Raw genomic sequence first — 57,671 nt, 5'->3', positions numbered from 1 at the left:
TCTTCTTTTACCTCTTTATCCCCTTCAAAAAGGTCTGCAAGCTCGTCGTCCTCAAAGCCTAACAGCGACAGATTAAAATCGGCGCCTTCCAATTCTTCCAACTCAATTTTCAGCAAATCCCGATCCCAACCGGCATCAAGCGCCAACTTATTATCCGCAATGACATACGCTCTTCGTTGCGCCTCCGTTAAATAGTTTTCTTTAATACAGGGCACCTTCTTAAACCCCAGCCGCTGAGCCGCAACCAAACGACAATGCCCCGCCGTTACCACGTTATCTTCCGAAATAAGAATCGGATTTAAAAACCCGAACTCCTTAATGGATGCCATTACTTTTTTTATTTGTTCTTCCGAATGCGTTCTGGAATTATTGACGTAGGGAATGATCTCCTCTATATCCCGCAATTCATATTGTAACAACTGATTTTTCATATCCCACACTTCTCCCATAAAAAAAAGACCCCGTCATTTCTTTTACTGACAGTGTCCCTTGCTATTGCAATACAACCGTTCTCTTTTTACATTTTCTTTCGTGCGACAAGCAATCGTTCCATCAAGTCGTTTTGAGGTGCCGCACCGTCAAATTCGGTGGTACAATTTTCTTTTACAATTTGAAAAATTTCATTCCACAGTCTCACGGCTTGATTCATATAGTTAATTCCGATATTAATAAATGGCGACGGGATCGGTTTTCCCGTAGTCGGATGACGAGATAAAAATCCCAGCTTGCTGGTAACTTCTTCACACTGAATCCAGCGGGCACTGCTCATGGCATACCGTTCAATAAGCGGTACAGGTACTTTTGCACTGACCCCTATCGTTTGCAGCCACTGCCAGGTTTCCGTAAAAATGTCCTTAGCTTGCAGCTGCGTTCCGTCTTTTTGTGTAGACGACAGAAACTCATGCGGCTGCGGCATCTCCGTTCCTTCCATTTCCGGTATATCCAGGATACTTAATTTTCTCCCGCCCGGATTTCCTTCCTTTGCTTTTTCCATAACGGCTTTTTTCTTTCTTCCCGCTCCGATTCGTCTGCCGCCTCGCCCGCCGATGTTATTCGATTTGCTCGGCATGCCCTAAATACCCCCTTTGATTACGCTTTTTTTGCGCGTGTGACCCCGCCTCGGCTTGGAATTGTTACCCCTGTAGAGATAACACTCCCCCCCCTCCGGGGTCAATGCGACTTTCCATTTCGATCCCCCAACTGACTATGAAGGATCATGTGACAGGATCTGCATAAACTCATTAAATTTACTTCCTCATGCGTTCCGCCCCGAGTAAGCGGTAAGATGTGATGTACTTCCGCAACGGGAGTAAGCTTCCCCTGTGCCAAACACCGTTCACAAAACGGGTGCACGCTTACATACCGTTTTCGGATCCGTTGCCACTGCCCGTTATATTTTCTCCGTATCACCGGATCTCTCGTATATCTGTCATACACGCTCGCTACTTTTTTACGGTGCTCTTCACAATATCTTCGTTCCGACAATCGCGGACAACCCGGATAGGCACACGGTTGTTTCGGCTTTCTCGGCATCGCATCACCCCAATCCTCTTTCTTACATCCTTTCCATCCTAACAGTACCACAGACGGAAACTATAATTCTATACATTTTACTACAGATTACTATATACATTTTAACGAATTTTAATACACACCCGTTCAAGCAGATAACAACGCAGATTTTAACGCACAGCTATCTTTTTATGTCCCTATTGACATACCGATAAAATCTTCGTTATACTGATAACAGATAGCTCTTTATTTTTTGTTTTACATATTTCATAATAGTGAATGGCCGCTTTAATAGAGCGGTCATTTGCTTTTCAGTCGCTCTCTCTTTTTCTTACGCTCGTTCTATCCTAACTGTACCACAGACGGGAACTATAATTCTATACATTTTACTACAGATTACTATATACATTTTAACGAATTTTAATACGTAATTATTCTGTAAAAGCCTTGAAGGACAATTTCTTCAAGGCTTTTTACGTATACTTCTTTCGTGCCGACTATACCCGTTGACCCGCTTTAATCTTTTTTAACGCCTTCCTATGTACCATAAAGCAATACTGAATGGAACGATTCATGTCGACGGCTATCTTCTCCCACGTTTCAAAGCAAAGGTATCTTTTTTCAAGAATGGTCTGTGCTTCTTTATTACTCAAGGAAAAAATCTCTCTTGCAATATCCCGCTTTAAATCAACGAGGGCATCAATGTCCCGATTGATTTCCTCTTGCAGGGCAACAATCTTTACTACCGTAGCTTCCAACCCGGACGTTGTACCGCCGGGACTCTTCGGCATATCCGACAACGTCGATGTCGCTTTGGTCGCCAACGCATTTAATCGATCCAGTTGCTCCAACTTCCCTGTAATCCTTTTATCGACATAAAAGGCTTGCTGCAAATATTCTTTTACGCTCATTCCGTTCCTCCTATACCGATTTTTAAGATATGGTTAGATTCGCTTTAACGGCATCTATCAATGCCGCCTGTGTCTTATTCTTATGGGCCAAGGCGTTCATGACGTCTTCATCAATCGTGCCTTTAGCCAACAGGTGATGAATAACTACGGTTTCTTTCTGTCCTTGCCGATATAACCTTGCGTTGGTTTGCTCGTACAACTCCAAGGACCACGTAAGCGAAAACCAAACCAATGTACACCCGCCGCTTTGAAGGTTTAACCCGTGGCCGGCGGCTGCCGGATGAATAACGGCGACCGGTATTTTTCTTTCATTCCAGTCGGCAATATCTTCTTTTGTTTTAATCTCCTGTACCGTAAAGCGTTTCTTAATCCGTTCCAAATCATGCTTATACCAATATGCCACCAGTACCGGTTTACCGTTCGCTCCTTCGATGACCTCTTCCAAAGCATCCAGCTTTCTGTCATGAATGGGGATCATCCGTTTTTCGTCATCGTATACCGCACCGCTTGCCATTTGCAGGAGTTTATTGGACAGAGACGCCGCATTAACGGCATCTATTTCTTTCCCCTTCACCGACACCGCCATCTCCCTCTTTAAGGTATCATACCGCTTTTGCTCCGTAGCCGACAAGGGTATGTTAATTTTATTTATAATACGGTCGGGCATAGGTAGATAATCCGTGGCTTTCATGGCAATCGTAATATCGCCAATCTTTTTATAAATCTTCTCCTCCGCTCCCGCTTTCGGCTTATAGGAAAATATCATCTGCTGATTGCGTTTATCCGGAAGAAAGTAGGTGTTTCTATACTGCGTAATATACCTGCCCAACCGCTCTCCTAAATCGAGGATTCTGAATTCCGCCCATAAATCCATCAGACCGTTGGAAGACGGCGTGCCCGTAAGCCCCACCACCCGTTTTACTTTCGGTCGTACTTTTAAAAGGGCTTTACTCCGTTTCGCCTGATAGGATTTAAAACCGGACAGTTCATCTATTACGACCATATCAAAGTGAAACGGCACCCCGCTTTTCGTAACCAACCAATCCACATTCTCCCGATTAATGATGTAGATATGCGCCGGCGTCCGTAAAGCTTGTAATCGTTTCTTCTCTCCGCCGGTTACTACCGAATAGGTTAAATGCTTTAAATGTTCCCATTTCCGTATTTCTTCGGGCCATGTGGTACTTGCCACCCTAAGCGGGGCAATAACGAGTGTACGGGAAACCTCAAAGGAATCCAGCATCAGTTTGTGTATAGCGGTAAGGGTAATGACACTCTTACCTAACCCCATCTCCAACAAAATGGCCGAAACGGGATGGGCAATAATAAAATCGGTCGCATATTTTTGATACTCATGTGGTTTGTATTGCATGTAACACACCTCCAATCCGCTCTTTATCATCCACTACAAAAACGGTAAACCCTAATGCCCGTAAATCGTTCATGCGTTTTACCTGCAAGGCTCTCGGCTTTTTGCCTTTCGCTTTAAGCTCCACGAACCCCGCCTTACCTCCCGGTAAAAGAATAAGCCTGTCCGGCAGTCCGTCAACGGAAGGGCTTACAAGCTTTACAGCCATACCTCCCATAGATTTAACGGCGCAAACCAATTTTCTTTCCGTTTCTTTTTCTCTCAAAACCCTATCACCCGCCTCTTTTACCGTTTCCATATGCTTTTTATCCGCACCGGTTCTCGGTATATCGTTCTTTTTTTACACACCATATTGACATCTTCTCTGTGACAATGACGGACAAGTGCCAAAAATTCCTATACGCGCGGATATACGCGTTACGCGCACGCTTGATATAGTAAATAACTATTTAGTCTAATATAGTATTTCATAAGTTGTCTGTCCGAATGTGTCCAACTCCCGTTATTTCTCCACAAAACGAACGGACCACCTGTGACATCCGGGACAACTATATGGCAAGTACCACCCTTTGTAGGCACTTGTCCCGAGGGAAGTTATCCGCTATTTCCGAGTGTATAGGCGTTGTTGCCCATATGGTCCGGTATACCCCCGTTTTCCGGTTTTCTCCCACTCTTTCACCCGTTTCATAATCGCCGATATGGCATAACTGTCCGACGGTTTAATATCCTCTTTCGCCTTACCGAAACACTCGCACCATATTTCAATATTGGATACTTCCGTACGTCTAACCGTGCCTTTAGGACGGGCGGGATCATCCCAATCACGAAAATAATCTCGCCGCCTGTAAACATCCATACTATCCCACGTATCCGGTAAAAGCATATCCAGATATGCGCGTACAAGCCCTTCACGGTCGTCCTGCTGCATGGCGTCACGCTGTTCTTCCCGTGCCAGCGTTTCCAACGCGGGATCAAGATGAAGTTTTTCCCCCGCTTCGGCTAAAACCATAGCTTCCGCCCAAATCTGATCTACGATTTCTCCCGTCATTTCCCACGGCTTATATTTCCCGTTTCCGGATACCCACACATTCCAAAACCGCCGGTTACCCGTAATATCTCTTAAATACCCGTTTTCTTCGTTCGTAGTACCGAAAAACACGCATTGTCTGGGATGGGGAATAACCCGTTTCCCGAAAGCCGCGCGATACTTATCGTCACTTCGTGAAACAAACGCTTTTACTTTATCTATATCGGCTTTTTTCATACCCGCCAATTCGCTGATTTCATGTATCCAATACCCCTGCAACTTTTCCGCCGCCGTCTTGTCGTTCATATCGGACAAGGTAAGGCTGTCTGAAAACCAATCCATACCGAGTTTGGCAATAAACGTAGATTTGCCGATTCCCTGCGCCCCGTTAAACACCGGCAAGTAATCAAACTTAATCCCCGGATGGTAAACGCGCATATACGCAGCGCACAGTGTCTTCCTGCAGACAGCGCGGATGTATTCGTTATCTTCCGCCCCGAGATAGTCGATAAAAAGCGTATCCACCCGTTTAATGCCGTCCCACGGAGGCAACTTTTCAAAGTAGCGTCGGATCGGATGATAGCTTCTGTCGTCCGTCACTTTAGTAATCGCAATATTGTAGTTCTGTTGCGAGAACGTGCCGTAATGGTCATCTACATAACAAATCAACTGCGCATCGTCGGCATCCCGCCAAAACTTCCCCGTATGCCGCCATGGCACATCGCCTTTAATTTCAAGACCGTCGGCCAGTTGATTAAAGACGATACTTTTAAGCTGCGGATCGTTTTGTATGATAAGCTTTACGTTATACAACGAATTTTCCAACACCGCTCCCTTCGATGTATACCGCAGTTGTTTCTGCCAATCCTCCTCGTCTGTAAACTCCGTTTCCGCCTCCTCAAAACGCTCGTTTGCCGCCTTGCGTTTTACCTCGTCAAGGCTCATGGCAAATTCGGTCATTTTCTTAAAGGATTCTTTATCCTCCATACCTATAAATTTATGCTTGCGTACAATATCAAAAGCATTACACAAGGTAAGATATGCAGGATCTTTAGCGTGATGGGAATACACGAATTTATCTTCAATAACTTCCACTCCCGCCACACTGTGCGAGGATATCAAATGCCAGCGGTTTGCATTATCTGTCGGCTCATACACGTCCGACAGGAACCTTTCTAACGCGGTGTTTATCGGATAAAACGTACGATTAAACAGGCCTACCGCGCCCTTTTTCGTAAGCGGATCCTGTACTTTCCGCCGTTGTACCCGATTGGCATTACTTTCCCGGGAAGATGTCGGAAGTCGGGTCGGATCCGTCCACTCCGGGTGGGCTGCAAGGATAGCGTCCGGATTAAGCGGCTCTTTTTCCACTTCCTTGTAGACAAATATGCCGTTTCGCGGCGTAGACGGCCAATACATGAGTTGATTCGGCAGGTACGAGCATTCGTCAAATTGATCAATCCCCAGCATGGCTGCTAAATATCGGGAAACCGCCACAAATTCTTCCGGTGTTACGTCCCGTGTTAACGGAAACACAATTCTGACTCTCGGTTTATCCGCCGTATGACTATGGGTCGTATACAGGAAAGAGGTATACGGCGCAATCGTTTCATACTTGGCGATAAAATCTTTAGCAATATGATCCCCATCCAAGGCCAGCATGGAACGGGATTCAACGCTGTCTACTTTCCGCCTGCCGTGCGCTAAAATTCCCGCAACAAAACCGCCATGGTCCTTTGCAACTTCACGATCGGCTTTTCCCATTTTCGCATACTCCTCCGCCGACTCCGTTGTGCGAACGGGTACCTTTAGCCGTACTTTTAAGTCCTCGTAACGGATGGTTTTATTCACCCATTCTTTCGCCCGACGGCTATTTCCGTAAGCTACCGCAAAATCACGCATCTGCCATCGCCTCCAACTCTTTATCCGTAAAATACTTAATCGGCTGTCTACGTCTTTCGGCCACCCCGATTTCCACACGCATACCTTCCGTAATTGTTTCCCCGAACACCCACAATTCATTGCATTTTCCCAAAAGAACGATATCCATAAACATCGCATCTTTACGGTGCTTTTGATTATTGTCATCCATGAACGGGAATAAAAGGTGTGGAGTTATGGGGATTGCGCCGTGCCGGTAGGCATAATCGGCATACCGGACAGCGCGTTGCACATTTTTCTCCTTTTCCCCGCGATAGGGGGCGCAAATATAGACTATAGGCTTAAAATTCGGGGTTGTTTCAAGATGCTTTTTATAAGACTTACTCATCTCTAGCCTCCTTATCTATCTTGGTTAAATACCATTCAAGCTGGCGTTTTCTAGCTTGGAAATCCGGTGTTGAAATAAGAAGACCTGCATCAATTTTCTGCAAACGATCAATTAGATACATTTGCCCTGATGTTAGATAAGGACGTATGCTTTGCCCTTTCTCAAGACCGTTTATTTCTCTTACTTGTTTTGCAGACATCCCCAAAACAAGACGGTTGATCATGTCGCACTCATTGCTGTAGTGATAAGCCTTTGGATTATCATGAATTAAGGCAATATTTTCTGTTAGAATTGGGAACATTTCTCTAGCAGAAATAATCGTTGTTATGAAGTCCTCCATTTCGTTGAACTTCTTAATATAAAGCTCTTTAAACTTCATGGCTTTTGGTCCAGTATACCCCATTGCCAAAATGGTAAAGCCATCTCTAGTAAGCAGGTAGCAAGGAAGTTTTCTTCCTGTAGAATCCTTATAACTACTTAGTTCAAAATTGAGTTCAGTGAATTCTTTACTCAGCCCAGATTTGGGCTCAGTGATTGATTGAATATCACGTATTACATGAGAATGTCTTTTTTCAAAAAACTGCGCAATAAACCTACTATCCACTCTGGCGGTGTTATTCTTATCAGCCATAATGCCGTAATCATTCATTGGAATCATTGCTTTCATGATTAATACCTCCGTTCACACATCCACTTAGTTCTTCTACTGCCACTTGAATTTCTTTTATTTTCCGGTCTCTTACTTTATCCATCGTCTCCAAGTAGGCGATTCTTTCTTCAATAGTCATCTATTTGACCTCCTAATTTTTATTGGAGGAATTTTGTCCTCCTACTTGGTAGCCGTAGCAAATACCGTAATCTGACGCCTTTGAAATATTTTTTTTCAATTTTTGTTTAGCGCGTTTAAGTTTTTGTGTAATGTTGTTAGCCATCCGTGCCACCGCCTTTTGATACTCCTCTTCCATTTCAAATTCATCGCGATTAATCATGGATGCGGCTTTTTCATTAATCGGAATACAATTAATATCAACGTCCATAAAAAGCTCCGCTACATCGGGCTTTAAAACGGCATAAACGAACCCTTCTACAGCCTCATACCCTGCAGCTTTCTCCCTATCAATTTCATCTTTGAAGAATATAGAAGAATCCCTAACATCTCTTATACGTAGTTCAAATTCCCCTATTTCTTCACCATTTTCATCCTTGACGGGCTCAATAAACCCTTTATGTCGCTCCTGTTTATGCATGACGTTGTATTCCGGGCGATTATACCTTTCGTCCACCAATGCTTGTGCCCTTACCCGAAATTTTTCTTCCGTGTCATCGGGAATAAAGGCGATATCAAGCCAATTTCTAATTTCATCTACAGACAGTTCAAATGTTATAAAGTGCTTCTCGTAGCGAACTTGAATTCTCATAAAAAAATTCCTCCATTCGATTTCCGATGAAGGAATTTCTTAAATTCAGCTCAAATAAGGCATAACAAAACACCACAAGCTAGAATGAAGAATTCCTTCATCTTGACTTGCAGCTGCCTTATTCGGTAAGACCGCTGTACTTATTTAGTTTTTCTACACGAATACCGAATCAGTCTTTGATCAAGAGACATATTCGTGTAGACTATTTGAGGCTGATGCCTCAAGTTTGAAAAGAACAAGAACGCTTTTGCATCAAAAGACTTTCGATACGCCTCTTTTTCCTTTAGTTCTGCCTATTAAAAATAAAACTTTTTTGGTAGAATATGTATAAAAGTCTTTAACGATTTTCATGCCTCGTATCTTTCAATCTCTAGCCTATAGTTAATAGAGTTAAACGCAATCGAAAAAGGTGTTAATAAGGACGAAAACAGTTAAGTTTTTTCAAAAAGGGGGTTTTTTAAGATGACTTCAAAAGAAAGCATTCCAGTGAGTATTCCTTATCTAAGTGGTGGTATTTTATTTAATCTCATGGTTGAAGCCACCAAAATAAAAAAATCCGCCCGATCTAGAACAAGCGGATATAAAGATGAGTGTAGCGACTCAAATTTAATGAAAGCACTGCTAAAAGTTATAACTGGCGAAGATGTTTCTCAATATGATAAATCCGTCAAAACAAGTACCAGTAATTACAAGCGGTGCACAACATATAAATCCTCATACACTCCTCAAGGCGACGAGGTTTCGATTAAAGCGTTTCACAATAGAGTCATGTCAAATGATTTTCACATATATCAACAAATGAAGAACCTGACCGATTATTTCCTCGCTGAACGTAAAATGCAATGGTTAATTAAAGCGATATTAGAAACAATTATTAAAGATACCTCCATTAGCTCAGATGCAGAATTTAGTATTAATTCCCAAACCAAACTAAAAAAGGAGCAACTGCAAACAGTCACTCACATTAATTTGGAATTTTTTCTAGTTAGCATATGGGATTATATTTTGATAAACAAAACAAATAATAAATTAGGTAGATTAACATTTGAAGCATGGTATAAACAATCTGCAACCAACAGTAAATGGAAATTTATTAATGAGAATATAGGCACAACAATTACTCAAAATATCGAGATTACAAGATTTGAAACACCTGTTTATAATGAAGAAAAAGCGACTGAATGTAGTAAAACTCCAGACATGAAAGAAGATAGCGAAATTTTTAACCCCGAGACAGATATACCTGTCGTTGAAGCTGATGATATAAGCAATGAGGAAAAACAGGCACCTAAACAAATAACCCAGACTATTAACAACCCTAAAATTGTCAATCAGTATGCAGATAAAATCTACAACATAGAACATGTAGATCATTTAGATTAGAGGTGTCTGTATGGGAAATAAATTAGAAAAAATCATCACTAATAAACTAGCTGCCACAAGAGAAATAAACCAACAAGCTGAAAAACTCTACAACATAAATAATGTAGAGCACATGACTGTTGTAGCTTCCCCACCAGTCCATACTCTAGATAAAGGAATAGCTATGCCTACTGATGGTTTAATATGTGATTACTATAATCTTGTTGTAGGCAGTTCTATTATTGACAGTGTTTTTGTAAAAGTAGATAAGAAAAGAGCTATAAACGGCTTTTACACAGAAGATGAATTACGAGACAAGTATGCCTCTTTATCCCTTGATGCAATTAAAGAGATTCAGCGATTCCCCATTCTTGTAGTACCTGAAGCCACAGGGTATTATGGCAAAGCTTCAGACGATCAATATGGGTACGTTGGAATAATAGAAAAAATTAGAAAAGATTCATGCGATATTGTTCTGAAATGCAAATTTGAGGAAAAAAAAACAATCCCACTAAAAAAGATTAGTGAAATTGCTCTTGATTTAGGTATCCAAAACATGGATTTAGCTATAACCGAACTCAATCATACGCATTGGGCTATTAAACCTGTCAATCTCATTGAAGAATTAACAGAAGCAAAAATAGATTTTAAGAATTCTATTTTTTAGGAGGTATCTTTATGAAAAAAATACCGGCCAGTATTCAATCTATACGTATTGATGCTGCTACATACAAACTCAATCCTGTAACAATTACCCCTACTTTTATTAATTTCTTCTATGGAAATAACGGCTCTGGAAAATCTACCATTGCTGAAACTTTAAAAAGCAGCAACGGTGTTACGTGGTCAAACAATGTAGCTACACAAGATTGTAAATTACATGTTTATAACGCTGATTATATCAAAGCTAATCTTGCTAACTATGATAACTTACCGGGTGTTTTCACCTTCAATGAAGAGAACATTCAAATTCAAAATCAAATCAATACACTTACCAAACAAAAAGAAGACTTGTTAAAGGAAAACAGTAGCCTATTAACCATAAAAAACGATAAGACTTCCGAGCTGCAAAAAGTAGCAGTTTCTTTTCAAGAAGCCTGCTGGTCCAAAACCTATAATATTCGCAATGACTTCAAACAAACCGTTACAGGCAAACTAAAAAAGACCATTTTCACAAAAGAAGTACTCAAAAATAGTAGCTCTGTGAATCATGATTTAAATAAACTAAAAAGTTTGTATGATACTGCCTATTCTAAGAATGCTGTGGCCTTTCAAAAATTCACAGTTATCGATGATACTGCGATTTTAGATAACATTGCAAATCTCGATTTGATTGCAAAAAAGATTATCAGTAGCTCTGACACCCCATTTTCCAACTTTATCAAGGCTATGAACAGTACAGCTTGGATAAAACAAGGAATGGAACGCTACCACATTGCATCTAAAGGAAAATGTCCATTTTGCCAACAACAGCTACCTGCTAGTTTTGAAGATGATATAAAAGCTTGTTTTGATGAACAGTTTGAGAAAGAAACACATGCAATCTCAAGCCTACAAGCAGAGTATAACGACTCGGCAACCACTCTCTTTGTTCCAATATCAAAAATACCTGAATCAAATATTTCTGATGCTGAAATAGCCCTATATAAAGATAAGCTAAGTGCATTAAAAGGTGTTATCGCTTCTAATCTGGAGCTTATTGCAAAAAAACAGCAAGACTATGGAATTGCATATCAGCTAGAACCAACTAAGCCTCTGTTAGATGATTTGGCAAAGATGATCACTAATTTTAATCAGTCTATAGCAGAACATAATACTATTGTTTCAACAAAACCCGCTAAACAGAACGAATGCAAAAAACAGGTCTGGGAATTGATATCTTATCAACTGAAAGACGAGATAAAATCCTATAACACGAGCATTGCCACACTTAACAAAGAATTGAAAAATGCTTGTCAACAATATCAAAATAACGCTTTACAAATTGAAGACATAGAACGAAAGATTGCTATCCTGCTTAAAAATACTGTAAATACAAGGGATTCTATTGAAAGCATCAACCGCTTGTTAAAAGATTCGGGGTTCCAAGGATTCTATCTACAAGAAAAAGTAAACACCCCTAACGTCTACGAAGTTATTCGCAATGACGGCTCTATAGCTTCAAACCTCAGTGAAGGTGAAAAAAACTTCATAGCCTTTCTCTACTTCTACCATCAAATTAAAGGCAGTGCCACTCCGGAAGAAAAAAACCCTAACAAGATTGTAATTATTGACGATCCGGTTTCCAGTATGGACAGCGGTACCTTATTTATAGTCAGTGCTTTAATCCGCGAAATGATATGTGTCTGCGAAAACAACGTTCAACCCACTGACGCCTATGTAAAAGACAGATATATAAAACAACTATTCATACTTACTCATAACACTTATTTCCATCAGGAAATAACCTACGACAGAGTGAAAGACTACCAATTTGTTAACTTCTATCTAGTATACAAAAATGACAACAAATCGTCAGTTCGTCTTTGCGAGAAACAAAACCCTGAGATTCCATCGGAGATGATGAACTATAACCCGGTACAAAACTCCTATACAGCGCTATGGGAAGAGTATAAAATACTAGAAGCACCGATTCCTCTTATAAATGTCATAAGAAGAATATTAGAATATTACTTCCTTCAGCTGTGTGGTTATGACGGAACAACACTAAGAGATGTAATTCTTAAACAAAACAAAGAGAAGTTTATTTGTACAGACAAAAATGATAATAACGACTATTCGGCATATCAGTTGGCATCCTCAATGCTGTCCTACATACAAACGAAATCATCGCTTGGCATAACTGACGGAATCAACTACGTAGATAACTGCGTGGACGTTTCACAGACGAAAGAAACATTTAAAAAGATTTTTACTCTTATGAACCAAAGTCAACACTACGAAATGATGATGAATAAAAGCTAAACGAAAGGAACAAAAAATGAAAATAAGCTATAACCGACTATGGAAACTACTAATAGATAAAAACATGAACAGAGCTGATTTGCAAAATTCTGCAAAAATCAGCTCATCGACAATTGCAAAACTTGGCAAAGGTGAAACCGTCACCACTGAAGTTCTCATCAAAATTTGCGAAGCATTGGACTGTAAACTGGAAGATATCATGGAAAACGTAGAAGAATAAGGAGGCATCTTATGAATATAAATAATATTAATGAACTATTTAACATCACTAAGGAAAAACTCGAAGGGCAAAATGGGACAATCACTATTAATTTTGCCAATAGAAGTCATGTATACTCTGGGAATGACGTTATAGGTAACTGTTTACAAGAATGGTTGCCTAATTGGTTTCAGTATCTAGGCGTAAATATTGTTCCAGGAGAGCACACACAAGAGTTTCCAGATTTTGTAGCTGTGTTTGACAACAGCAACTATGATGTTGAAGTAAAAGCTTGGAACTACAACAATAATCCAGCATTTGATATAGCGAATTTTCAAAGCTTTATAGCAAGCACCTATGAGAGCCCAAGTAAACTTGATGCATATTATTTCATCTTAGGATATAAGCCGATGAATGATGGCTTTTCTGAAGGCTTTAAAGTAGAAAAAGTTTTTCTTAAAAAAATTTGGGAAATAACAGCGCCTTCAACTAAATACCCCATAGGTATTCAGGTAAAAAGAAACCAGCCTTATGCAATGAGACCGACTGCTTTCCACAAGCATCCAGATAAGTCGTTCAAAACGAAAGAAGACTTTATTAAAGCTGTTAAAAAAGCATACGATTTATTTCCAAGCACGAGTCTAAAATTTTCTTCAGATGATTGGATAAGGAAAGTTTTATCATACTAAACAAGATAATAAAAACTGCAAGAATTAATAGTCCTTGCAGTTTTTATTATTATTTATTATTTAGATATGACTCTATTAATTTATTTGATACAGCTCTTATTACGGGAACGCATACTGTATTACCCAACAAATCTAAAGCTTCTGTTGTTTTTACATTATCGAGTGAATAGGTATCTGGAAATCCAAATAGCCTTAAACACTCTTTTACAGTTAATGACCTTATACCACCATTAACAGGAACTCCAAGCTTATGAACATCAGTAGCTACCAACGTAGGTGTAATCTCATTAGGATTTAATATTTTTGAAAACTCAAAAGATAATTTCCCTGTTACGATGTTATAGCCCTTTTTTAAACTTTCATCCCTTACTCTGCGATTCCCAACCTTTTTTTTAGGGTACTCATAAACTAGATAGCCTTTATTTACAAGATCTTTCAGCATAATTTCTAAATTTTTATGAGGATAAAAGGTATATATCATGTCGACGGTCAATGGCATACCATCCATCCAGTCAATACCTATAATATCCGCCCATTTTTTATTTCTTCGTTGCCTTAACAAAAGTTCCAATAGTTCTTTTTGTTCATCTGTAACTGCACCTTTTAGCTCTATGTCCCAGCTATGAATATTATTCTCCCCACCACGCTTATCTTTAATAGCTTTACCATAAAGCTCATCTACGCTGTAATGAGATAAAAGTTTTTGAGTAAAATCAGTCTTCTTTGCTTCAACACTACTATCAATAATATCTTTCAAAACTGAAATTTTCTTTTCAAACCCTTCTAGTTTTTTCACCTTTCCAGAGCGTAGTCCTATTATGTAAATTCGATTTCTAGATTGAGCAAGATTAAAATCTTTACTATTTAATACTCTTGCATCTATATCATATCCAAGTTCTAATAAAGTATTTTTAATAGTTTTGAGAGTTCGCCCATTATCATGGTTTACAAGTCCCTCAACATTTTCAAGTACAAAACCTATTGGCTTCTTTTCCAATAAAATCTTAGCAACATCAAAAAATAGTGTACCTCTTGTATCTTGAAACCCTAAGCCTAAACCCGCCTGAGAAAAAGCTTGACATGGGAATCCCGCTAATAAAAAATCAAAATTAGGTAAATTAGCAGGATTGATCTTAGTAATATCACATTTTGGATTTTCGCCAAAATTTGTCTTATATGCAACTATAGCAGACTCTTTTATATCGCTGGAAAAAATACATTTACCAGTAAGACCATAATCCGCTAACGCTTCCTCGAAGCCTAGTCTTATACCGCCTAGACCACTAAACAAATCTATATAAGTTATTTGATTAGCGTTCCGACTTGTGTTCATTTCTACAGTGCTAATCCCTAGTTTTATTAATTTTCTAACTCTTCCAGAAAAACTCGAGCATGCTGGTAGAGGTAAGGATTCAATACGTTCTTTTTCCTCTGAACTAATATATACTGAAACTGCTTGTCTCTTGTCGTTAATAGTTTTTCTACCAGATCCTTCACGCATTCCACCAGGCATATTGTCACCTCCTTGGATATATAGATTTTAGCATAAGAACATTGTTTTTTCAAGTACTATCAAACCCGTTTTTATTTTTAAACACCTGTGTCGCCAGCATATTTTCCAATAGATGTTTGCATGATAGCGTTAAATTACTAGTAAACAGCCATACACTATTCTCTAAAACATAAAGTCCAAATTAATAAATAAAATTTGACCTTAAAATCTATTCTTGTAGCACTGTTACTGTACAACAACCACAAACCTTCATTCCCTTTTGATACTCTACATACTCTCTCTATTACTCATACATTTTTTAAGCGTTTTCCCGATACATGCAATATGCTCTTTAGCCTTACTCCCATCAATGAAAGTAAATCCAGCATCATGATTTTCCCTGACAGTAATTCGTTTGATGATAGTTTCAAATAGTTTGTAATCGCCAACGAACTCACTCGCAGATGCCTTGTTAATTGCTCTTTTGAGTTCGTTGCCAGCTAGCCCCACTAAATGATCCATCTCATCCTGCAGTATTTTCTTTACTTCTCGCATTGGCTCATCCTCCTTGTAGCCTATACATCACTCAGTTAGACCCCCTAAGAAGTAAACGCCCCCCCTAAAAGCAAAAGTCTAGCGTAAGTTCATGCCGACCTTTATTCACGTTCGTCTGTTTCTCAAGCCTACAATAAGCCCTTATTTACAGTGTTATCCTAAGCAACAGCCACTAAACTTTGTATCGGTACACACTTTGCACTGCTGTATCGATTCTATTTTTTATCCTATTCCCAATGAACACCGCTGCCTCTTCTGTTCCGTCGATGTCTTAAAGGCATTCCTGCCCTGCAACTATATACCTGTTGCCTACTTCACAAAACCGCCTATGCTAAGACAGTATCTTCATAAGTATAAAAACTATAATTACCCCAAGAACGATTTTTCCTAAGCACCCTGATCTATCAGAACTTTCCTTTTCTTTCCCTTCAGAATTTTCCTTCTGCTTTTTTTGTAATTCATCTATCCTGTTCTGGGCATCCGGATCCCCTTGTTCCGCTTTTTTCTTATATCCCTCTATCGCCTTTTGTTCCTTCTGCTTTTTTTGTAATTCATCCATCCTGTTCCGGGCATCCGCATCTCCTTGGGCCGCCGCTTTTTTATACCATTCTACCGCCTTTGCGTAATCCTGCACTACCCCTTTTCCTTCTTCATAGCACTCGCCTAAAGCCCGCTGTGCCCTTGCAGATCCTTGCTCTGCTGCTTTCATAAACCATTCTACTGCTTTTACTTCATCCCGTGCAACTCCTATTCCCAATAGATAGCCCCCGCCTAAAACACACTGTGCATCGGCATCCCCTTGTTCCGCCGCTTTTTTAGACCATTTCACCGCCTTTACAAAATCCTGTGCTACCCCTTTTCCTTTTGCATAGCACAAGCTTAAATAATACTGTGCCGCTGTATGTCCTTGTTCTGCCGCTTTTTGATACCATTCTACAGCCTTTTTGTAATCCTGTGTTACTCCTTTTCCATGTTCATAGCATACACCTAACTGATACTGTGCCGCGGCATCCCCTTGTTCCGCCATCCTTTTTTGTAATTCATTTATCCTGTTTCGAGAAAACACATTTCCTTGATCTGCCGCTTTTTGGTACCATTTTATCGCCGTTGCGTAATCCCGTACTACTCCTTTTCCTTCTTCATAGCATACGCCTAACTGATACTGTGCCGCTGCATATCCTTGGTCTGCCGCTTTTTGATACCATTCTACCGCCTTTACATCATCCTTTTCTACCCCTTTTCCGTTTCTATAGCACCCTCCTAAATAATTTTGTGCCTCTGCATCCCCTTGTTCCGCTTTTTTCTTATATCCCTCTATCGCCTTTTGTTCCTTCTGCTTTTTTTGTAATTCATCCATCCTGTTCCGGGCATCCGGATCCCCTTGGTCTGCCGCTTTTTGATACCATTTTATCGCCGTTGCATCATCCTGTACTGCCCCATTATCTTGAATAGTGAATTGCTTATACCAACCCCAACTGTTTTCATAACTCTTTTTTACTATTTCCCCTGTATTTTTTTGCCATAACACATATTGTTCAACTGAATCTACGGCAGAAAGTTTTAAGAAAAACAGGCATGGATTTTGTGTATCACAAACTTGTTTTGCTATCATTCGATCGCAATGAATGCTAATCTGATTCGTATCGGGCATAATATTTTTTAACATATCTTTTCCATATTGAAACGGCTCTATACGAATCGGCAACAGTTGCTGTTTCAGGTCATACCGATTGCGTATAGGTATTCCCTCTCCCATAGGCAATAACGGCATTTGCTGTATTCTTTGTTTGAATTCTTCCTCGTCTTCATAATAAAATTTTTCCCAACAAATAGGATGTACCGCAATATTTTCAGTACCGTTTTTCAAATATACTCTACTATAATCGCAACAAATTTTTTCCTTATATACTTTTAAACTCGCTACCAATTCACTGTCTATAAGTTGCTCTTCCGTTGCCCCTTCTATATAAAAGGCTTGTATTTCCGAGTGCTGAATTTTATCACTATAATCCATATGATGAATCAAAAAATTAATTTGTGTATATTCTTCGATTCTTCGTGCATCCAAAATCCCGTACCCGATATGAATACACTCCATATTCTTAATTCGTTCTTTATATTCTTCGTCCGTTTCAAAAACATCTTTTTCCCATATATCGGGTTTAGCTAAATCTGTACTCGAAAAATCTCCACGACGATCCCGCCCTAACGGATCAATACCGCTATAATGTTCCGCCTTAATCGAATTTACCTTTTCTTCCCATTCCCCTATAGAGGCCAAATAGTTTTTTACTGTAACTACCTTATCCGCAGCAAATTGATTCAACTCATATTTCTTCCCTTTAGTAATGCCGTACCACAACGTTAATACCATTAATTTATCCAAACACTCATTCAACCGACTTTCATCTACGGTAATGGCATTATGAATGCTTTGATTGGCTATACAACGAAGTTCATGAAATTTCCGACTCGTATCCGCATTCAAAATATTGCTGTTTTCTAATTCCTCTATACTTTGAAACAGCTCCGGACTTTGTCCGCCTAAGTCATGTACCATATATTCCAGTGCCTGCCGTACTTTTAATAAGCCTATATCATTTTCCGACTGCTCCGCCTGTATACATTTTTCATATAACTCTCCGAAATCTTCTTTTAAAAAACCGAACCGAGATTCTGTCATGTTCTGTTCCTCCTGCTCTTTTCCTTCTAAAAATATGAAAATCTAAATATATGGCCTATATGAATACATAATTTTATTACCTAAAGTATACCATACGTCTTAAATATGAATACCTATGTGGCACGTTGAGAAAATCCCCGATTTATCCCCCGATGGGAGGGTGCAAAAGGGTGCACTTTTTAACGATATACAGCTTATACACTCAACCTTATGACGTTGATATGTTTCCGCTTACCACAAAATCGTTCTCAAAAAGGTGCTGGTAAGCAACCGCGTTATAAACCTTTTAACGATAGCACCTGAAACCCCTTGCCGCACAAGGGCTGCTATGCACCCTCCTAATCCGCCTTGGACATTACTGCAACGCTCTCGACGTGATGCGTACGGCTAAACATATCTACCGGTTGCACGCGTTCGGTTTTATAACCGTAGGTTTGTAAACAGGCCAAATCTCGTGCTAAGGTTGCGGGATTACAAGAAACGTATACGACCCGTTCCGGTTGACTGCGACCAATCGCGCGTAATACCGGTTCGCCGCACCCTGCACGCGGCGGGTCTAAAACAATAACTTGCGGTCGCACGCCGTTTTTAATAAGTTCCGGCAATTTGTATACGGCATCGCCTAAAATAAATTCCGCATTTTTAACATGGTTATCCCGCGCATTCCGGATAGCATCTTTTATGGCGGAAGGAACAATTTCAATACCATACACTTGTTTTGCTTTTTGTGCTAAAAATAAGGTTATCGTCCCCGTGCCGCAGTAAACATCGGCAACAATTTCATTTCCTTTTAAATCGGCAAATTCCAACGCCTTTTCGTACAGCCGTTGTGCTTGTTCGCTGTTAACTTGAAAAAATGATTGTGCCGAAATATGAAACCGCAAATTTCCTATGGCATCGTGTATCGTATCCTGTCCATATAGTGTTCGCGTTTTTCTTCCTAAAATGACATTAGTATGTCCGGTGTTAATATTTTGTATGACGGCGGTTAGACCGGGAATCTCCTGTCGCAAGCGGCGAATCAAATCTTTTATATGAGGGATACACTCGCAAGCGGTCACAATACAGACCATAATTTCGCCGGTTTTCACCCCCACCCGTCCCATAATATGACGAATCATACCGGTACATTTATCTTCATCATAGGCGGGAATTTTAAAATCCTTCATCCATTGCCGTACAATACGCACAATTTGGTTATTTTCTTCTTTTTGAATGGCACAATGTTCCACATTAATGACGTTATGTGTAGCCGCCGCAAAACAACCGATAGACAGTGTATTTTTTTTATCTTCGCCTACGGGAAATTGCATTTTATTGCGATAGTTCCACGGGGTTGCCGCACCTAACGTAGGCAGTACGGGTACATTCGTTATGTGTCCGATACGCGTTAACGCATCTTGTACTTGTCGTTGTTTTTCTTGTAATTCACCGTCATATGAAAAATGTTGCAATTGACAGGCCCCGCACCGATAATATACTGCACAGGTAGGGACTACTCGTGCCGGCGAAGCACATAATACTTGCCGCAGTTTTCCCACAGCATATGTTTTTTTTACCGTCGTAATGACGGCCACAATCCGCTCTCCCGGCAGTGCATAGGGGATAAATACGGTAAAATCCTGATATTTTCCCACGCCTTCCCCGTTCGTTCCCAGTCGTATAATCTCTATTTCATATGTCTTTCCCTTGGTTACAGGAATCGTACGTTGTTCTTTCATGTATGGTTTCTGTTCCTTCCTTATGTATCGCTTATTTTATATGGTTGCTTCTATACTGCCGCCTATAACGGAGGCGGGGTTATTCGGTAATTGTGCGTCAACAGTAATGGCCGCCGCCGCTTGTAACGCCAATTGCGGCAGATTATCTTCCGTCATGCTGTACAACGTGAATAACGGTTCCCCCGGTCGTACGGGATCATATAGTTCTTTAAACAAACGAATCCCCACCATCGGTTGTACGGCATCTTCTTTTTTAGCTCGACCGGCACCCATACGCATGGCAATTTCTCCCAATGTTTTAGCTTTAATAGCAGTAATATAACCGCCTTCCGTGGAAACCGCCGTATACACAAAAGGGGCTTGCGTTAAGGCGTGTTTTCCTATCCAGTCGGTTTCGCCCCCTTGTGTGCGAATAAGTTCTTTAAATTTTTTTAACCCTGCACCGCTTTTCCAAACGGCTTGCAATTTTTCTCTTCCGGCCGCCACAGTATCCGTACAATGTGCCATGTACAACATGCGACTGCCAATTTCTTCCACCACTGCCGCCAATCGTGAATTCCCTTTTCCCGCCAACGTTTCCACGGCTTCATCAATTTCCAAGCTGTTCCCGATCGCCGTTCCCAACGGAGCCTCCATGGACGTGAGCACGGCACAAGTAGGCAAGCCGGCCAGCGTGCCGATGTCCACCATTTTTTGTGCTAATTGCCGGGCCTGTGCCGGCGTTTTCATAAACGCACCGTCACCGTACTTCACGTCCAATACTACCGCATCCGCGCCGGCGGCAATTTTTTTACTCATAATCGAAGCGGCAATCAACGGCAAACTTTCTACTGTTCCAGTAGCATCCCGCAATGCATATAATAGTTTATCGGCAGGTGCCAAGTCGGTTGTCTGTCCCATAACAGCCGCACCATGTTGTCGAATCTGTTGTAAAAATCGGTTCGGTGTCAATTGCGTGGAAAAACCGGGAATAGCTTCCAATTTATCTAAGGTGCCCCCAGTAAAGCCAAGGCCACGCCCGCTCATTTTAGCAACCGGTACACCGGCCGCCGCTACTAAAGGCACTACAATAAGCGTCGTCGTATCGGCAATGCCACCGGTACTGTGTTTATCTACTTTTATTCCCGGCACGGTTGATAAATCGGCAATTCGGCCGGAATGTGCCATGGCCAATGCCAAGTCTGTCGTTTCCCTAGCCGTCATGCCTTGTAAATATACCGCCATAAGCCAGGCAGCCGCTTGATAATCCGGAATATTGCCGCTCGTATAGTCGGTAATAAAGCGATAAATTTCCTTGCGGGACAGTTCCCCTCCATCTCGTTTATGTATAATGCAATCTTGAGGCCACATTTTTTTCTCCTATTTCAATTGCGTAAGGAAACTTGTTCCCTTTTCCAAGCCTGTAAGACCGAAGTTCTCCATAACCGTTTGCCCTAAATCAGCATATGTTTCACGGACACCCAAATGAACAGCTTGCCGTAAGCCTGGACTATATACTAGCAATGGCACTTGTTCACGCGTATGATCACTTCCAGGCCAAGTAGGATCGTTGCCATGATCCGCCGTAATCATAAGTAATTCATCTTCTTGCAATTGCGCCATAAAAGGTCCCAAATCTCCATCAAAATCTTCCAACGCCTTAGCATACCCAATCGTATTTCTGCGATGACCAAATTGACTGTCAAAATCGACAAAGTTGGCCATGAGCAGTCCTTTTTCTTGTCGATGCTTATGCAATTGCTCGGTTAATACGATCATATCTTCTGTATTGTTAGCGGTGTGATGCGATTCAGTGAGATCAACATGCGCATAAATATCACCAATTTTCCCTACACCAATAACCATATATCCTGCCTCTTTTAAATAAGAAAAAACCATCTTTCGTTTTGGTAGACGACTATAATCACGTCGATCACCCGTACGAATAAAATTTCCTTGCGTGCCAATAAACGGTCGTGCAATAATGCGTCCTACTTCATAAGGTCCTACACATACTTCATGGCGTGTAATTTCGCAGATACGATATAATTCTTGGAGCGGAATCACGTCATTATGTGCAGCAATTTGAAATACGCTATCGGCAGAAGTGTAAATAATCGGCTTACCTGTCCGGAAATGTTCACGGCCTAAACGCTCAATAATCTCCGTTCCTGAAGCAATTTCATTACCGAGATATCCATATCCTGTTTTTTCTTGAAAAGTCTTAACTAAATCTGGAGGAAAAGCATGTGCAAAGGTAGGAAAAGGCTGGGCTAGGGGATTTCCCATAAATTCCCAATGCCCACTAGTCGTATCTTTTCCTGCTGCTTTTTCTTGCATTTTTCCGTACGAACCAACTACTTCAATAGAAGTATCAGGGTGAATATTCGCAATCTCGCCCATCCCCATGCTTCTCATGTGAGGTATATTTAATCCACCTGGTACAGTTGCATCAATATGCCCCAACGTATCGGCACCGGCATCCCCAAAAGCCGCCGCATCTCGTGAGTCCCCTGCACCAACGCTATCCATAACGATAATAATAATACGATTAAAGTTCATGCCTTTTCCCTCCTTTTATACTTATAAATAAGCCTTCGCTTTCATAAAAATAGCAATCGTTTTTGCATCAACAATCTCATTTGTAGCAATCAAATTTTCTACTTCTTCCCGTGTATATTCTTCAAGTTGTACAAATTCATCCGCATCTAAATGTTGCTTCCCCTGTTTTAGCTTCCTTCCTAAGAACATATACAACCGCTCATTACAAAATCCTGGTGATGTATAAATAAATCCCAAATCAATCAATTCACCCGCTTCTACACCACCTTCTTCAGACAATTCCCGTGCCGCACATGCTCGAGGGCTTTCCTTTTCGCCTTCCAATTTACCTGCCGGAACTTCTAATAGCTCGCATCCTGGAGCATACCGATATTGGCGAACTAAAAGAATTTTCCCGTCATCCGTAATCGGCAATACACATGCCGCACCTCTATGCCAAACCACTTCCCGTATTGCCGGTTCCGCTAACCCATTAATACGCACCGTATCAAGGGTTACTCGAATCACCTTGCCCTTCATAATTTCTTTGCTATCCAAACAAGTTTCCATACCAACGTCCATTTCTATTCCTCCCCAAAAAAGGGCGTTCAGACATACCTGTCCGACGCCCTTTTTACTATACTTTCCCCGTACTACCAATACCTCCCGTACGAACAGCCGTAACGGTATCACCATCGACGGTAAAGTACTTCATAAAGATACCTTGCCCAATACGTTCACCTTTTTGTATTGTATAAGGCTCTTCAGCCGTATTATAATATGCAATCATGATATGTCCCTCATTATCACTATTATTATAATAATCACTGTCAATAATTCCCGTGCCATTAGCTAACATCAAGCCGTATTTAAAAGATAAACTAGAACGGATAAAAATAGACAGATATTCATCTTCCTGCATATACGCTTTAACTCCCGTAGGTACGATAGTAATCGCATGTGGCAGCAACGTTACTGTTTCTGCTGCCGCTAAATCATACCCTGCACTCCCCGTTGTCTTCCGCACGGGTAAGGTAATATCTTGATCTGCATATTTTTTTACAATTTTAAATCCTCGTGTCATTGTCATTTCCTCATTCCATTGGGACGATGCCCTGAACGGCGTTTCTGATGAGACCGTCCATCGGATGTATCGCCCGTTAACAAGACTTTTCTTGATAAATTAACACGCCCCTGGTCGTCGATTTCGATACATTTAACGACAATTTCATCTCCCACCTGAACGACATCTTCCACCTTTTCAACTCGTTCCGGTGCAAGCTGAGAAATATGTACCATCCCTTCTTTTCCAGGCAATATTTCTACAAAAGCACCGAAGTTCATAATACGCGTTACCTTTCCTTCATAAACTTCGCCTACTTCAACGTCTTTTGTCAGATTTTCAATCCATGTTTTTGCCTTATTGCCACCGGCTGCATCAACAGAAGCAATATAAATTAATCCGGAGTCGTCAATATCTATTTTAGCTCCCGTTTCTTCCGTTATCTGTTTGATCATCTTGCCCCCCGGTCCAATGACATCACGAATTTTATCCGGATGAATATGTAGCGTAATAATTCGCGGTGCATAAGGCGACAATTCTTCTCGCGGCTGCTGAATAGCTGCCAGCATTTTTTCCATAATATGGATACGTCCTTCATGTGCTTGCTGTAAAGCTTGTTCCAAAATTTCCCTGCGAAGGCCTTTGATTTTTATATCCATCTGAATAGCTGTTACCCCTTTCATCGTACCAGCTACCTTGAAATCCATATCGCCAAGGGCATCTTCCATACCTTGAATATCCGTTAAAATCGTAAAATCGTCGCCTTTCGTAACGAGTCCCATCGCTACACCTGATACGGGTGCTTGTAACGGCACACCTGCATCCATTAAGGCCAATGTACTACCGCACACACTACCCATAGAACTGGAACCATTCGATTCTAATACTTCCGATACAACCCGAATAGCATAAGGAAATTCTTCTTCCGTCGGCAATACTTGCGTTAATGCTCGTTCTGCCAGTTTACCATGACCAATTTCCCTGCGTCCCGGTCCACGGGATGACTTCGTTTCACCTACACTAAAAGAAGGAAAATTATAATGATGCATATAACGACGATCTGTTTCCATCCCCACGCCATCAATATGCTGTGATTCAGAAAGCGGAGCTAACGTCGCAAAACTCAAAATTTGTGTTTGTCCACGCGTGAATAACCCCGTACCATGTGTACGTGCAAATAAGCCCACTTCACAACTTACAGGACGCACTTCATTGACCTTACGCCCATCCGGACGAATTTTATCGACAGCAATCATATGGCGAACAATTTCTTTGATCATCTTTTGTGTAATTACTCCAACCGTAGACATATCTTCCGGATAGATGTCTGCAAAATGATCATAAATATCCGTTTCTACGGCATTCATCTTTTCTTCCCGCGCCATTTTATCCGATGTAAATACGGCTTCTTTCATGGCGGTTTCGCCATACGCATGAATTGCTTCTACCATATCAATGGGCGGTTCTACTTCTACAAATTCCTGTTTGGGCACACTAATTTCATCTAAGAAACTTTCTTGAAAAGCAATTACCTTTTTAATTTCTTCATGAGCAGCCATGATAGCATCTAACATATCTGCTTCGGGAACTTGTTTAGCGCCCCCTTCAACCATTAAAATAGCATCCTTCGTACCGGCAACCACAATATCCATATCGCTCTTTTCACTTTGTGCTACCGTTGGATTAATAACAAAAGTACCATCAACTCGTCCTACCCGCACCCCTGCAATAGGTCCGGCAAAAGGAATATGGGACATACTCAAAGCTACAGATGCACCAATCATAGCAGCAATTTCCGGAGCATTGTCATGGTCTACACAAAAATCGTATGCAACGACATGTACATCATGGCGATAGGTTTTGGGAAATAATGGACGAATGGGACGATCGATTAACCGTGCAAATAAGGTCGCTGATTCAGGCGGTTTTCCTTCCCTTTTAATAAATCCGCCGGGAATCTTACCTACGGAATACATTTTTTCTTCATAATCTACTGTAAGCGGGAAAAAATCTGCATCTTCTCGAGCATCCTTAGATCCCGTTGCAGTCACAAATACAGCTGTATCACCGTACCGAACCAATGCGGCACCACTCGCCTGTTTAGCTAATTTGCCGACTTCTACCGTAAGCGGTCTACCGGCAAACTCCATATGAAACTTCTTTTCTTCCATACTCATCCTCCTATACATTTTCTGCACAGGTGTCAGGCACTATGATAAGTACGTGTATTACGTCATCATCATACTACCTGCCACCCTGTACCCCTTTTAAAAAAGAGGCTGATGCATCCACATCAGCCTCCCAGTGTGCAAATTATTTACGTAAGTTCAATTTTTCAAGAATTGCACGATACCGTTCCAAGTTATGTTTTTGTAAATAGCTAAGCAAGTTACGACGTTGCCCAACTAATTTTAATAAACCCCGACGAGATGCGTGATCCTTTTTGTGACTCCGTAAATGTTCTGTTAAATACAAAATACGGCTCGTAAGTAACGCGATTTGTACTTCCGGAGATCCCGTATCTGCTTCATTCTTACCAAATTTAGCAATAATATCTTTTTTTGCTTCAACACTTAACATATAGCATTCCTCCTAATATATCGTCATTCGCAAAGCACTAAGTATGCGCTGGAGAAAGCGTAACACCGAGTACCCGTACGACACTAGATATTATACTATATTCGTCTATATCTGTAAAGAAACTTTTCCTTTCTTTCACCCGAACGCATTAAAATTGCAAACTCCCTCCTATACGGAATATACGACCGCGAATATTTAAACTGGTCGATTGATAATGGAAGAGATTATTAACGCCGAAGTAATACGAAAGTGACGGTGTCACCTGTCGTTCTATCAACAGGTTGGCAATACCGTAATTCTTTTCATACCCTTCTTCAATACGTTCAAACTTGATGTGTTTGCGGTCAAAAATATCGATATAATTTGTATTATATTCTCCCCATAATGTTCCATGCCATGCCTTATTTTTGTAATTCAGCGAATAAATATATTTCCATAACGGTTTCATCGTCAGACGTTTTCCCGTACTATCATCGACTGCATGTAAATACGTTGCCGATGCAGTAAGGCTCCAATGCTTATCAAACCGATGCGTATATTCCGCTTCCACACCGGCCAACGTCACCCGTTTGAGATTGCTATAACTGTAAATCCGCGTATCATTTAAATTTGTTAAAGGATCATCCGGATCTACTTCTAATTTTTTTAAGGTGTAATACAAATTAAGATAATCGGTAATATGATTATAAAATGCCGTAAGTCGTCCTTGTCCATGAGTATATTCTTTTTCCAGAGATATATCAAACCCCAAAGCTTTTTCCGGTATTAAGGCAGGATTTCCTTGAAAATACCAGCCAGGATAAAAATATACTCTTTGTGAGTTACCATTTTTATCTTTAAAGTCCTGATAACAATCCGTTACCACCCCATCTTCTGTAATAGGAGTAAACGGTTTCATCATAAAGTGATGATACATTTCCATCATGCCGGGCGTAGAAAACCCTGTCCCGACATTTACCTTTATTTTCGTCCGGTCATCACTTTTATAAATAATACCTAACCCGACGGTCGGTCTATGCCCTGTCGTATGATGCGTATATCGCAAAGTGGGCACAACGGTTATTTTATCATTAGGTGTATACGTGTCGGTAATAGCCGCGTTCCATTCCTCCATATCCGCGCGATAAAGCTGTTTTTTTTCTGTCGTTTCCCAAATACCGTCACCGTAACCCCAAGCATTATATTCCCAATAGTGATACTTAAAACTTCCCGCTTCATTAGTGGTACGCAGACGGGTTCCTATGCCGTACGATTTTTTCCGTTGTGCGGTTACGGTAATCGAATGTTTGGGATTCCCATACCAGTTTAATTCCATATCATAAGAGCGATCGCCGCTTTCCAGCCAATCGGACGACTTATTTTTCAGAAAAGTAGTATTTAAATACGTATTCGTCAACTTACCATAGTGCGAATCTTTCACCCGCAATTTTATATCGCCTGTATTCCAACCGTACGAAATATATCCTTGGTTAGTATCCCGTTGAATATGATTAGCTATATCCATATACTCCGTATAAAAGAAACCCTTATTTTTTTCTGTTAATGCTTCGGGCCAATCCCCTCTAAGCCACCATTCAAAAGAATAGTGCCCTAAAAACTCAGACGTCCTCGTATCGTCATTCAGGCGATGAAACCCATACATGACTTCCGTACGCGATGTCGGTTGAAAAAATAACCGTCCTTCTAAATGGCGACGCGAACCGCTGAAATTATCTTGAATAAACGTATGATTCTTCGGCCAATGAGCCGTATCCATGGTTTTAACATCAGGGAAATTTTTATCTGTCATATAGGGTAAATTATAATCCGCATACTGCCAATTATAATAGGGAGCCGTAGTATTATCGGCCACCGATACTTGTGCCTGCATTCGTTTTCCTACCATATCCATACCCAAGCGATAGGTATATTCATCGTTTTTATCGTGAGCCACTACCCGATATTCATAATCAAAGTAAGCGTTTGTTTTAACCGGTCGTTTCGTAACAATACGAATGGCACCGCCTACCGCATCGGAACCGTATCGGGCTCCCGATACGCCGCGCACCACTTCAACCCGGGCCATATTATGAGTCGAAAACCGTTCCATTTCATTGGCGGCACCCATGAGCTTACTATATTCGCCCGCTTCTTTAAGACCATCAACAAAAATCGGGCAATGCCGACTGGCGGCACCGCGAATAGAATAATCAGAGCGATTCATGCCATCGACAGAGAAAGAAACGCCCGGAACCACTTCCAAAACATTCCGCAAATCTTGCATTTTTTTCTCTTTCATATCCTGCTTCGTAATAATGGTTACCGTTTCGGGACGCTTTTTCGCCCTCGCACGTGCATTTTCCGCTCGTACCACCACATTATCCGTCAAATAAGTACTTTCCGCCTGTACATATATACTTGATACAGTTGTACTGAATATAGCGGCCATAACGGCTGCCCATATATGTTTTCTCATATACTCCCCTCTCTCCATTATGATATTATTCTTATTTTCCTTTTTAATATACCCCCCCCCGAGTACTTTTTCTACTCCATTCGGACATAAAATAATCCAATCCGACATTTTTTTATATTTTGGATACAAATTTATCAACTATAATATATTAACTGAAAAAATAAGGCTTCTTGTAAAAAAAGCCAAACCAACGTATACTAAAAACACGAACAATACATCAATGGAGGATATATACAATGAAACAATATGATGTCATTATTATTGGCACCGGTGCTGCCAATATCATCGCCGATGCAGCTATTGCCGGCGGGAAAAGTGTCGCTATCATTGAACGAGGTCGCTTTGGTGGAACCTGTTTAAATCGTGGCTGTATCCCTACTAAAATACTCGTTACCGCAGCTAATCGCATCCGTGAGATGGCTGAATCCGCACGACTTGGCATTTATACAGAAAAAATAACTGTTGATTGGGACTTACTCAGCAAGCGGCTTTGGCACAAAATACAAGAAAGTGATGAAATTCGCACCTACTATGACGCCTTTCCTCATGTCACCACCTATCAAGGAACAGCTTCTTTTACAGACGATAAAACCATCACTATCACCTATGAAAACGAAACCACTGAACGTATAACGGGTACATCTATCTTTATTGCCACCGGCGGTCGCACAAATATTCCTGCCGTGGAAGGTCTAAACGATGTTGGTTATCTTACATCGGAAACCTTTTTTGGCGATGCCTATCCCCAAAAACCATACAAAAGTTTAATCATTCTCGGTGGCGGGCCTATTGGCTGTGAATTTGCTCATGTATTTAATGCATTAGGGACAAAAGTAACAGTCGTACAACATAATGTACGCTTACTCCCCAAAGAAGATGAAGCCGTATCCGCACATATGCTAACACAATTTCAACAGTACGGAATCGACGTTCGTCTAAACCAAGATACCTTATCGGTAGAAATGGAAAATGGCGAAAAGGTAGTAACTTGTTCAGATCGCACGAGTGGTGAAATAACGACAGTACGGGCCGAAGAAATTCTTGTAGCACCTGGTATTAAACCAATGACAGAATTACTTCATCTCGAAAATACACATGTACAACTAGATAAACGCGGTTATATTCGTACGAATGAATTCTTAGAAACAACGGCACCTGGTATTTGGGCATTAGGTGATATTAATGGGAAAGCACCATTTCGCCATAAAGCCAATTATGAAGCCGAAACACTCGCACATAATTTATTTTCTAATAAAGCACCTGAAGAATGGCGTTGGGTACGCTATGATGCCATACCGGCCGTAACATACACCTACCCTGAAGCAGCACATATCGGCATGAATGAAAAAGCCGCTCGCAATGCAGGTTACGAAGTAGAAATAGCTATCAATCATTATTCTTCTACCGCCAAAGGATATGCCTTAGGCTTTATGCCAAATGCCAGTGATGATGGTTTTGTAAAACTCGTCATTGATAGCAAACAGAAAAAAATCCTCGGTGTACATATTGTAGGCGTTGAAGCGTCTATCTTAATTCAACCTTTCTGCAATTTATTCTATTGCGGTCGTCAGCATCTACAGATATCCGAACCGGATATTTGTTCCGATATTACAAAAAAGCTACGTGCCTTACCTCTAACAAGGCATTTACCGCCACGTTCAGTCTATACACTTAGCGAAACGATGACGCCTCATCCAGCATTGTCCGAGTTAACCATGTGGACGCGTTACTACTATGAAAAGAAATAAAAGAAAAAAACGATGTAACCGTAGTTACATCGTTTTTTTCTTTTATTTCCATCGATTCATAATTAATTTTTCTCGCCAAAACGCAGCTTCCACCATATCCTTTTCAATGCCTTCACCATGTTCTAACGCCCGAACATAATTACGAATTCCCTCGTCATAATCAGAAAGTGCCGATTGGGCAAACCAGTAAGCGGCTTCCCTTAAGTTCTTTTCTACACCACCACCACGGCGATACAATTTACCCAAATTATTTTGAGCCATTCCATCTCCACCGATAGCGGCTTTCGTATATAAATTAGCCGCTTTTATTTCATCTATCTCTACGCCCAACCCATGTTCATATAAAAAGCCCAAATTATTCGTAGCTCGCAAGTGTTCTTGTTGTACGGCTTTGCTATACCAATAACTAGCTCTTTTATAATCAACATATCCTAATTCACCAAATTGAAGCATAATTCCATAATTGCATTGCCCATTTGAATCGCCATGTTGAGCAGCACGATGATACCAATACCCGGCAATACATACATTAGTCGGAATACTTCCAGGATAATGATAAAAATCACCAATTCCATTTTCAGCAGCCCCATATCCCTGTTCAGCTGCACAGCGATACCAATAAAAGGCTTTTTGTTTATCCACAGGCACACCCATGCCATGTTCATATTGATAAGCTAAATTATACTGGCCTGCCGCATCACCTTGTTTTGCCGCATGACTATACCAATATAAAGCCCACTTCAAATTGTCTTCACGATTACTAAAAAAATAATAATCCCCTACTTCACATTGTTTTCGGGCATCACCTGAAAAAGCTTGCTCTTTGAGCAAAGCTAACTTCATTTCTGTCATTTTCTCACCTACCTTATTTATATACTAAGTATACCATTAATTATATAATACGCCTATATAATATAGATAAACAATATCATTTTGTATTTACTTATTTTTCTCACCAGGCAAAAAAAACGCATAAACAAGAAAAAACGGTGTATCTTCACAAGATACACCGTTTATATATATCCTACCGAAAAAGCAAACCCAATTATTTCTTATAACAACTAAACCCCTATCTATTATTAACTATCTCTGGATACATATCATGCTCAGATAAGCGTTTCCATGCAACTTGTTCCCACGGAGTACCTTTTTTCCCATAATTACAAAAAGGATCAATACTAATGCCCCCCCGCGGTAAAAATTTACCCCATACTTCAATATATTTGGGATCCATTAACGAAATAAGATCGTTCATAATGATATTTACACAATCTTCATGAAAATCCCCATGGTTCCGAAAGCTAAACAAATATAATTTTAATGATTTACTTTCCACCATGCGTTCACAAGGAACGTAAGATATATAAAGCGTAGCATAATCGGGTTGTCCTGTTTTAGGGCATAAACTAGTAAATTCAGGACAATTAAATTTCACAAAATAATCATGCTCAGGATGTTTATTCACAAATGTTTCCAGCTGGGTCGGATCATAGGTTGTGCTATACTGAGTTTGTTGTTTTCCCAAGGTCGTAATGCCTTGTAATTCTTGTTTTGTTCGACTCATATGTTCTCCTTTATAAAAATATATTTATACCGTATAAATGTATGAATAAAAAATACGCCTATTCCCGCCGGAATAATTTGCCCAATAGCGATGCTACTCACCACAGCAGTATAAGGTATATGCAATAAGGGTGCTAACCATAAACCCACACCCAAAGCCGGCACAAGTACAATCGGAAAAAAAGCAAACCAAATCGGCAAGGTACGTATTTTAATTTGCACCAGTAAAAAAGTTACGATCATTCCGACCAAACTTCCCCCTATCATATCAATTATACCTAACCCACCAAATAATAAGTTGGCAAAAAAATTAGCAATTCCCATCGGAATAACTAGGAAGGGAAAACAATACGCTAATGCATACAATGCTGTGGCAATCCGAATTTGATATGCACCAAAAGAAATACCTGCTGTAAAAAATATGATAGCCAAATAAGCAGCTATTACCATCGCTGATATAGTTAATCGTCGCGAACTAGACCAAAATGAATACATAAGCGTCACCTCCTAAAAAAAATGATGGATGAAAATAGCTTTTCATCCATCAACAATGCGTATCGTTTACGATGTTCCTAGTTTTATTTAACGACAGGATGGATTGCGAACTGTCTACGTAAAATTACCAAATAACTCGTCCCAGGACATGATCCAAAGGAACGGGTCCAATATAGCGTGAATCACTGCTATGATTTCGATTATCACCCATGCAAAATACATAACCTTCCGGTATCCGTATTTCTTTGGAACTGGTGTATTCCATAGGCTCATTAATATATGTTTCCGTCAGCGGTTTGCCATTGCGCCAAACTTTTCCCTCACGAAAAGCCAAGGTGTCACCAGGTAAACCAATCACTCGCTTTACCCAGACATGGTGCGTTTGTAAATTCGCATTAAAGAAAGCAAAATAATTATGCATCGGTTCCGCCGCATCATCTTTCCATGTACGTTGATAAGCCACACGACTATCAATAATCACAATTTGTCCATATTGTGGCATCTGTTTAAAAATATGTGGCCATTTAGCTACCAGCAAATACTCTCCATTATGTAACGTGGGTACCATTGATTCACCGGAAACACGTGTTGGTTGGACAAAAAAGATATGAATTACCAAGGCAATGGCTAAGGCAATAACAATGGAATACAACCACTCATATACTTCATGTAAAAAAGTACGCACCAAATCCCTCCTTCTTCATCCCTATTTATACTACATAGGAAATACTCAAAATGGATCATCTATTACTTAGAAACAAGATCTTCTTCTACTTGAATGTGCAATTCATGCAATTGCTTCCGTGTTACTTCAGAAGGAGCTTCACTCATCGGGTCAATTGCATTCTGCGTCTTCGGGAAAGCAATGACATCACGAATTGATTTACGTTTTAACATTAACATAATCATACGATCTAAACCAAAAGCCAAACCACCATGGGGAGGTGCCCCATATTCAAATGCACGAATTAAGAAGCCAAATTTTTGTTCTGCTTCTTCTGGAGTTAAGCCAATTGCCTTAAATACACGCTGTTGAATATCCGGTTGATAAATACGCAAAGAGCCTCCCCCTAATTCAATACCATTCAACACCAAATCATATGCTTTCGCATATACATGTGCAGGATCGCTTTCCAATTTATCTAAATCATCATCACGCATAGCCGTAAACGGATGATGCATTGCGGTGTAACGTTTTTCTTCTTCATTATATTCAAACATGGGGAAATCAACAACCCACGTAAAGGCAAACGCATTTTCATCAATTAAATTCATGCGACGGGCCATTTCTTTACGCAATTCCCCCAAAGCAGCGGCTACAACGGCTGGTTTATCCGCAATCATGAGGACTAAGTCGCCTTTTTCAGCGCCACATTTTTGCCCAATAGCACGTAACATATCTTCGCTAAAGAATTTCTTAATTTGTGATTTTAACGTTCCGTCTTCTAAAAAGCCAATCCAAGCCAGTCCTTTAGCACCATAACGCCCTACATATTCTACCAGACCATCAAGTTCACGCCGTGGGATATCGGCATCCCCTTTTACGTTAATTGCCTTGACTTGTCCACCGTTATCAATAACGCTACGAAATACTTTAAATTCCGTATCTTTAACTAATTCTGTAACATCTGTAAATTTCATATCAAAACGCAAATCAGGTTTATCAGAACCATAATTTTCCATAGCGTAATCCCACGTCATACGAGGAATAGGTAAAGAAATTTCATACCCTAACGTTTCTTTAAAAATATACTGCATCATTTCTTCGGTCAACGATAATATCTCTTCTTGATCCATAAAAGACATTTCCATATCTAATTGGGTAAATTCAGGTTGTCGATCCGCACGCAAATCTTCGTCACGGAAACACCGAGCAATTTGGTAATACCGATCCATGCCTGATATCATTAATAATTGTTTAAAAATCTGAGGTGATTGAGGTAACGCATAAAACTTGCCTTCATTTACGCGACTGGGAACTAAGTAATCTCTTGCACCTTCGGGTGTACTCTTACACAATTCTGGCGTTTCAATGTCAATAAAACCATGTGCATCTAAGAAAGACCGCATCGCATGTTTAACGCGATGACGCATAACCAAGTTATGCTGCATTTCAGGACGGCGTAAATCTAAGTACCTATATTTCAAGCGAATTTTTTCATCCACATCAATGTTATCTTCGATATAGAACGGTGGCGTTTGGGACTGATTCAATATCCGTAATTCTTCACACCGTACTTCAATCGTACCAGTTTTCATTTTCGGATTAATCGTTTCCTTATCACGCATACGTACCTTGCCGCGAACAGCCAAAACATATTCATTACGAACTTGTTCCGCTTTGCTAAATGCATCTTTTTCGTAATCTGGAGAAGCAACGACTTGTACAACCCCCGTGCGATCCCGTAAATCAATAAAAATTAATCCTCCATGATCACGCCGGCGTTCTACCCAACCAAATAATATGACTTCTTTCCCTTGATCTGCTTCACTGACTTCTGCACAATATTGTGACCGGTGCAATCCTACTGTCGTTTCCATTACGCTTTCATTCCTTTCTCTTGTTCTTCTATATAAGTAATAATGTCATCTAAGGCAACACTAACTTGTTCTTTGGTTTGCATATTTCGTACCGAAACTTCTCCCTGTGCTAATTCATCATCACCCATAATAACCGTATATATAGCACGAGACTTATTGGCTGCTTTCATCTGCCCTTTCATGCTACGCCCCATGAGATCAATCTCTACATAAATTCCACGATCACGCAGTTGTTGTTGTACAACAAACGCTTGCTCGCGAGCCTTATCCCCTAAAGCAACGATGTATACGGGAATAGGCGTTTCTACATTTTTCATCAATCCTTGTTCCTGCAATGTTAGTAACAATCGTTCCATGCCTATAGCAAAGCCAATACCAGGAGTATCCGGACCTCCTACTTCTGAAATCAAGCCATCGTATCTACCGCCTCCACAAATAGTACTTTGTGCGCCCAAAGGTGTATACATAATTTCAAAAGCCGTATTCGTATAATAATCTAAACCTCGTACTAAGCGCGGATCTAACACAAAAGGAATATGAATACTCGTTAAATATGTCTGGACCTGTTCAAAGTGATCATGACACATATCACAAAGTGAATCTGTAATTAACGGCACTCCCATTTGCATCATTTTTTCTCCGTCTAGTTTACAATCTAAGACACGCAAGGGATTTTTTTCTAACCGCGTGCGACAATCTTCGCATAATTCCTCTTTTTTATTTTCCAAAAATGTTAGTAATTTTTCTCTATATCGCGGTCGACAACAAGAGCATCCTACCGAATTCAAATGCAACGTAAGATCTTCTAAGCCCAACTCATGAAATAATTGAAATGCCATTGCAATAATTTCTGCATCCACAGCAGGACTTTTAGAACCAATCGCTTCTACGCCAAATTGATTGAATTGACGGTACCGCCCAGCTTGCGGTCGATCATGACGAAACATGGGACCCATATAATATAATTTATGTACTTTTGCCTCACTGTACAGTTTATGTTCTAAAAAAGATCGTACGACCGATGCCGTGTTTTCCGGACGCAACGTCATGCTACGTCCACCTCGATCTAAAAAGGTGTACATTTCTTTTGTAACTACATCGGTTGTTTCTCCGATTCCACGTAAAAACAACTCCGTCTGTTCAAATATAGGTGTTCTAATTTCACCAAATCCATATAGCGCACATATATTGCGAATCTTAGACTCCAACATTTGCCACGCTACCGTTTGTTCTGGTAAAAAATCTTGCGTACCTCGCGGTGCGGTAATTGACATGACTTATCCTCTCCTCCATATATCGGCACACAAACGGTGTCTCTCCTTTATCGTTTCTGGTAATTCTTGTATATACCGATCTATATCTTTAGGCTGATACATTTTAGCTAATGTATACTTTCCCGTAATGAGCTTGGTTGCACCTCCAGGACCAACGGCAAATATGTTTTGACGTTCTTCCATCATTTCTATATTATAAGCACTAACCGTGCCGGGTTGAGCATACCCAATATTGGCAAAGCCCGTAGCCATGTATTTTTGTCGATAAAGATAATAGGGAATATAACCCGCATCTTTTAACGTATGGTGACAACATGCCAGCATATCCGTTACAATGGCTTCCGACGGAATCTCTTGTCGTAAGGGATGTGAAAATAAAGGAGCTTGTTTTTTTAACGCTAACGTATGAATTGTAACATTTTCCGGTAAGAGTTGGCAAACAATTTTCATATTCTCTTGCATATCTGCTACGGTTTGTCTAGGTAACCCAGCAATAAAATCCATGTTAATAATCGAAAAATGTAATGCACGACACTGTTCATACATGCGATAAACATCCTCTATCACATGTTTTCTCCCCATACAGTCAAGCAACGATTGTTGCATCGTCTGTGGATTTACACTAATTCGATGGACACCACATTCGGCCAACAGCGTTAATTTATCAAGTGATGCCGTATCCGGTCGTCCTGCTTCTACGGTCCATTCTTGAACATTAGGAAACGCTTCTTTAATAGCACATAAAATATTCTGTAATGCTTGTACAGGCAAACAAGTAGGAGTTCCTCCGCCGACATAAATAGAATGTACGTGCAACCCATATTGACGACATATGCTTCCCCAATCATCAATATCCTGTACTAACGCATCAATAAAACTCGGTATACCCACATTCTGTTGCACCAAACGAGACGGGAATGAGCAATATAAGCAATGACTAGAACAATAAGGAATCCCTACATATATAGATACTTGATTGGCTGGTACCTTAATATAGGGTTGTTGTAATACCGCCATACGTACTAATTGACTAGCTAATTCTGCATCCACTTCATATGTATGTACCAATTCATACTGCACTTGCTTTTCATCTAATCCCTTATCAAGTAAATGGTGTACCAATTTTGTTGGGCGAACACCAATTAAGATTCCCCACCTGCCTCGTTCTACACCTTGCCACGTATCATACCAATGCAATAAATATCGTTTTATCTCTTGCCCGATAAGACTTGTTTTTAATTCTCCCACAAAAGATCGTGCCATTTCATCATGACCATATAAACAATGCAAGAAGAAACGGTGGTTTTCTTCTTTTATCAAAACCACCGCTTCCACTAGACCAGGTAATCTCCCGCCAGTAAAACCCAAATATGCCATCACTTGCCCTACCATGGCATGATATTCTGTTGGTCCTCGATAAATGTACTTTTGCGTGCTACTCATGCCTGCTCTATGGATGAGTCGGTTTCTTCGCCTTCTTTTTGGCGTTTTGCATCACATTCTTCACAGTAACCATACACTTTTAATTGATGATCGACTGTGCGGAAATGATATTGTTTTTGTAAATTAGCTTCTAATGTTTCTAATAAATCATCCTTACATTCTCGCACTTTATTACATCCTAAGCAAATTAAATGGTGGTGAAAATGTTCTTCATTTTCCCGATCATTTAATTCATAACGACTGCACCCATCATCGAAGTCCAGTTTTTTCAATAAATCCATTTCCGTAAATAAATCCAACGTACGATAAATAGTTGCCAACCCAATATCGGGAGACGTTTTCTTCACCAATTCAAATACTTCTTCTGCACTCATATGACGAATCGTACTTTCAACAAAAGCACGTAAAATGACTTGCCGTTGGGTCGTCATTTTATAACGATTATCCTTAATTTTCTCTTTCATACGTTTCATCATAACTTCCATCAATTCAACCTTATCTTTTTCCATAATTCTCCATCTCCCTGTCTGTACACGTTTCATAAAACCATAAATGCGTACCAATAATTTGTAATACTGCCGTAATTGGAACCGTTAAGATCATTCCTGTAATCCCCATCAGTGTCCCGCCAATAAGCAAAGCAATAATAATCACTACAGGATGTAATCTAATAACCGCCCCCATTACTTGAGGCATAATAACGTGACTGTCAATTTGTTGTACAATCACATAAAAAACGAACACTTTAAGTGCAAGAGAACCACTAATTGTCGCTCCCAATAAAATGGCAGGAACAGCTCCGACAATAGGTCCAACAATAGGAATCCATTCAGTAATTGCCGCTAATAAACCAATGACCAAGGGATAAGGTACCCCCATAATCCACATTCCCAAAAAGATGACCCCCGCCATAATGCAACTCAATATAATTTGACCTCGAATATATCGACTCAATACGCGGTGTATTTCACTGACCACCATATTTAACCGTCCGCGATAAGCACTAGGAAATATCGATATAAAGGATGTCACTAAATTACTACCATCTTTCATAAAATAAAACGTAATAAAAGGCACTACACAAAATTCTACTAGCGTGCCGGCAATGACCACTAAAGATCGAACCACATCGGTAATACTATCGACCCCGTAATTTCCAATTCGTAGTAATGTATCATTGATCAGTTGCTTGACCTGTTCAGGTATATATATATGCGTTTGATCGTTTTCCAAATGTGCTATAAGTGCTGCCATTTGTGCTACGATCGAATTAAAATTCGCAGCTAATAAATTCAATTGATACAATAAGGGTCGTAAAATAACGTTCATCATGCAAGTCAAAATCACAATCAATACAAAAAATGAAATGACAATTCCCACACTACTTGGCAACGTACGATGCGTCATGTACCGAACAAGTCGAATGATCAAATCACGAATAGGCATTAAAATGAAAGTAAAAATTAATGAAATAACAATGGGCCAATAAACAGCATGGATAGAAATGCAAAACACCATTGCCAGCAATCCCAAAACAATCCTCATCCAAAATTGTACGCCTCTATCCCGGAACATCCATTACCAGCCTCCATCCAAATAGGGATTGCCTGTTTTTTCTTCCCCTATCGTGGTCGCCGGTCCGTGTCCTGGTAATACCACCGTATCGGGTGGTAAGATCATTAATTTTTCGTTGATACTCTGAATCAATGTATCCCAAGCACCCCCATATAAATCAGTTCTACCCACGGAATAACGGAATAACGTATCACCAGAAAACAGTGTATTCTGTCCATAAAGGCAAATTCCTCCGGGCGTATGTCCCGGTGTCGTAATAACGCGAAATGATAATTTTCCTAAGTGTAATACATCCCCATCTGCCAAAATATACTCTGGTAAATCGCATACAATTTCTCGCCCCACAAACATAGACATATTATTGCGTGAATTAGAAATTAGTGCTTTATCTCCTGCACCTATGTATACGGGGACATGTTCTTTTTGTCGCAATTCTTGCAAGGCCCCAATGTGATCAGCATGCCCATGGGTCAGGACAATATATTGCAAGGATACACCCAATGCCTGTAAGCGTGCATGAATAACATCATAATCCCAAGACGGATCGATGACCATACCTTCTTTAGTATCCGTATCATATACAATATAACAATTCGTCATAACTGGACCTAATACATTTACTTCATATTTCATACTCATTATTATCGTTATTATCCACCTTTCATTAAAATATTTTTTTACTATCTAATAATATGGTAACAGGACCATCATTTTCCAATGTCACGAGCATCTCTGTTTGAAACTTGCCTGTTTCAACCGTAAGTCCCGTTGCTCGCAATGCGTCAATCAAACGTTGATACCATTTAGCGGCTACCTCTGGAGCCGCTGCGCCCGTAAAACCGGGGCGTCGGCCATGACGTAAATCACCATATAAGGTAAACTGAGATATCACGAGAATAGACCCTTGAATATCCTGAACGGATATGTTCATTTTTCCCTGTTCATCCTCAAATATTCGCATATGAACAAGCTTATCTACCATATAAGCGACATCACGTTCATCATCATCAGGTGCCACGCCCAATAAAACAGTTAGCCCTCGCTTAATAGCACCTGTTACAACGCCTTCCGAAGTAACCTGTGAAGATAACGTTCGCTGTACTACTGCCCTCATAATTGACCTCCTGTATATCGTGCCACTGAATACACATCTTTTAACCGGCGAATTTTAGTAGTGACAAATTCAAATTGAGCTAAATCTTTAATACTGATGCCCATATAAATCATAGCTGTTTTGGTATCATTCACCTTGGCATTCATACTTAATATAGAAATTTTCAATTCCGCTAATACTGCCATAATCTCTGCCATAATCCCTGTTCGATCATAAGCGACAATTTCAATATGCACTTCAAACCATTCCTTACCACTACATTCCCATTCAACATCAATCAAGCGCTCGACATCACTACGGACGTGATTAATATTAGGACAATCAGCTCGATGGACGGAAATACCCCGACCTTTCGTAATAAAACCAATAATCGGATCACCTGGTACAGGACTACAACATTTTGCTATACGAATAAGTAGTCCTGCCTCCCCTTTTACTAAAATACCCGAACCGGTAGTTTGTACATTTTTCACCGATTTTACCGTTTCCATAACTTGTATCGGCTCTAAGCCTTCTTTATCTTGATCCGCTTGTTTATACATTTTAATCAATTTAATTAAAATGGTATTGACGGCAAAACCTCCATACCCAATAGCTGCTACTAGATCCTCTTCCGTCCCTGCGTTCATCTGCTTAGCAATATGTGCCAAACGACTAGTCGTATAAACGGCTTTCCATTCATAGCCCAAACGTTTACACTCTTTTTCTAAGGCTTCCATCCCTTTTTCAATATTCTCTTCACGATTTTCTCGTTTAAACCATGTACGAATTTTAGAACGACTTTCCGAACTACCTACAATTTTCAACCAATCCATACTAGGTTTTCCCGTCTTCGTCGTAATGATTTCAACGATATCACCATTTTTTAAAGAATAATCCAAGGGGACAATTTTACCATTAATTTTCGCCCCTACGCAATGATGTCCCACATCCGTATGAATCCGATAGGCAAAGTCAATCGGAATCGCACCTTGCGGCAAATCAATAACATCGCCCTGTGGCGTAAATACAAACACCTCATCCGAAAAGGCATCTAATTTTAACGCATTCATAAACTCACGGGGATTACTCGTATCTTGCCATTCCAACAAATTTCGTAACCACCCCATTTTTTCATCAAATTCATTAGCTCCTGCATTGGCATGTCCTTCTTTATAACGCCAATGAGCGGCTACACCATATTCTGCAACATGATGCATTTCCCACGTACGAATTTGAATTTCAACGGGCTGTCCCTGCGAACCGATAACCGTCGTATGAAGTGATTGATAATTATTGGGTTTCGGCATAGCAATATAGTCTTTAAATCGATACGGCAAAGGTTTCCATAAGCTATGTACAATACCTAACACACCATAACAATCTTGCACCGTATCAACGATAATACGAATGGCATATAAATCGTAGACCTGACTCAAATCTCGATTATCTTTTTTCATTTTTTTATAAATACTATATAAATGTTTCGGTCTGCCATTAATTTCAAAAGAAATATGTGAGTCTGCTAACGCCTTCTGTAAAACCGTAATCGCATCATTAACAATTTCTTCACGGGCGTGCCGTTTTTGCTTCATCTGATCGACTAAATCATAATATTTATCTGGTTCTAAATAACGAAATGATAAATCTTCCAGTTCCCATTTAATATTAAAAATACCTAATCGATGGGCTAAAGGAGCAAATATTTCCAGTGTTTCTTGCGATATACGTTTTTGTTTATCACTACGCATATAACGCAACGTCCGCATATTATGTAGCCTATCCGCCAGTTTAATTACCACTACCCGAATATCTTTTGCCATCGCCAAAAACATTTTTCGCAAACTATTAAGTTGCTGATCTTCTTTTGTCCGATAATCTAACCGATTTAATTTCGTAACCCCATCTACTAAAAAAGCAACTTCTTTACCAAATCGTTCTTCAATTTCCTCTAATGTATATTTCGTATCCTCCACTACATCATGTAACAAAGAGGCGGTAATCGTCGTCGCATCAATTTTCATATCTGCCAAAATTTGAGCAACTGCCAACGGATGGACAATGTAAAGTTCTCCACTTACACGGCGTTGCGTTTTATGTGCATCAGCAGCTAAGATAAAAGCTTTAGTCAATATATCTTCCGATAGATCTGGTTGATACTTCCGTATTGTAGCCAGTAAATATTGAAATTTTTCTTCTACTGTTCCTTCTGGAATATGTTCTGTCTCCACATTATCCCTCCTCTCGTGCATAATATTTTCTATATGTTGCAGAATCTAAAAGCTGCAATTTATGTGCAATAAGTGGTAATACATAAACGGGTCCATGAGAGCTTAACCGCAGTTGTAATATTCCCAATTCCATCAACACCCGCACTACCGCATAAACAACAGCGCCACCATATTGCCGTTGCCGTTCTTGTAACAAGTATTGTTGTAATCTACCTTGTTCTATCTCCGGAACAGAATTAGACGAACCATAAAAAGCAAATCGTTTTGCGTAACTATGAATCAATTGATATATATCGACCATAACAGCACGATTTAAATGAATATCTTCTTTTTTAGCTCGAATATCTTTTAAAACCAATTGAGGCGTTATTTCTCCCCTAAATTCATTCAGGTCTAATTGAAAGGCTATATCTGCTGTATCAAGCCAATAATTACTATACATCTCTCCCATAGACCAACCAATAGCAGTCAATACGTTTGGTGTAGTCGATCGAATTTTCATCTGTAAGTGGCTTTTATCAGTACCTACCATTTTCACATCGTTGATATTCGCTTCTTTTATTGCAAATATAGGACGAGCATTTTTCATTCCATACGGTTCTAATTGTTCCATTTCCTGTACTAACGCCAACGTAATATCGCTCGCCAATAATTCCCCCTCAATAACAATCTTAGGCACATAATCTTCCGCTTTCATTTCCTTGGCTGCATATTCACATAACCGTTGTCGTAATGCTTCGATATTCTCAACAGCAACAGAAAATCCCGCCGCCATTTGGTGTCCCCCGAATTGTATCAATAAATCGGCTGCGTACTGCAAAGCCTGATACATATGGAAACCATCAATACTCCGACAAGATCCTTTCCCTATACCATTATGTACACTAATCACTAAAGCTGGTCGATAATATTTTTCTACCACGCGAGAAGCGGCAATACCAATCACACCAGGATGCCACTCTTCACCATAGGCAATCAATACCCCATCCTGTTCATGTCCACCGGCCTTAATTTGTTGAACCGCTTGTTGCGATATCTGCTTTTCAATCGCCTGTCGTTCCTTATTTAAAGCACTCAACTCTTCGGCTATCAATGTAATCTGCGGATCTGTTTCCTCCGCTAAGAGTAATTGCACCCCCCGTTTGGCATGGCTTAATCGCCCTGACGCATTTAACCGTGGTGCAATCAGATAGGCAATCGTGCCGGCTTGCACACGCTGACGAGGAATGTTCGCTATGGAAAACAACTTATTTAACCCTGGGTTCGCCCCCTCTCTCATTCGTTGCAATCCGGCTTTAACCAATGCCCGATTTTCGCCTGTTAACGGAACTAAATCAGCAATCGTTCCCAGGGCCGCGATTTCCGCATACTTCGTTAATGTCGTATGTCGCATTTGTTTCCACAACGTACGTCCCAACAGATATGCGACACCTGCACCAGCAAGCTCCTTATAAGGATAAGTACAATCAGGTTGTTTCGCATCTAACACAGCATATGCAGGTGGCACCTGTGGTGGCGGTTCATGGTGATCCGTAATAATAATATCCATCGCCGAATTAAACGCTGATACCAATGCTGCCGAGGCAATACCACAATCAACGGTAACCAACAGATCGGTTTGTGCCTGCACTAACTGCTCTAAGGCCTCTTGATGTAAACCATAACCTTCACTTTGTCGTTCAGGAATATAATAATCAACACAGGCCCCTAAATCCCGTAAAATAGAATATAAAATGACCGTCGCTGTAATACCGTCTACATCATAATCACCATAGACAACAATTTTTTCTTTCTTTTCAATAGCACTCTGCAAGCGTTCAACAGCCTTATCTAAGCCTTTCATTAAGTGCGGATCAGCCGCATCCGCTACGGTATCATGCAAAAAATGGACACCTTCTTCAACTGTCGTAATTCCTCTCCCCAATAATATTTCTGCTAAAAAAGTAGAAATATGAAGAGATTGTGCCATTTCGCTTGCTAAAAAAGGCTCATGTTTCCGCCATTGCCATTGTTTTTTCATATATTGCCTCTATTATCATAAATAATCACTATCAAAAATACACCTATATTTTATCACCTTTAATTCTCAAAATCAAAGAAAATATAAAAAAAATATAAACCTAGCAATTTTTATCTACTGTTTAACAGACTTTCCTTAATATGATGATAAGGTTCGAATAATATTTGAAGATATATCATCTACACTCGGTGTACCTGTAATAATTAACGCTTCAGAAAACTCTTGATATAATTGTTCTAAATATATACGTACGCCCTCACGACCACCACCGATAGCCGCAATAGCTACGGGCCGACCGATAAGTACGGCATCTGCACCTAACGCCAACATTTTCAATATATCTTCACCATGACGAATGCCCCCATCGACAAAAATCGTAAGTTTTCCTTTGACGGCAGCCGCAATTTCAGGTAACACATCAGCCGTACCCGCTAAGCCATCCAATGCCCTACCGCCATGATTGCTCACAACAATGCCAGAAACACCCGCTTCAGCACAAATCAATGCTTCTTTTGCTGACATAATCCCCTTTACGATAAAAGGAAGGGAAGAGATGCCGGCCAACGTACGAATACTCGCTGGTGATTTCGGTTCAACTGGTTGTCCTAACAACCGCATATTCACTAAAGTAGCTGCATCTATATCACAGGCTACAGCTAAGGCATTCGCTGCTTCTGCACGATGAATACGGTCAATAATTTCTTCATCCACCCGCGGTTTAATCGTAGGAATAACGGTCTTAGCAAATTTTTGTGCCATATCCATCCCAGCTTGATATACAAACGGAATCCCTCCGTCACCAGTCCAAGCCGCCACACCGGCATCCGCAGCGCCACCACAAATGGCTTCAACATATTCATATTCACGAGCTTCTGTTTCTTCTTGCCAGCCACAATTTAAGGCAATCGCCCCAATAGGTGCGATCATCACCGGAAAACGCAACGTCTTTCCAAAAAAAGATACATCCGTTTTAGGACAGACCGTACCACTCATACTATTCATAACTAGTCCATATGCTGCTAACGCTTCTATATTACGCTGAAACGAACGCCCCGTTCGCAATCCGCCAAATCCTGGAATTTTTCCTCTACAACCATTCCCATCACAATAAGAACAGACAATGCATGCCTTTTGACGTTCTTTGGCTTTCTTTCGAATGGTTTGTATATCCATATATATACCTCCTTATTGAGATAACGTTTTCTTTTTATTGTAACAAAGAGCATTTATATCGTCTATACAAATTACTTGTTGATAAGTAACTTTTTCTTTTTATAAAAAAAAGGGGTTACGGTTTTACACCATAACCCCTTTATGTTTTATATCCATTAATCAACCTTAACGAACGAACCTTTATCAGCCCCACACATTGGACACATCCAATCAGGAGCTAAATCAGCAAATTTCGTGCCTGCACTAATGCCGTTATCAGCATCTCCTTCTGCTTCATCATAAATATATCCACAAACTGTGCATTCGTATTTATCCATTGTTATTGCCTCCCTAAAAATTGTAACTAACAAATATTAATTATCTTTTATCTGTATTTATAATACCACATCGTAAAATATTTGGCAACCTATTTTTGTATATTTTTTATATTTTTTCTTTATTTCTTTATTTATATTGATTATCATTAGCATTTTATTGTTATTTATGTATATATATTCTCTTCTTTTTCTTTTCAATATATGCTTCACAATAAATTATATATATCTCTCAAAGCATTTATTATTTTACGATAATGATTATTAAGTACTGTTTATACTAAAATAGTCGCTACATATTCTTTGAATATAGCGACTATCCCTATATTTATTTAACTTTTACTTATCCCTACGCGTTTTTTCCTTTCATCTAATCCGAGTCTAAAAAAATTATAAATATTTTCAGCAACTTTTTTATTCATCCCCGGCACTGCCGTAAGTGCTTCCACATTAGCTTGTTTAATTTCTTCCATATTTTTAAAATGTAACCACAACGCTTTGCGTCGCTTAGGTCCTACGCCTTCAATATGATCCAAAAGAGAAACTAATCCCCTTTTACCTCGCAATGTCCGATGATACGTAATCGCAAAGCGATGTGATTCATCCCGAATCGCTTGCAAGAGCTGTAATTCCGGCGTGTGATGACTTAATATAATCGATTGATTGCTTCCCTCAACAAACACTTCTTCGATACGCTTCGCCAAACTAATAACGGGGGCCATACAGCCCGCTTTTCTAATAATAGGAAGGGCTGCGTGTAATTGACCTAATCCCCCATCAATAATAATCAAATCGGGTATAGGCCACTCTTTTTCACCATATCGGCGCTGCATAATTTCTGCCATTGATTTAAAATCATCCGGTTTTCCCTGCACCGTTCGTAATTTAAACCGCCGATACTCACGCTTCGCGGGACGACCATTTTCAAAAACAACCATAGATGCCACTGTTTCTATTCCCTGGGTATGGGAAATATCAAAGCACTCCATCCGTAAAGGCAACCGTGGTAAGTCAAATATCTCTGCCAAAGCTTCTACGGCACCCATCGTTTTATCTTGATTGTACTGCCACTGTAAACGCCGCTGCTGTAAAATAATTTTTCCATTTGTTTCCGCCATGGTGAGTAATTTTTTTTTCAAGCCACGTTGGGGAATAGTTATCGATACGGGATGACCATAACGACATCTTAATTGCTCTTCGTATTCATTCTTATTTAGCAAAGCCGGAACGATTATTTCCTGAGGAATATCAACGTATTTATCATAATATTGATCTAATACAACTTCTGTCAAAATATCCACTGTTTCGGCATTACTATTTTCTAAATAAAATATTTCTCGCCCCAGCAATTTTCCTGAACGTATTTGGTAAATCTGTACACACGTTTGTCCCGCTTCTGTTACTAACGAAATGACATCTAGATCTCCTCCACCCACATGAATAACATGTTGTTGTTCTTGAATACTTTCAATTGCTTTTATTTGATCTCTATATAAAGCGGCTTTTTCAAAATCCATCTTCTCTGCTGCCTCCGCCATAAAGCGTGTTAAGATAGCAATAAGTTCTTTATCTTTGCCTTCTAATATTGCCACAACTTGCATCACTAAAGCACGGTATGTTTCCTCTGGAATCAACTTTGCACAAGGGGCCTTACAATAATCTAAATGATATTGTAAACAAGGACGATCGGTTCTCATCGTTCGACATGTTCGTAAATGAAATCGGCGTTGTATTAAGTCTAATATGCGATGAACTGCCCCCACATCGGTAAAAGGGCCAAAATACCGAGCGCCATCATGACGAATTTGACGTGTAAGAAAAACACGAGGATATACTTCTTGCACCGTAACTTTAATATACGGATAGGTCTTATCATCTCGCAATAAAATATTATATCGCGGTTGATATTTTTTAATATATGTGTTTTCTAATAACAATGCTTCCATTTCAGTAGATACCATAATCGTTTCTAAATCCACGGCATGTTTCATCATTGCCGCAACCTTAAGTGATCGATTGGCATCTTTACGAATATAACTGAGTACACGATTACGCAATTGAACGGCTTTTCCCACATAAATAATACGACCTTGAGCATTTTTCCATAAATATACCCCTGGACTCAACGGTAGTTGGTGAATTTTTTCTACTACGGCTTCACTCAACATATTTACCTTCTCCTTGCATACGTTTCTTCGTCTTTTCTAAGACAGGTTTCAAAAATTGTCCTGTATAAGAAGCCGAAACATTACAAATTTCTTCAGGCGTACCAATAGCGACAATCGTTCCACCACCATCTCCACCTTCCGGTCCTAAATCAATAATATGATCGGCTACTTTTATAACATCCAAATTATGTTCAATAACCACTACCGTATTACCACTATCAACTAATAATTGTAATACTTCTAGTAACTTATGTATGTCGGCTGTATGTAAACCCGTTGTTGGTTCATCTAATATATACAACGTTTTTCCTGTGCTTCGTTTAGATAATTCTGAAGCTAATTTGATCCGTTGTGCTTCCCCACCTGACAACGTTGTTGCGGATTGTCCCAACTGAATGTAGCCTAAACCTACGTCTTGTAATGTTTTCAATTTATTAACAATCCGCGGTATCGCTGAAAAAAATTCGCACGCTTCGGCAACAGTCATATGTAATACATCAGAAATTGTTTTCCCTTTATATTTTACTTCTAACGTTTCTCGATTATATCTAGCACCATGACATACTTCGCAAGGCACATATACATCAGGTAAAAAATTCATTTCAATCCGAATGATGCCATCACCCCGACAAGCTTCGCACCGTCCACCTTTAACATTAAAACTAAAGCGTCCTGCCGCATATCCTCTAACCTTAGCCTCCGCGGTTTGACTGAATAACTGACGAATAGAATCAAACACACCCGTATACGTTACCGGATTAGACCGCGGCGTTCTCCCAATAGGGGACTGATCTATATTAATTACTTTATCAATATATTCAGCCCCATCCAATGCTAAAAATTTTCCTGCTCGATGTAGCGTACCATATATGGCTTCTGCCATTCCCTTATATAATATTTCATTCACCAAGGTTGATTTTCCCGATCCAGACACACCCGTAACAACAGTTAGCACACCCAAAGGAAATGCTACATCAATATTTTTTAAATTATGTTCGGCCGCACCGTGCACAACAATCTCATGTCCCTTGCCCTTACGTCGTTTTAAGGGCAAAGGAATATATTTCTTGCCACTCAAATATTGACCCGTATATGACTCGTTACATTCCATAATATTCGCAATCGGTCCTTGAGCAACCACCATCCCCCCCTGGTTACCTGCAGCTGGACCAATATCTACCAACCAATCAGCTGTATACATCGTATCTTCATCATGTTCTACTACAATAAGGGTATTCCCGATATCGCGCAAATGACACAACGCTTCTAATAATTTGCTATTATCTCGTTGATGTAACCCAATCGAAGGTTCATCTAATATATATAAAACACCCACCAAAGCAGAACCGATTTGTGTTGCCAAACGAATCCGCTGCGATTCTCCCCCCGATAAGGTTCCGGCTCTGCGTGCTAAGGTTAGATATTCTAAGCCAACCGTTTGCAAAAAATATAACCGTGATGCTATTTCTTTCAAAATTTGCTTACCAATTATTTTTTGGCGAGAAGTTAACGTAAGCTTTTGAAAAAACAAAATCATTTCAGCGATAGATAATTTAGTCATTTCATATATGTTTAATCCCCCAATGCGAATCGCTAAAGCCTCCGGTCTTAATCTGGCACCATTGCATGTACCACATGGTTTAATCCGCATAAACTCGGCAAACTGTTCGCGCATCATATCCGTTGACGCTTCTTGATATCGTCTCCGTACCATAGGAATAACACCTTCAAAAGGAACAGCAAAAGTTTTTGATTCCCCCCGCATGTTTTCATATTCAAATTCACATGTTTCTTCCGTCCCCCACCATAACTTGGCTTGTACTTCTGGCGTCAAATCTGCTAATGACTGATTTATATCTGCTCCTTGTGCAGTTAAAAAACCCCCTAACTGACGCATAAACCATGAGTTCGGATTACTACTTAACGCCGCTACGGCACCTTCTGAAAAAGGCACATGCGTGTCTGGAATAATTAATTTTTCATCCGCTTCCATCGTGCTACCTATACCCGAACAAGCTGGACATGCCCCAAAAGGACTATTAAAAGAAAATAAATGGGGTTCAATTTCAGGTAAACTAATATGACAAGTAGGGCATGCAAAATATTGACTATACACTTGTACCTGCTGCGTAGCCATGTCCAACACACGCACTAAACCATTACTCAATTTTGCCGCCGTTTCCAGTGAATCGGTTAAACGTGATAAAATGGTATCCTTCATTACTAACCTATCGATAATGACTTCAATCGTATGCTTCTTATTTTTCTCTAAAGGAATATCCTCAGATAGCATATATACTTCTCCATCTACCCGAACTCGCACATACCCTTCCTTAATAAGATGAGTAAATGTCTTTTGATGCATTCCTTTACGCCCCTCAACAACAGGAGCCATAATCATGATTTTACTCCCTGCAGGCATCTTCATTATGTTATCAGCCATCTGTTGAATGGTCTGTTGGGTAATCGGTTTATGACATTTGGGACAAAACGCTTCTCCTATACGAGCATATAACAACCGTAAATAATCATATATTTCCGTTACAGTACCCACGGTCGAACGAGGATTGCGACTGGTTGTCTTTTGATCAATAGCAATTGCTGGTGATAATCCTTCAATATAATCTACATCAGGCTTATCCATTTGTCCTAAAAATTGACGTGCATACGCCGAAAGAGATTCGACATATCGTCGCTGACCTTCTGCATAAATCGTATCAAACGCTAACGACGACTTTCCCGAACCAGACAATCCTGTAAATACAATAAGTTTATCTCTAGGAATACGAATATCTATGTTTTTTAAATTATGCTGTCGGGCACCTTTAATCGTAATATATTCTTCTGCCATTATTATGTTACTCCTTTTTTAGCCCATCTCATCGCCGCTTGTGCTGATCAGGACGACTAACTTTTCGCCGATACCGCCGTTTGGGCATATCCTTACCTGCCAATGCAGAAGGTAACGTATCGTCATAAATCTGAAGTGTAGACTGTTTTTGCAAGACCGAAATACGATCTCGTAAAGCTGCGGCTTGTTCAAATTCCATCCGCTTAGCAGCCTCTTGCATTTGTTTCTCTAACGTATGAATAAGATTTTTCATGTCACTAGGCGACACGCTCGTCTTACCATCATACGACGGTGTTGTTTCTGCTACCTTAGTTGATTCAATTAAAGACACCACTTCTTTAGATACCGTTTTCGGTATAATGTGATGCTGTTTATTATACGCTTCTTGGATTGTTCTTCTTCGCTTAGTTTCATCTATCGCCCGTTTCATAGAATCAGTAATCCGATCGGCATACATAATAACCGTTCCCTCCGCATTACGTGCCGCTCTACCTATTGTTTGAATAAAAGCCGTATCCGAACGCAAAAAGCCTTCTTTATCCGCATCTAAAATAGCCACTAACGATACTTCCGGCAAATCCAATCCTTCACGCAATAAATTAATCCCTACAAGCACATCAAATTCTCCAGCCCGTAAATCTTTAATAATTTCAGCTCGTTCAAAGGTAGCAATATCCGAATGTAAATAACGAATACGAACCTGCATATCTTCTAAATATTGCGTTAAATCTTCAGCCATTTTTTTAGTAAGTGTCGTAATCAAAACACGTTCATTTTTTTGTACACGTATACGAATTTCCCCCAATAAGTCATCCAATTGTCCCATAATAGGTCGAACTTCCACCAGGGGATCCAATAACCCGGTAGGCCTGATAATTTGTTGAACCGTATTCGTCGATACTTCCATTTCATATGAACCAGGCGTTGCACTAACATATACAATTTGATTAATACGATCAACAAATTCATCAAAGCGTAATGGTCTATTATCTAAAGCTGATGGTAAACGAAACCCATATTCAATTAAATTTTCTTTCCGTGAGCGATCGCCTGCATACATAGCACGAAGCTGAGGTAAGGTAACATGCGATTCATCCACCATAATTAAAAAATCTTTAGGAAAATAATCCAATAATGTATATGGTGTTTGCCCTGCTTTACGCCCAGCTAGATGCCTAGAATAATTTTCAATCCCCGAGCAATAGCCCATCTCCATCATCATTTCCATATCATATTTAGTTCGTTGTTCTAATCGCTGTGCTTCTAATAATCGCCCTTCCTCTTTTAATTCCGTTAAACGTTCCGTCAATTCCGTTTGAATCGTTCCTAACGCTCGTTCCATTTTTGCTTGCGTTGTCACATAGTGACTAGCTGGATAAATAGCTATGTGATTTCGCTCTGCTATAATTTTACCTGTCAACGCATCTACTTCCACTAAGCGCTCAATTTCATCGCCAAACATTTCAATCCGGATAACCGTATTATCAAAAGAAACGGGATATACTTCAATCGTATCCCCACGCACGCGAAAGGTTCCACGTTGCAACACCAAATCATTGCGTGTATATTGAATAGATACCAATTTATGTAAAATATCCGTTTGTGTTTTTTCTTGCCCAGGCCGTAAGGAAACCACTAATTCACTGTAATCTTCCGGATCGCCTAACCCGTAAATACATGATACAGAAGCAACAATAATAACATCACGTCGCTCAAATAAACTCATCGTAGCAGAGTGACGCATTTTATCAATTTCATCATTAATAGATGAATCTTTTTCTATATAGGTATCCGTTGTCGCAATATATGCTTCCGGTTGATAATAATCATAATAACTAACGAAATAGGCTACTTCATTATTCGGAAAAAAAGACTTAAATTCGCTACAAAGTTGTGCTGCCAAAGTCTTATTATGTGCAATCACCAAGGTCGGTTTTTGAACCGCCTCAATTACCTTAGCCATCGTAAACGTCTTTCCCGTTCCTGTCGCCCCTAATAATACTTGTGCCCATTGCCCCGATTGAATCCCCTTAACCAAGGAGGCAATCGCTTCAGGCTGATCTCCCGTTGGTTTATAAGGAGCATGAACTTGAAATGGATGCGAACAATCATACGTATCGCTTAAATGGTCGCGTATATCCATATTTCCCTCCTAATAAAGAATAATCATTATTGATTATTCTAGTATACCATTTACCACTTCAGATGTACAGTAAAACAAAACGACACACCTAACGAGATGTGTCGCCCTTATTATACACGTTCAATCTGACATTGTATAACGATTTCCAATGCCGATAAAACCATACCTGTCATATATTCAATTTCCTGTTGAATCGTTCGCTTAATCTGAGCCATAAGTTTTTTTATCACCACATCACAATATATCGTAATTTTTAATTGAACACGAACGCCTTTATACTTATTTTTTCGCCATTTTTCTACATATATACGATGAACTTTAGCAATGCCATCTATTGGTGCTATCCCATGTTGCACAAGCGTAGATAATACGTTATTAGCAAAAATTAATTTACCATAATAACTAAAAACAGGCCTAACCACAGATCGATCCATCGCTTCTTTGCCATTTCGTCCATACCACCAAGAACGTAACGGATTAAAAATATACCCACTAAAATGAGGACGAAGTTCAAACACTGGCACGGGAATAATATGTGTACCTTCTTCCATTCTATTTTTTTGAGCCATTTTTATTTCCTCTGCACTCGCCACGTCTGTAATCGATATGAACGAATTCGCCATCGGCAAAGACAAATTTTGACAAATCCGTTCTATCATATGAACCGATGTCCCTAAAATAAGAATACCCGCTGGATTAATTCGTTTTAATGCCAAACGGACATCCTTTTGTTGTTGCAGATCCATAAAAATAGCTTTCCTCACAGCTTGCATGTGATTATTCGCCGATTTCGCCGTAGAACCCGCTACAATTCGATTCTGATACACTAAAATGCCGTCATCAATTAAACAATCTAGTTGATGTTCATACGCAATAGCTAACGCTCGATAACTTTTTCCCGTACCGCTAGGCCCAATAAAACCTACAATATTCATACTTTCACCCACTATACATGCTATTGATTGTTCTTTTCTATACTCCCACTTCGCAATAATTCCAAAATAGATTTAATACCAACACCCGTTGCTCCATAAAATCCCGTCTTATCAGCCTGTTCACAAAAAGCCGTTCCAGCAATATCCACATGCAACCAGGGAATATCCGCACGCACAAAATGATTCAAAAACATCCCTGCCGTAATCGCTCCCGCATCACGTCCTCCAATATTTTTTAAATCCGCCACCTGGCTTTTAAGACTCTCTCCATATTCCGCATCAAAGGGAAATTGCCAAACTTTTTCATGATTTTGTTCTGCCACACAGAAAAATTGATTCATCCATTCTTGATTATTACCTACCATCCCTGAACGAATCGTCCCTAAAGCGGTAACACATGCCCCCGTAAGTGTAGCTAAATCAATTAAACGAGTAGCACCCTTTTCTTGTGCATACGATAATGCATCCGCTAAAATCAACCGTCCTTCAGCATCCGTATTTTTAATTTCTACAGTGGTTCCATCATACATAGTAATAATATCATCTACATGATATGACATACTTGAAGGAATATTTTCAACCAAAGGAATAACCCCCATAACATTAACGGGATATTTCAAATATTGCAACGCTTTAATAATCCCCACTACGGTTGCTGCTCCTGCCATATCATCTTTCATAAATTCTTGATTGGCTGCACTTTTTAAAGATAATCCTCCACTGTCATACGTAACGCCTTTACCGATTAACCCCAACTTATCCGGATTATCTGGATCCCCCAAATACTGTATTACCACTAATTGAGGCGGGTTCATACTTCCCTTACCAACAGCACTAATACCGCCCATTTTCATTTTTTCTAACGACCATTTGTTAAAATATTCTACTTTACCCCCGCCACCTTGTAATATCGTTGCCATGAGATCAACAAATTTTCTCGGCGTCAATTCATTCGGTGGCATATTCACTAAATCTCTTGCCTTATAAATCCCTTCATACATAGACATGTATTTATAACACAATGAATTTATTTCTTTTACTTGTAACGATGAGGTGATAACATTAATTTTTTCAACTACGCACCTCTCTTTATTTTTCATATACTGTATAAATTCATAATTTCTATCTAATAATCCGTCAATCAATGTTTCTATCCGCATCGATAAAGTATCTACATATACAGCAAGGGACTGACAATGTTCTTTCATCGCTAACGCCATAACTTGTCGGGCCGCCGTATAATCACTGAAATCTCGTGTTTTGCTCATGCCATTTTCTTGACCAATTAAAAAATATACTTTTACCCGCTCTTCACAAACACAATGAAATACTTGAACAGATGCAAATGCCAAGTTGGATGACCTTGTTTCCAAATATTTATAGATAAGTGTCGCATCTTCTTTGGGTATATGTTGCATCAATTGCTTTGTTTTATCAATTCCAACAACAATTGCATCCGCTTGAATATTTCCATTGCATGTAATCATCCCTGTATCTCCTTCATAACCATAATTATTTATTATTTTATCTGTATACTACCAATTATTATGTACTCCACTTGACATATAAACTAATAAAATATCGCTAGCTAAAACTGCATAAAAAGCCTACATGATTATATTTTTCTATCTTAGTATATCATAATTTTATCTCTTCATGAGTAAATTAATGTACATAAAAAAAAGAAAAAAAAACAGGGACCAGCATAACTGATCCCTGTTACATGCCATTTACCGGCGTTCCCGAATACGTGCAGCCTTACCTGTTAAGCCACGCAGATAATGTAGCTTAGCACGACGGACAATACCGCGACGAACAACTTCGATTTTAGCTAAGCGCGGAGAATGTACTAAAAATGTACGTTCTACACCGACACCATAAGAAATACGACGAACCGTAAAGGTTTCACGTACTCCTCCATTTTGTCTGCCAATAACAACCCCTTCAAATACCTGTACACGTTCCCGATTTCCTTCGACAACTTTAACATGCACTTTCACTGTATCTCCAGGACGAAAGGCAGGGATGTCTTGACGTAATTGTTCTTGTTCTAATACGCTGATAATGTTCATCTTTCTATTCCTCCTATAAGACAATCTTACCCTCCGCTATTCATTATTACATAGTCGTCTTACTGGCAGCGGATTGCCTAAAATAAAAGAGAGTACAAACGATATGCGTTCTACTCTACATACGTTTGTTAGTATATCATGTATATTACGGTCTGTCAATTAGCGTATACATACTCATGTATCTAGCATCTTAGTTATCAACACATATGTTACACGTTGAGAAGTATTCCGACACAACTTGGTTAGGATTTTTGAAATTAAGACCAGTCTTCGCAGTTTTATTATATCTGGCTTCATGTTTTGCTACTTGTCTTATCATTTCTTGTTCGCTTGTAAAAACTTGCCTTTCATAAAGAATTTTTCCATCTTCCCTATGACTTTTCTCACCTTTACCATCCCACCATATATTGTATCAAAAGTCCTCTCTTTTTTCTTTATTTACCGAACAAAATTACTATCCCATTATATGCATCCGCTTACATTTACCGCTTGACCTGTGCTAATGCCTGCAACACTTCCGCCAACTTGGCATCCCGCGCTTTATTTTCCCTTTCCAACTGTCTAATCCGTTCTTCTTGTTGATGAATCACTATATTTTGCTGTTTTACCGCCGTTGCCAAAGCCGTCTTAGTTAACAACATACCGTTTCCGCCCTTACCGATGCGGAAAGATATCCCCGCATTCATGACATTTTTATCCTTACCAAAAGCACCGCCCACACTAATCAACGTATTTTCATCAGGATGATAAAACATACCTAACGCCGCCGCATTCGCATCACCGTAATGGCCTACACCGACAGCCGCTTCCAACTTGTCATCCGGATCAAATTCCATCGGATGCAAGGCCGCCAGGGCCGCATTCCCCGCACCCATACTGTTCATACGTTTTCCTAAAACCGCCATATGAGTCTGCATCCCTTGCGACACTTGTTCCAATTGTGCCGCAGTGACTCCGTTGGTGCCTTCTTTTCCTTTCGACGAAGCCGTTTTCAACACGGTCTCATCAATACTAACCAATGTATATTGCTGCCCGTCTTTGGTTACTTGTTTTGCTTGCAACCCTGCCCCGAAATCTAAGCGAAATTCATTAGAAGACAATTCCCGTGTAACAGTTCCCGGTTTATATTCGTTACCTTGTATCACACCTCCGGAATACACGCCGATGGAATTAAATCCGCCGGAAGAACTGCCGCTCAACTGCGTTTTCAATTTGCTCGTATCCAGCGTATACGTAATAACAT

50 protein-coding genes (1 of these 50 cut by a window edge) are annotated in these 57,671 nt (G+C 40.0%); 6 read left to right on the top strand and 44 right to left on the bottom strand.

From position 1 onward, the window contains the following. The 11 genes from HMPREF3182_RS03780 to HMPREF3182_RS03735 all read right to left on the bottom strand — a co-directional run. Positions 1–449 carry the beginning of a site-specific DNA-methyltransferase gene (locus HMPREF3182_RS03780; RefSeq protein ID WP_235808640.1) on the bottom strand. The gene continues 808 nt to the left of window position 1, outside the view, so 449 of the gene's 1,257 nt are visible here — the first part of the coding sequence; its start codon is at positions 447–449; the stop codon falls past the left edge of the window. A 68-nt stretch (positions 450–517) separates the two neighbouring features. Further along, positions 518–1,069: a hypothetical protein gene (locus tag HMPREF3182_RS03775; protein WP_062485549.1), complete on the bottom strand. Its 552-nt coding sequence runs from the start codon at positions 1,067–1,069 to the stop codon at positions 518–520. A gap of 101 nt (positions 1,070–1,170) precedes the next feature. Then, the gene (locus HMPREF3182_RS03770; RefSeq protein ID WP_062485546.1) at positions 1,171–1,533 is read right to left on the bottom strand and encodes an HNH endonuclease signature motif containing protein; all 363 of its coding nucleotides are present in this window, start codon (positions 1,531–1,533) and stop codon (positions 1,171–1,173) included. 476 nt (positions 1,534–2,009) lie between these two features. Then, positions 2,010–2,423: a DUF1492 domain-containing protein gene (locus HMPREF3182_RS03765; RefSeq protein WP_062485544.1), complete on the bottom strand. Its 414-nt coding sequence runs from the start codon at positions 2,421–2,423 to the stop codon at positions 2,010–2,012. Positions 2,424–2,445: 22 nt separating this feature from the next. Then, on the bottom strand, positions 2,446–3,795 hold the full coding sequence (locus HMPREF3182_RS03760; protein ID WP_062485542.1) for a DEAD/DEAH box helicase: 1,350 nt from the start codon (positions 3,793–3,795) through the stop codon (positions 2,446–2,448). Beyond that, complete coding sequence (locus tag HMPREF3182_RS03755) at positions 3,776–4,000, bottom strand: VRR-NUC domain-containing protein (RefSeq protein WP_268872459.1); 225 nt, start codon at positions 3,998–4,000, stop codon at positions 3,776–3,778. The genes HMPREF3182_RS03760 and HMPREF3182_RS03755 overlap by 20 nt, the downstream gene beginning before the upstream one ends. 393 nt (positions 4,001–4,393) lie before the next feature. Further along, positions 4,394–6,721: a virulence-associated E family protein gene (locus tag HMPREF3182_RS03750; RefSeq protein ID WP_062485538.1), complete on the bottom strand. Its 2,328-nt coding sequence runs from the start codon at positions 6,719–6,721 to the stop codon at positions 4,394–4,396. Then, positions 6,714–7,088, bottom strand: a complete 375-nt coding sequence (locus tag HMPREF3182_RS07640) for a DUF7768 domain-containing protein (RefSeq protein WP_062485535.1) — start codon at positions 7,086–7,088, stop codon at positions 6,714–6,716. The genes HMPREF3182_RS03750 and HMPREF3182_RS07640 overlap by 8 nt, the downstream gene beginning before the upstream one ends. Beyond that, entirely contained in the window at positions 7,081–7,755 is a 675-nt protein-coding gene (locus HMPREF3182_RS03740; RefSeq protein WP_062485534.1) for a Rha family transcriptional regulator, read from the bottom strand. Before HMPREF3182_RS03740 ends, HMPREF3182_RS07640 begins: the two co-directional genes overlap by 8 nt. Next, complete coding sequence (locus HMPREF3182_RS07635) at positions 7,730–7,876, bottom strand: hypothetical protein (protein ID WP_206445541.1); 147 nt, start codon at positions 7,874–7,876, stop codon at positions 7,730–7,732. Before HMPREF3182_RS07635 ends, HMPREF3182_RS03740 begins: the two co-directional genes overlap by 26 nt. A 12-nt stretch (positions 7,877–7,888) precedes the next feature. Continuing rightward, positions 7,889–8,506 (bottom strand): hypothetical protein, encoded by a 618-nt coding sequence (locus HMPREF3182_RS03735; protein ID WP_062485532.1) that lies wholly within the window; start codon positions 8,504–8,506, stop codon positions 7,889–7,891. Positions 8,507–8,968: 462 nt separating this feature from the next. On the opposite strand from HMPREF3182_RS03735, the gene HMPREF3182_RS03730 reads away from it, so the two are divergent. From HMPREF3182_RS03730 to HMPREF3182_RS03710, 5 genes are read left to right on the top strand one after another with little or no spacing between them, the layout of a single operon-like run. Next, entirely contained in the window at positions 8,969–9,889 is a 921-nt protein-coding gene (locus HMPREF3182_RS03730; RefSeq protein WP_062485530.1) for a hypothetical protein, read from the top strand. Between the two features lie 10 nt (positions 9,890–9,899). Continuing rightward, the gene (locus HMPREF3182_RS03725) at positions 9,900–10,535 is read left to right on the top strand and encodes a hypothetical protein (protein WP_062485528.1); all 636 of its coding nucleotides are present in this window, start codon (positions 9,900–9,902) and stop codon (positions 10,533–10,535) included. An 11-nt stretch (positions 10,536–10,546) separates the two neighbouring features. Then, positions 10,547–12,832, top strand: a complete 2,286-nt coding sequence (locus HMPREF3182_RS03720; protein ID WP_062485527.1) for an AAA family ATPase — start codon at positions 10,547–10,549, stop codon at positions 12,830–12,832. Between the two features lie 16 nt (positions 12,833–12,848). Then, positions 12,849–13,052, top strand: a complete 204-nt coding sequence (locus HMPREF3182_RS03715; protein ID WP_062485525.1) for a helix-turn-helix domain-containing protein — start codon at positions 12,849–12,851, stop codon at positions 13,050–13,052. Positions 13,053–13,063: 11 nt separating this feature from the next. Further along, positions 13,064–13,720, top strand: a complete 657-nt coding sequence (locus tag HMPREF3182_RS03710; RefSeq protein ID WP_062485523.1) for an NgoBV family restriction endonuclease — start codon at positions 13,064–13,066, stop codon at positions 13,718–13,720. A gap of 49 nt (positions 13,721–13,769) precedes the next feature. Here the strand turns inward: HMPREF3182_RS03710 and dcm are convergent, their stop codons facing one another. From dcm to HMPREF3182_RS03655, 11 genes are all read right to left on the bottom strand, one after another. Continuing rightward, the gene (gene dcm / locus HMPREF3182_RS03705) at positions 13,770–15,233 is read right to left on the bottom strand and encodes a DNA (cytosine-5-)-methyltransferase (protein WP_082718196.1); all 1,464 of its coding nucleotides are present in this window, start codon (positions 15,231–15,233) and stop codon (positions 13,770–13,772) included. A gap of 267 nt (positions 15,234–15,500) precedes the next feature. Beyond that, positions 15,501–15,767, bottom strand: coding sequence for a hypothetical protein (locus tag HMPREF3182_RS03700; protein WP_062485521.1), 267 nt, complete (start codon positions 15,765–15,767; stop codon positions 15,501–15,503). Between the two features lie 331 nt (positions 15,768–16,098). Next, positions 16,099–18,450 carry a tetratricopeptide repeat protein gene (locus HMPREF3182_RS03695; RefSeq protein WP_062485519.1) on the bottom strand — a complete coding sequence of 784 codons (2,352 nt, stop codon included), beginning with the start codon at positions 18,448–18,450 and terminating at the stop codon, positions 16,099–16,101. A gap of 338 nt (positions 18,451–18,788) precedes the next feature. Beyond that, positions 18,789–20,171, bottom strand: a complete 1,383-nt coding sequence (rlmD, locus tag HMPREF3182_RS03690; protein ID WP_062485517.1) for a 23S rRNA (uracil(1939)-C(5))-methyltransferase RlmD — start codon at positions 20,169–20,171, stop codon at positions 18,789–18,791. A 36-nt stretch (positions 20,172–20,207) separates the two neighbouring features. Next, the gene (locus HMPREF3182_RS03685) at positions 20,208–21,521 is read right to left on the bottom strand and encodes a thymidine phosphorylase (protein ID WP_062485515.1); all 1,314 of its coding nucleotides are present in this window, start codon (positions 21,519–21,521) and stop codon (positions 20,208–20,210) included. Positions 21,522–21,530: 9 nt separating this feature from the next. Next, positions 21,531–22,712 (bottom strand): phosphopentomutase, encoded by a 1,182-nt coding sequence (locus tag HMPREF3182_RS03680; RefSeq protein WP_062485513.1) that lies wholly within the window; start codon positions 22,710–22,712, stop codon positions 21,531–21,533. Positions 22,713–22,733: 21 nt separating this feature from the next. Next, positions 22,734–23,273 carry an NUDIX hydrolase gene (locus tag HMPREF3182_RS03675; protein ID WP_062485511.1) on the bottom strand — a complete coding sequence of 180 codons (540 nt, stop codon included), beginning with the start codon at positions 23,271–23,273 and terminating at the stop codon, positions 22,734–22,736. Between the two features lie 55 nt (positions 23,274–23,328). After that, positions 23,329–23,775, bottom strand: a complete 447-nt coding sequence (gene dut / locus HMPREF3182_RS03670) for a dUTP diphosphatase (RefSeq protein WP_007393106.1) — start codon at positions 23,773–23,775, stop codon at positions 23,329–23,331. 2 nt (positions 23,776–23,777) lie between these two features. Next, the gene (locus HMPREF3182_RS03665; RefSeq protein WP_007393123.1) at positions 23,778–25,925 is read right to left on the bottom strand and encodes a polyribonucleotide nucleotidyltransferase; all 2,148 of its coding nucleotides are present in this window, start codon (positions 25,923–25,925) and stop codon (positions 23,778–23,780) included. 142 nt (positions 25,926–26,067) lie between these two features. Then, a complete protein-coding gene (gene rpsO / locus HMPREF3182_RS03660) occupies positions 26,068–26,334 on the bottom strand; it encodes a 30S ribosomal protein S15 (protein ID WP_007393100.1) in 267 nt (88 codons plus the stop codon). Positions 26,335–26,482: 148 nt separating this feature from the next. Beyond that, on the bottom strand, positions 26,483–28,789 hold the full coding sequence (locus HMPREF3182_RS03655; protein ID WP_062485509.1) for a TonB-dependent receptor plug domain-containing protein: 2,307 nt from the start codon (positions 28,787–28,789) through the stop codon (positions 26,483–26,485). 236 nt (positions 28,790–29,025) lie between these two features. Here HMPREF3182_RS03655 and HMPREF3182_RS03650 point away from each other — a divergent pair, with 236 nt between their 5' ends. Next, positions 29,026–30,537 (top strand): dihydrolipoyl dehydrogenase family protein, encoded by a 1,512-nt coding sequence (locus HMPREF3182_RS03650; protein WP_062485507.1) that lies wholly within the window; start codon positions 29,026–29,028, stop codon positions 30,535–30,537. Positions 30,538–30,579: 42 nt separating this feature from the next. Here HMPREF3182_RS03650 and HMPREF3182_RS03645 read toward each other — a convergent pair whose 3' ends face one another. From HMPREF3182_RS03645 to HMPREF3182_RS03540, 22 genes are all read right to left on the bottom strand, one after another. Further along, on the bottom strand, positions 30,580–31,389 hold the full coding sequence (locus HMPREF3182_RS03645) for a tetratricopeptide repeat protein (RefSeq protein WP_007393120.1): 810 nt from the start codon (positions 31,387–31,389) through the stop codon (positions 30,580–30,582). Positions 31,390–31,606: 217 nt separating this feature from the next. Next, a complete protein-coding gene (gene queF / locus HMPREF3182_RS03640) occupies positions 31,607–32,101 on the bottom strand; it encodes a preQ(1) synthase (protein ID WP_062485504.1) in 495 nt (164 codons plus the stop codon). Continuing rightward, positions 32,098–32,595 carry a QueT transporter family protein gene (locus tag HMPREF3182_RS03635; protein ID WP_062485502.1) on the bottom strand — a complete coding sequence of 166 codons (498 nt, stop codon included), beginning with the start codon at positions 32,593–32,595 and terminating at the stop codon, positions 32,098–32,100. The genes queF and HMPREF3182_RS03635 overlap by 4 nt, the downstream gene beginning before the upstream one ends. A gap of 124 nt (positions 32,596–32,719) precedes the next feature. Further along, entirely contained in the window at positions 32,720–33,280 is a 561-nt protein-coding gene (gene lepB / locus HMPREF3182_RS03630) for a signal peptidase I (RefSeq protein ID WP_007393082.1), read from the bottom strand. 62 nt (positions 33,281–33,342) lie between these two features. After that, complete coding sequence (gene aspS, locus HMPREF3182_RS03625; protein WP_062485500.1) at positions 33,343–35,136, bottom strand: aspartate--tRNA ligase; 1,794 nt, start codon at positions 35,134–35,136, stop codon at positions 33,343–33,345. Next, complete coding sequence (gene hisS, locus HMPREF3182_RS03620) at positions 35,136–36,410, bottom strand: histidine--tRNA ligase (protein WP_062485498.1); 1,275 nt, start codon at positions 36,408–36,410, stop codon at positions 35,136–35,138. Before hisS ends, aspS begins: the two co-directional genes overlap by 1 nt. A gap of 3 nt (positions 36,411–36,413) precedes the next feature. Then, positions 36,414–37,853, bottom strand: coding sequence for a coproporphyrinogen dehydrogenase HemZ (gene hemZ, locus HMPREF3182_RS03615; RefSeq protein ID WP_007393087.1), 1,440 nt, complete (start codon positions 37,851–37,853; stop codon positions 36,414–36,416). Continuing rightward, positions 37,850–38,362 carry a Fur family transcriptional regulator gene (locus HMPREF3182_RS03610; protein ID WP_007393089.1) on the bottom strand — a complete coding sequence of 171 codons (513 nt, stop codon included), beginning with the start codon at positions 38,360–38,362 and terminating at the stop codon, positions 37,850–37,852. Before HMPREF3182_RS03610 ends, hemZ begins: the two co-directional genes overlap by 4 nt. Further along, a complete protein-coding gene (locus tag HMPREF3182_RS03605) occupies positions 38,349–39,428 on the bottom strand; it encodes an AI-2E family transporter (protein WP_007393108.1) in 1,080 nt (359 codons plus the stop codon). The genes HMPREF3182_RS03610 and HMPREF3182_RS03605 overlap by 14 nt, the downstream gene beginning before the upstream one ends. Positions 39,429–39,431: 3 nt before the next feature. Next, complete coding sequence (locus HMPREF3182_RS03600) at positions 39,432–40,067, bottom strand: MBL fold metallo-hydrolase (protein WP_007393081.1); 636 nt, start codon at positions 40,065–40,067, stop codon at positions 39,432–39,434. 25 nt (positions 40,068–40,092) lie between these two features. Continuing rightward, positions 40,093–40,542, bottom strand: coding sequence for a D-aminoacyl-tRNA deacylase (gene dtd, locus HMPREF3182_RS03595; RefSeq protein WP_007393101.1), 450 nt, complete (start codon positions 40,540–40,542; stop codon positions 40,093–40,095). Then, positions 40,539–42,773, bottom strand: coding sequence for a RelA/SpoT family protein (locus tag HMPREF3182_RS03590; protein WP_050791368.1), 2,235 nt, complete (start codon positions 42,771–42,773; stop codon positions 40,539–40,541). The genes dtd and HMPREF3182_RS03590 overlap by 4 nt, the downstream gene beginning before the upstream one ends. Then, positions 42,754–44,772 carry a single-stranded-DNA-specific exonuclease RecJ gene (recJ, locus tag HMPREF3182_RS03585; RefSeq protein ID WP_007393135.1) on the bottom strand — a complete coding sequence of 673 codons (2,019 nt, stop codon included), beginning with the start codon at positions 44,770–44,772 and terminating at the stop codon, positions 42,754–42,756. Before recJ ends, HMPREF3182_RS03590 begins: the two co-directional genes overlap by 20 nt. 135 nt (positions 44,773–44,907) lie before the next feature. Then, positions 44,908–45,945: an alpha-hydroxy-acid oxidizing protein gene (locus HMPREF3182_RS03580; protein ID WP_062485496.1), complete on the bottom strand. Its 1,038-nt coding sequence runs from the start codon at positions 45,943–45,945 to the stop codon at positions 44,908–44,910. A 155-nt stretch (positions 45,946–46,100) separates the two neighbouring features. Continuing rightward, on the bottom strand, positions 46,101–46,262 hold the full coding sequence (locus HMPREF3182_RS03575; RefSeq protein WP_007393083.1) for a rubredoxin: 162 nt from the start codon (positions 46,260–46,262) through the stop codon (positions 46,101–46,103). A gap of 329 nt (positions 46,263–46,591) precedes the next feature. Further along, entirely contained in the window at positions 46,592–48,427 is a 1,836-nt protein-coding gene (gene uvrC / locus HMPREF3182_RS03570) for an excinuclease ABC subunit UvrC (protein WP_062485494.1), read from the bottom strand. Further along, complete coding sequence (gene uvrA, locus HMPREF3182_RS03565; RefSeq protein WP_062485492.1) at positions 48,417–51,278, bottom strand: excinuclease ABC subunit UvrA; 2,862 nt, start codon at positions 51,276–51,278, stop codon at positions 48,417–48,419. Before uvrA ends, uvrC begins: the two co-directional genes overlap by 11 nt. Positions 51,279–51,306: 28 nt before the next feature. Further along, the gene (gene uvrB, locus HMPREF3182_RS03560) at positions 51,307–53,421 is read right to left on the bottom strand and encodes an excinuclease ABC subunit UvrB (RefSeq protein ID WP_062485490.1); all 2,115 of its coding nucleotides are present in this window, start codon (positions 53,419–53,421) and stop codon (positions 51,307–51,309) included. Positions 53,422–53,531: 110 nt separating this feature from the next. Further along, positions 53,532–54,356 (bottom strand): Asp23/Gls24 family envelope stress response protein, encoded by an 825-nt coding sequence (locus tag HMPREF3182_RS03555; protein WP_007393086.1) that lies wholly within the window; start codon positions 54,354–54,356, stop codon positions 53,532–53,534. Between the two features lie 20 nt (positions 54,357–54,376). Beyond that, positions 54,377–55,843 (bottom strand): leucyl aminopeptidase family protein, encoded by a 1,467-nt coding sequence (locus HMPREF3182_RS03550; RefSeq protein ID WP_062485488.1) that lies wholly within the window; start codon positions 55,841–55,843, stop codon positions 54,377–54,379. Positions 55,844–56,086: 243 nt separating this feature from the next. Beyond that, positions 56,087–56,428 (bottom strand): 50S ribosomal protein L19, encoded by a 342-nt coding sequence (rplS, locus tag HMPREF3182_RS03545; RefSeq protein WP_007393115.1) that lies wholly within the window; start codon positions 56,426–56,428, stop codon positions 56,087–56,089. A 482-nt stretch (positions 56,429–56,910) separates the two neighbouring features. Then, positions 56,911–57,671 (bottom strand): YadA C-terminal domain-containing protein (locus HMPREF3182_RS03540; protein ID WP_062485486.1); only part of this gene is annotated, 761 nt, incomplete at its 5' end.

Origin of the sequence: Megasphaera hutchinsoni (assembly GCF_001553405.1) — a bacterium.
Classification (GTDB): domain Bacteria; phylum Bacillota; class Negativicutes; order Veillonellales; family Megasphaeraceae; genus Megasphaera; species Megasphaera hutchinsoni.
This window is presented reverse-complemented; position numbering and strand designations above follow the sequence as displayed.

Bases quoted from the DNA above. Each gene is read 5' to 3' on its own strand.
- HMPREF3182_RS03605 (WP_007393108.1), bottom strand. From the start codon at position 39,428: ATGTTCCGGGATAGAGGCGTACAATTTTGGATGAGGATTGTTTTGGGA.
- HMPREF3182_RS03775 (WP_062485549.1), bottom strand. From the start codon at position 1,069: ATGCCGAGCAAATCGAATAACATCGGCGGGCGAGGCGGCAGACGAATC.
- HMPREF3182_RS03730 (WP_062485530.1), top strand. From the start codon at position 8,969: ATGACTTCAAAAGAAAGCATTCCAGTGAGTATTCCTTATCTAAGTGGT.
- HMPREF3182_RS03760 (WP_062485542.1), bottom strand. From the start codon at position 3,795: ATGCAATACAAACCACATGAGTATCAAAAATATGCGACCGATTTTATT.
- HMPREF3182_RS07640 (WP_062485535.1), bottom strand. From the start codon at position 7,088: ATGAGTAAGTCTTATAAAAAGCATCTTGAAACAACCCCGAATTTTAAG.
- uvrB (WP_062485490.1), bottom strand. From the start codon at position 53,421: ATGGATATACGCGACCATTTAAGCGATACGTATGATTGTTCGCATCCA.
- HMPREF3182_RS03600 (WP_007393081.1), bottom strand. From the start codon at position 40,067: ATGAGTATGAAATATGAAGTAAATGTATTAGGTCCAGTTATGACGAAT.
- HMPREF3182_RS03675 (WP_062485511.1), bottom strand. From the start codon at position 23,273: ATGGACGTTGGTATGGAAACTTGTTTGGATAGCAAAGAAATTATGAAG.
- HMPREF3182_RS03665 (WP_007393123.1), bottom strand. From the start codon at position 25,925: ATGGAAGAAAAGAAGTTTCATATGGAGTTTGCCGGTAGACCGCTTACG.
- recJ (WP_007393135.1), bottom strand. From the start codon at position 44,772: ATGAAAAAACAATGGCAATGGCGGAAACATGAGCCTTTTTTAGCAAGC.
- HMPREF3182_RS03680 (WP_062485513.1), bottom strand. From the start codon at position 22,712: ATGAACTTTAATCGTATTATTATTATCGTTATGGATAGCGTTGGTGCA.
- HMPREF3182_RS03555 (WP_007393086.1), bottom strand. From the start codon at position 54,356: ATGAATATTGTAGGTTTTATTGGGCCTAGCGGTACGGGAAAAAGTTAT.
- HMPREF3182_RS03740 (WP_062485534.1), bottom strand. From the start codon at position 7,755: ATGAAAGCAATGATTCCAATGAATGATTACGGCATTATGGCTGATAAG.
- HMPREF3182_RS03550 (WP_062485488.1), bottom strand. From the start codon at position 55,843: ATGATTACATGCAATGGAAATATTCAAGCGGATGCAATTGTTGTTGGA.
- HMPREF3182_RS03700 (WP_062485521.1), bottom strand. From the start codon at position 15,767: ATGCGAGAAGTAAAGAAAATACTGCAGGATGAGATGGATCATTTAGTG.
- HMPREF3182_RS03635 (WP_062485502.1), bottom strand. From the start codon at position 32,595: ATGTATTCATTTTGGTCTAGTTCGCGACGATTAACTATATCAGCGATG.
- HMPREF3182_RS03735 (WP_062485532.1), bottom strand. From the start codon at position 8,506: ATGAGAATTCAAGTTCGCTACGAGAAGCACTTTATAACATTTGAACTG.
- HMPREF3182_RS03580 (WP_062485496.1), bottom strand. From the start codon at position 45,945: ATGGATATACAAACCATTCGAAAGAAAGCCAAAGAACGTCAAAAGGCA.
- HMPREF3182_RS03645 (WP_007393120.1), bottom strand. From the start codon at position 31,389: ATGACAGAAATGAAGTTAGCTTTGCTCAAAGAGCAAGCTTTTTCAGGT.
- rlmD (WP_062485517.1), bottom strand. From the start codon at position 20,171: ATGAAAGAACAACGTACGATTCCTGTAACCAAGGGAAAGACATATGAA.
- HMPREF3182_RS03720 (WP_062485527.1), top strand. From the start codon at position 10,547: ATGAAAAAAATACCGGCCAGTATTCAATCTATACGTATTGATGCTGCT.
- hisS (WP_062485498.1), bottom strand. From the start codon at position 36,410: ATGTCAATTACCGCACCGCGAGGTACGCAAGATTTTTTACCAGAACAA.
- HMPREF3182_RS03685 (WP_062485515.1), bottom strand. From the start codon at position 21,521: ATGTGGCCTCAAGATTGCATTATACATAAACGAGATGGAGGGGAACTG.
- HMPREF3182_RS03750 (WP_062485538.1), bottom strand. From the start codon at position 6,721: ATGCGTGATTTTGCGGTAGCTTACGGAAATAGCCGTCGGGCGAAAGAA.
- rpsO (WP_007393100.1), bottom strand. From the start codon at position 26,334: ATGTTAAGTGTTGAAGCAAAAAAAGATATTATTGCTAAATTTGGTAAG.
- dtd (WP_007393101.1), bottom strand. From the start codon at position 40,542: ATGAGGGCAGTAGTACAGCGAACGTTATCTTCACAGGTTACTTCGGAA.
- HMPREF3182_RS03610 (WP_007393089.1), bottom strand. From the start codon at position 38,362: ATGGAAAAAGATAAGGTTGAATTGATGGAAGTTATGATGAAACGTATG.
- HMPREF3182_RS03765 (WP_062485544.1), bottom strand. From the start codon at position 2,423: ATGAGCGTAAAAGAATATTTGCAGCAAGCCTTTTATGTCGATAAAAGG.
- HMPREF3182_RS03710 (WP_062485523.1), top strand. From the start codon at position 13,064: ATGAATATAAATAATATTAATGAACTATTTAACATCACTAAGGAAAAA.
- HMPREF3182_RS03755 (WP_268872459.1), bottom strand. From the start codon at position 4,000: ATGGCTGTAAAGCTTGTAAGCCCTTCCGTTGACGGACTGCCGGACAGG.
- HMPREF3182_RS03590 (WP_050791368.1), bottom strand. From the start codon at position 42,773: ATGCACGAGAGGAGGGATAATGTGGAGACAGAACATATTCCAGAAGGA.
- HMPREF3182_RS03725 (WP_062485528.1), top strand. From the start codon at position 9,900: ATGGGAAATAAATTAGAAAAAATCATCACTAATAAACTAGCTGCCACA.
- aspS (WP_062485500.1), bottom strand. From the start codon at position 35,136: ATGGAAACGACAGTAGGATTGCACCGGTCACAATATTGTGCAGAAGTC.
- HMPREF3182_RS03655 (WP_062485509.1), bottom strand. From the start codon at position 28,789: ATGAGAAAACATATATGGGCAGCCGTTATGGCCGCTATATTCAGTACA.
- hemZ (WP_007393087.1), bottom strand. From the start codon at position 37,853: ATGAGTAGCACGCAAAAGTACATTTATCGAGGACCAACAGAATATCAT.
- HMPREF3182_RS03770 (WP_062485546.1), bottom strand. From the start codon at position 1,533: ATGCCGAGAAAGCCGAAACAACCGTGTGCCTATCCGGGTTGTCCGCGA.
- uvrA (WP_062485492.1), bottom strand. From the start codon at position 51,278: ATGGCAGAAGAATATATTACGATTAAAGGTGCCCGACAGCATAATTTA.
- HMPREF3182_RS03575 (WP_007393083.1), bottom strand. From the start codon at position 46,262: ATGGATAAATACGAATGCACAGTTTGTGGATATATTTATGATGAAGCA.
- HMPREF3182_RS03650 (WP_062485507.1), top strand. From the start codon at position 29,026: ATGAAACAATATGATGTCATTATTATTGGCACCGGTGCTGCCAATATC.
- queF (WP_062485504.1), bottom strand. From the start codon at position 32,101: ATGAGTCGAACAAAACAAGAATTACAAGGCATTACGACCTTGGGAAAA.
- dut (WP_007393106.1), bottom strand. From the start codon at position 23,775: ATGACACGAGGATTTAAAATTGTAAAAAAATATGCAGATCAAGATATT.
- HMPREF3182_RS07635 (WP_206445541.1), bottom strand. From the start codon at position 7,876: ATGACTATTGAAGAAAGAATCGCCTACTTGGAGACGATGGATAAAGTA.
- dcm (WP_082718196.1), bottom strand. From the start codon at position 15,233: ATGCCTGGTGGAATGCGTGAAGGATCTGGTAGAAAAACTATTAACGAC.
- rplS (WP_007393115.1), bottom strand. From the start codon at position 56,428: ATGAACATTATCAGCGTATTAGAACAAGAACAATTACGTCAAGACATC.
- HMPREF3182_RS03715 (WP_062485525.1), top strand. From the start codon at position 12,849: ATGAAAATAAGCTATAACCGACTATGGAAACTACTAATAGATAAAAAC.
- uvrC (WP_062485494.1), bottom strand. From the start codon at position 48,427: ATGTTGAGTGAAGCCGTAGTAGAAAAAATTCACCAACTACCGTTGAGT.
- HMPREF3182_RS03695 (WP_062485519.1), bottom strand. From the start codon at position 18,450: ATGACAGAATCTCGGTTCGGTTTTTTAAAAGAAGATTTCGGAGAGTTA.